Annotated in this window: 51 protein-coding genes and 2 tRNA genes; 29 read left to right on the top strand and 24 right to left on the bottom strand. The window is 60.4% G+C overall.

Annotation, left to right across the window (positions count from 1 at the left end; genetic code table 11):
• The first annotated feature begins 143 nt into the window (after positions 1 to 143).
• Positions 144 to 755, top strand: a complete 612-nt coding sequence (locus K3178_RS13605) for a superoxide dismutase (protein WP_221571959.1) — start codon at positions 144 to 146, stop codon at positions 753 to 755.
• A 54-nt stretch (positions 756 to 809) separates the two neighbouring features.
• Here the strand turns inward: K3178_RS13605 and K3178_RS13600 are convergent, their stop codons facing one another.
• The 3 genes from K3178_RS13600 to K3178_RS14335 are packed head-to-tail and all read right to left on the bottom strand — an operon-like array spanning position 810 to position 2,986.
• The gene (locus tag K3178_RS13600) at positions 810 to 1,988 is read right to left on the bottom strand and encodes an AI-2E family transporter (RefSeq protein WP_221571958.1); all 1,179 of its coding nucleotides are present in this window, start codon (positions 1,986 to 1,988) and stop codon (positions 810 to 812) included.
• 54 nt (positions 1,989 to 2,042) lie between these two features.
• The gene (locus tag K3178_RS13595; RefSeq protein ID WP_221571957.1) at positions 2,043 to 2,651 is read right to left on the bottom strand and encodes a sigma-70 family RNA polymerase sigma factor; all 609 of its coding nucleotides are present in this window, start codon (positions 2,649 to 2,651) and stop codon (positions 2,043 to 2,045) included.
• Positions 2,651 to 2,986 carry a NepR family anti-sigma factor gene (locus tag K3178_RS14335; protein ID WP_282098877.1) on the bottom strand — a complete coding sequence of 112 codons (336 nt, stop codon included), beginning with the start codon at positions 2,984 to 2,986 and terminating at the stop codon, positions 2,651 to 2,653. Before K3178_RS14335 ends, K3178_RS13595 begins: the two co-directional genes overlap by 1 nt.
• A gap of 86 nt (positions 2,987 to 3,072) precedes the next feature.
• On the opposite strand from K3178_RS14335, the gene K3178_RS13585 reads away from it, so the two are divergent.
• Complete coding sequence (locus K3178_RS13585; RefSeq protein WP_221571956.1) at positions 3,073 to 4,734, top strand: CHASE domain-containing protein; 1,662 nt, start codon at positions 3,073 to 3,075, stop codon at positions 4,732 to 4,734.
• Between the two features lie 71 nt (positions 4,735 to 4,805).
• Here K3178_RS13585 and K3178_RS13580 read toward each other — a convergent pair whose 3' ends face one another.
• The gene (locus K3178_RS13580) at positions 4,806 to 5,597 is read right to left on the bottom strand and encodes a response regulator (RefSeq protein ID WP_221571955.1); all 792 of its coding nucleotides are present in this window, start codon (positions 5,595 to 5,597) and stop codon (positions 4,806 to 4,808) included.
• 152 nt (positions 5,598 to 5,749) lie between these two features.
• Here K3178_RS13580 and K3178_RS13575 point away from each other — a divergent pair, with 152 nt between their 5' ends.
• Positions 5,750 to 6,496 carry a Crp/Fnr family transcriptional regulator gene (locus K3178_RS13575; RefSeq protein ID WP_221571954.1) on the top strand — a complete coding sequence of 249 codons (747 nt, stop codon included), beginning with the start codon at positions 5,750 to 5,752 and terminating at the stop codon, positions 6,494 to 6,496.
• Between the two features lie 261 nt (positions 6,497 to 6,757).
• Here K3178_RS13575 and K3178_RS13570 read toward each other — a convergent pair whose 3' ends face one another.
• On the bottom strand, positions 6,758 to 7,186 hold the full coding sequence (locus K3178_RS13570; RefSeq protein WP_221571953.1) for a response regulator: 429 nt from the start codon (positions 7,184 to 7,186) through the stop codon (positions 6,758 to 6,760).
• A 135-nt stretch (positions 7,187 to 7,321) separates the two neighbouring features.
• Positions 7,322 to 8,479 carry a GNAT family protein gene (locus tag K3178_RS13565; protein WP_221571952.1) on the bottom strand — a complete coding sequence of 386 codons (1,158 nt, stop codon included), beginning with the start codon at positions 8,477 to 8,479 and terminating at the stop codon, positions 7,322 to 7,324.
• A gap of 160 nt (positions 8,480 to 8,639) precedes the next feature.
• On the opposite strand from K3178_RS13565, the gene K3178_RS13560 reads away from it, so the two are divergent.
• Positions 8,640 to 9,731: a fatty acid desaturase family protein gene (locus tag K3178_RS13560; RefSeq protein ID WP_221571951.1), complete on the top strand. Its 1,092-nt coding sequence runs from the start codon at positions 8,640 to 8,642 to the stop codon at positions 9,729 to 9,731.
• 96 nt (positions 9,732 to 9,827) lie between these two features.
• On the opposite strand, the gene K3178_RS13555 is transcribed toward K3178_RS13560, so the two are convergent.
• From K3178_RS13555 to K3178_RS13520, 8 genes are all read right to left on the bottom strand, one after another.
• Positions 9,828 to 10,079: a hypothetical protein gene (locus K3178_RS13555; protein WP_221571950.1), complete on the bottom strand. Its 252-nt coding sequence runs from the start codon at positions 10,077 to 10,079 to the stop codon at positions 9,828 to 9,830.
• Positions 10,080 to 10,146: 67 nt separating this feature from the next.
• Positions 10,147 to 10,665: a GNAT family N-acetyltransferase gene (locus K3178_RS13550; RefSeq protein ID WP_221571949.1), complete on the bottom strand. Its 519-nt coding sequence runs from the start codon at positions 10,663 to 10,665 to the stop codon at positions 10,147 to 10,149.
• On the bottom strand, positions 10,662 to 11,759 hold the full coding sequence (gene lptG / locus K3178_RS13545; RefSeq protein WP_221571948.1) for an LPS export ABC transporter permease LptG: 1,098 nt from the start codon (positions 11,757 to 11,759) through the stop codon (positions 10,662 to 10,664). The genes K3178_RS13550 and lptG overlap by 4 nt, the downstream gene beginning before the upstream one ends.
• The gene (locus K3178_RS13540; protein WP_221571947.1) at positions 11,759 to 12,991 is read right to left on the bottom strand and encodes an LptF/LptG family permease; all 1,233 of its coding nucleotides are present in this window, start codon (positions 12,989 to 12,991) and stop codon (positions 11,759 to 11,761) included. The genes lptG and K3178_RS13540 overlap by 1 nt, the downstream gene beginning before the upstream one ends.
• A gap of 74 nt (positions 12,992 to 13,065) precedes the next feature.
• The gene (clpS, locus tag K3178_RS13535) at positions 13,066 to 13,431 is read right to left on the bottom strand and encodes an ATP-dependent Clp protease adapter ClpS (RefSeq protein ID WP_247713812.1); all 366 of its coding nucleotides are present in this window, start codon (positions 13,429 to 13,431) and stop codon (positions 13,066 to 13,068) included.
• A 192-nt stretch (positions 13,432 to 13,623) separates the two neighbouring features.
• Positions 13,624 to 14,466: a phasin family protein gene (locus tag K3178_RS14435; protein WP_221571946.1), complete on the bottom strand. Its 843-nt coding sequence runs from the start codon at positions 14,464 to 14,466 to the stop codon at positions 13,624 to 13,626.
• Between the two features lie 121 nt (positions 14,467 to 14,587).
• On the bottom strand, positions 14,588 to 15,694 hold the full coding sequence (locus tag K3178_RS13525; RefSeq protein ID WP_221571945.1) for an FG-GAP repeat domain-containing protein: 1,107 nt from the start codon (positions 15,692 to 15,694) through the stop codon (positions 14,588 to 14,590).
• Between the two features lie 23 nt (positions 15,695 to 15,717).
• A complete protein-coding gene (locus K3178_RS13520) occupies positions 15,718 to 17,598 on the bottom strand; it encodes a PHA/PHB synthase family protein (RefSeq protein ID WP_221571944.1) in 1,881 nt (626 codons plus the stop codon).
• A 134-nt stretch (positions 17,599 to 17,732) separates the two neighbouring features.
• On the opposite strand from K3178_RS13520, the gene K3178_RS13515 reads away from it, so the two are divergent.
• The 3 genes from K3178_RS13515 (at position 17,733) to K3178_RS13505 (ending at position 20,556) form a co-directional block, all read left to right on the top strand.
• Positions 17,733 to 18,941, top strand: a complete 1,209-nt coding sequence (locus K3178_RS13515; protein WP_221571943.1) for an LL-diaminopimelate aminotransferase — start codon at positions 17,733 to 17,735, stop codon at positions 18,939 to 18,941.
• Between the two features lie 96 nt (positions 18,942 to 19,037).
• Positions 19,038 to 19,784: a winged helix-turn-helix domain-containing protein gene (locus tag K3178_RS13510; RefSeq protein ID WP_221571942.1), complete on the top strand. Its 747-nt coding sequence runs from the start codon at positions 19,038 to 19,040 to the stop codon at positions 19,782 to 19,784.
• A complete protein-coding gene (locus K3178_RS13505; RefSeq protein ID WP_221571941.1) occupies positions 19,756 to 20,556 on the top strand; it encodes a crotonase/enoyl-CoA hydratase family protein in 801 nt (266 codons plus the stop codon). Before K3178_RS13510 ends, K3178_RS13505 begins: the two co-directional genes overlap by 29 nt.
• Positions 20,557 to 20,562: 6 nt before the next feature.
• On the opposite strand, the gene K3178_RS13500 is transcribed toward K3178_RS13505, so the two are convergent.
• Positions 20,563 to 21,357, bottom strand: a complete 795-nt coding sequence (locus K3178_RS13500) for a transglutaminase-like cysteine peptidase (protein ID WP_221571940.1) — start codon at positions 21,355 to 21,357, stop codon at positions 20,563 to 20,565.
• A gap of 207 nt (positions 21,358 to 21,564) precedes the next feature.
• Between K3178_RS13500 and K3178_RS13495 the strand changes: the two genes are divergently transcribed.
• On the top strand, positions 21,565 to 22,644 hold the full coding sequence (locus tag K3178_RS13495; protein ID WP_221571939.1) for a PAS domain-containing protein: 1,080 nt from the start codon (positions 21,565 to 21,567) through the stop codon (positions 22,642 to 22,644).
• Positions 22,645 to 22,653: 9 nt separating this feature from the next.
• A complete protein-coding gene (locus tag K3178_RS13490; RefSeq protein ID WP_221571938.1) occupies positions 22,654 to 23,010 on the top strand; it encodes a response regulator in 357 nt (118 codons plus the stop codon).
• A 6-nt stretch (positions 23,011 to 23,016) separates the two neighbouring features.
• Here the strand turns inward: K3178_RS13490 and K3178_RS13485 are convergent, their stop codons facing one another.
• Positions 23,017 to 23,796, bottom strand: coding sequence for an acyl-CoA thioesterase (locus K3178_RS13485; protein ID WP_221571937.1), 780 nt, complete (start codon positions 23,794 to 23,796; stop codon positions 23,017 to 23,019).
• Positions 23,797 to 23,910: 114 nt separating this feature from the next.
• Between K3178_RS13485 and K3178_RS13480 the strand changes: the two genes are divergently transcribed.
• The 9 genes from K3178_RS13480 to K3178_RS13440 all read left to right on the top strand — a co-directional run bounded on the left by K3178_RS13480 (position 23,911) and on the right by K3178_RS13440 (position 32,682).
• Positions 23,911 to 23,984 (top strand) — tRNA-Cys (locus K3178_RS13480).
• A gap of 20 nt (positions 23,985 to 24,004) precedes the next feature.
• Positions 24,005 to 24,080, top strand: a tRNA-Thr gene (locus K3178_RS13475).
• A 165-nt stretch (positions 24,081 to 24,245) separates the two neighbouring features.
• Positions 24,246 to 25,481, top strand: coding sequence for a tyrosine-type recombinase/integrase (locus K3178_RS13470; RefSeq protein WP_221571936.1), 1,236 nt, complete (start codon positions 24,246 to 24,248; stop codon positions 25,479 to 25,481).
• A gap of 188 nt (positions 25,482 to 25,669) precedes the next feature.
• Positions 25,670 to 25,852 (top strand): helix-turn-helix domain-containing protein, encoded by a 183-nt coding sequence (locus tag K3178_RS13465; RefSeq protein WP_221571935.1) that lies wholly within the window; start codon positions 25,670 to 25,672, stop codon positions 25,850 to 25,852.
• Between the two features lie 332 nt (positions 25,853 to 26,184).
• Positions 26,185 to 26,805, top strand: a complete 621-nt coding sequence (locus K3178_RS13460; RefSeq protein ID WP_221571934.1) for a hypothetical protein — start codon at positions 26,185 to 26,187, stop codon at positions 26,803 to 26,805.
• Positions 26,806 to 27,024: 219 nt separating this feature from the next.
• Positions 27,025 to 28,476 (top strand): class I SAM-dependent DNA methyltransferase, encoded by a 1,452-nt coding sequence (locus K3178_RS13455; RefSeq protein WP_221571933.1) that lies wholly within the window; start codon positions 27,025 to 27,027, stop codon positions 28,474 to 28,476.
• On the top strand, positions 28,473 to 29,672 hold the full coding sequence (locus K3178_RS14410; protein WP_221571932.1) for a restriction endonuclease subunit S: 1,200 nt from the start codon (positions 28,473 to 28,475) through the stop codon (positions 29,670 to 29,672). The genes K3178_RS13455 and K3178_RS14410 overlap by 4 nt, the downstream gene beginning before the upstream one ends.
• Positions 29,673 to 29,676: 4 nt before the next feature.
• Positions 29,677 to 32,007 (top strand): EcoAI/FtnUII family type I restriction enzme subunit R, encoded by a 2,331-nt coding sequence (gene hsdR, locus K3178_RS13445; RefSeq protein ID WP_425594621.1) that lies wholly within the window; start codon positions 29,677 to 29,679, stop codon positions 32,005 to 32,007.
• 267 nt (positions 32,008 to 32,274) lie between these two features.
• Entirely contained in the window at positions 32,275 to 32,682 is a 408-nt protein-coding gene (locus K3178_RS13440; RefSeq protein ID WP_221571930.1) for a hypothetical protein, read from the top strand.
• Between the two features lie 107 nt (positions 32,683 to 32,789).
• Here the strand turns inward: K3178_RS13440 and K3178_RS13435 are convergent, their stop codons facing one another.
• Positions 32,790 to 34,751 (bottom strand): winged helix-turn-helix domain-containing protein, encoded by a 1,962-nt coding sequence (locus K3178_RS13435; RefSeq protein ID WP_282098876.1) that lies wholly within the window; start codon positions 34,749 to 34,751, stop codon positions 32,790 to 32,792.
• Positions 34,752 to 35,256: 505 nt separating this feature from the next.
• Between K3178_RS13435 and K3178_RS13430 the strand changes: the two genes are divergently transcribed.
• The 9 genes from K3178_RS13430 to K3178_RS13390 all read left to right on the top strand — a co-directional run bounded on the left by K3178_RS13430 (position 35,257) and on the right by K3178_RS13390 (position 43,126).
• Positions 35,257 to 35,976: a sterol desaturase family protein gene (locus K3178_RS13430; RefSeq protein WP_221571928.1), complete on the top strand. Its 720-nt coding sequence runs from the start codon at positions 35,257 to 35,259 to the stop codon at positions 35,974 to 35,976.
• 133 nt (positions 35,977 to 36,109) lie between these two features.
• On the top strand, positions 36,110 to 37,054 hold the full coding sequence (locus K3178_RS13425; protein WP_221571927.1) for a homocysteine S-methyltransferase family protein: 945 nt from the start codon (positions 36,110 to 36,112) through the stop codon (positions 37,052 to 37,054).
• 114 nt (positions 37,055 to 37,168) lie between these two features.
• Complete coding sequence (locus K3178_RS13420) at positions 37,169 to 39,058, top strand: hypothetical protein (RefSeq protein ID WP_221571926.1); 1,890 nt, start codon at positions 37,169 to 37,171, stop codon at positions 39,056 to 39,058.
• 83 nt (positions 39,059 to 39,141) lie between these two features.
• Positions 39,142 to 39,897, top strand: coding sequence for an alpha/beta fold hydrolase (locus K3178_RS13415; RefSeq protein WP_221571925.1), 756 nt, complete (start codon positions 39,142 to 39,144; stop codon positions 39,895 to 39,897).
• Positions 39,894 to 40,385 carry a GNAT family N-acetyltransferase gene (locus K3178_RS13410; protein WP_221571924.1) on the top strand — a complete coding sequence of 164 codons (492 nt, stop codon included), beginning with the start codon at positions 39,894 to 39,896 and terminating at the stop codon, positions 40,383 to 40,385. The genes K3178_RS13415 and K3178_RS13410 overlap by 4 nt, the downstream gene beginning before the upstream one ends.
• Before the next feature lie 35 nt (positions 40,386 to 40,420).
• Positions 40,421 to 40,765: a hypothetical protein gene (locus K3178_RS13405; RefSeq protein ID WP_221571923.1), complete on the top strand. Its 345-nt coding sequence runs from the start codon at positions 40,421 to 40,423 to the stop codon at positions 40,763 to 40,765.
• A gap of 111 nt (positions 40,766 to 40,876) precedes the next feature.
• Positions 40,877 to 41,746 (top strand): DUF5694 domain-containing protein, encoded by an 870-nt coding sequence (locus K3178_RS13400; protein ID WP_221571922.1) that lies wholly within the window; start codon positions 40,877 to 40,879, stop codon positions 41,744 to 41,746.
• The gene (locus K3178_RS13395; RefSeq protein ID WP_221571921.1) at positions 41,730 to 42,557 is read left to right on the top strand and encodes a VOC family protein; all 828 of its coding nucleotides are present in this window, start codon (positions 41,730 to 41,732) and stop codon (positions 42,555 to 42,557) included. Before K3178_RS13400 ends, K3178_RS13395 begins: the two co-directional genes overlap by 17 nt.
• On the top strand, positions 42,557 to 43,126 hold the full coding sequence (locus tag K3178_RS13390; protein WP_221571920.1) for a GNAT family N-acetyltransferase: 570 nt from the start codon (positions 42,557 to 42,559) through the stop codon (positions 43,124 to 43,126). Before K3178_RS13395 ends, K3178_RS13390 begins: the two co-directional genes overlap by 1 nt.
• A gap of 790 nt (positions 43,127 to 43,916) precedes the next feature.
• Here the strand turns inward: K3178_RS13390 and K3178_RS13385 are convergent.
• Entirely contained in the window at positions 43,917 to 45,305 is a 1,389-nt protein-coding gene (locus K3178_RS13385; protein WP_247713809.1) for a DcaP family trimeric outer membrane transporter, read from the bottom strand.
• A gap of 146 nt (positions 45,306 to 45,451) precedes the next feature.
• Here K3178_RS13385 and acs point away from each other — a divergent pair, with 146 nt between their 5' ends.
• Together acs and K3178_RS13375 are read left to right on the top strand one after the other, a co-directional pair.
• Entirely contained in the window at positions 45,452 to 47,383 is a 1,932-nt protein-coding gene (acs, locus tag K3178_RS13380; RefSeq protein WP_221571919.1) for an acetate--CoA ligase, read from the top strand.
• 5 nt (positions 47,384 to 47,388) lie between these two features.
• Positions 47,389 to 48,024: a response regulator transcription factor gene (locus K3178_RS13375; protein ID WP_221571918.1), complete on the top strand. Its 636-nt coding sequence runs from the start codon at positions 47,389 to 47,391 to the stop codon at positions 48,022 to 48,024.
• Here the strand turns inward: K3178_RS13375 and K3178_RS13370 are convergent.
• The 6 genes from K3178_RS13370 to K3178_RS13345 all read right to left on the bottom strand — a co-directional run.
• Positions 47,994 to 51,356, bottom strand: coding sequence for a PAS-domain containing protein (locus K3178_RS13370; RefSeq protein WP_221571917.1), 3,363 nt, complete (start codon positions 51,354 to 51,356; stop codon positions 47,994 to 47,996). The genes K3178_RS13375 and K3178_RS13370 overlap by 31 nt on opposite strands.
• 105 nt (positions 51,357 to 51,461) lie before the next feature.
• Complete coding sequence (locus K3178_RS13365) at positions 51,462 to 53,237, bottom strand: sodium:solute symporter family protein (RefSeq protein ID WP_221571916.1); 1,776 nt, start codon at positions 53,235 to 53,237, stop codon at positions 51,462 to 51,464.
• A gap of 10 nt (positions 53,238 to 53,247) precedes the next feature.
• Positions 53,248 to 53,526: a DUF4212 domain-containing protein gene (locus K3178_RS13360; protein ID WP_221571915.1), complete on the bottom strand. Its 279-nt coding sequence runs from the start codon at positions 53,524 to 53,526 to the stop codon at positions 53,248 to 53,250.
• Between the two features lie 98 nt (positions 53,527 to 53,624).
• Positions 53,625 to 54,164, bottom strand: a complete 540-nt coding sequence (locus K3178_RS13355; protein WP_221571914.1) for a 3'-5' exonuclease — start codon at positions 54,162 to 54,164, stop codon at positions 53,625 to 53,627.
• A gap of 127 nt (positions 54,165 to 54,291) precedes the next feature.
• Complete coding sequence (locus tag K3178_RS13350) at positions 54,292 to 56,154, bottom strand: putative nucleotidyltransferase substrate binding domain-containing protein (protein WP_221571913.1); 1,863 nt, start codon at positions 56,152 to 56,154, stop codon at positions 54,292 to 54,294.
• 255 nt (positions 56,155 to 56,409) lie between these two features.
• Positions 56,410 to 57,671: hypothetical protein (locus K3178_RS13345; protein ID WP_221571912.1), on the bottom strand; the 1,262-nt coding region annotated here is incomplete at its 5' end.

Here is a 57,671-nt window from a genome sequence, read left to right as displayed (position 1 = left end):
CTTTGGCGCGTTCGGGCCGAGAAGAAAAGACCACTCACCCCCCTTTCCGTTCCGTTCGTCCGGGCCTAGTGCAACCTCGAACGCATCCGTGCGTTAGGGTCGCAGAAGAGTTTTACACACGTACCAAAAAGGGGAACCACTCCATGGCCTTCGAGCTGATCGACCTTCCTTACGACGACACTGCGCTGGAACCTGCCGTTTCGGCAAAGACGCTGAGCTATCACCACGGCAAGCACCATAAGGCCTATATCGACAAGACCAACGCAGCGATCGAAGGCGGCGACCTTGCGGGCAAAACGCTGGAAGAAGTCATCGCTGCGGCGCGCGGCAGCGATCAGGGCCTGTTCAACAATTCGGCCCAGAGCTGGAACCACGGCTTTTACTGGCATTCAATGGCCGCCGAGGAAACCAACGCTTCGGACGAGCTCAAGAGCATGATCGAGACGACCTTCGGTTCGGTCGATGCGCTCAAGGACAAGCTGAAGGAAAAGGGCGCAGGTCACTTTGCCAGCGGCTGGGTCTGGCTTGCGGTGAAGAACGGAGGGCTGACCATCGAGGAAACCCACGATGGCGACACGCTGGCCGATCAGGACGGCGTAAACCCCCTGATGGTGATCGACCTCTGGGAGCACGCCTATTACCTCGACCACCAGAACGCGCGTCCCGAATACCTCAACGCGGTGAGCGGCAAGCTCAACTGGAAGTTCGCGAGCGAAAACCTCGCACGCGGTACGACCTGGCAGTATCCCTGCTGATCCCAAGCCGGGTAGACGAATTGACCCGCTGCGCCCCACGGCGCGGCGGGTTTCTTATTGCGTCCCGCCGGTTTCGGTATCGCTTTGGAGGAAATCGGTGGCGAAGAGCGGTTCGCCGAAGATGAAGCCTATGACATTGGGCCTGCCGACATGGTCGAACAGAGCCGTCAGCATTAGCAGGATCGGCACCGAGAGCAGCGCGCCAAACACGCCCCAGATCCAGGTGAAATAGGACAGGGCGATCAGGATCATCACCGGGTTCATGGTGAAGCGCGCGCCGAGGATCGAAGGCGTTATGACATTGGCCTCGATCGTGTGGAGCACGAGATAGGCTGCCGCGGGCACCAGGCCGAGCAGGACGGTATCGGTGGTCCCGATGCCGAACAGGGCCAGAAGGCCGATCATGATTGTCGGCCCGATATAAGGCAGGAAATTGAGGATCGCGGCCAGCCCACCCCACATGATGGGCGCATCGACGCCAAGAGCCCAGGCGCCGAGCGCGACGACCACGCCGACGCAGGCGTTGATCCAGCCGACCGTCAATATGTATGCCGCGACACGGTCCTGCACCTCGCGCAACACGCGCGCCGCCTTGATGCTGGTGCCGAAGCTGGTGCGGCCGAACAGCAGCCGCTGGCGCAGGCGCACGCGCGCCTCGATCATGAAATAGGCCATCAGCAGGGTGAGGATCGTCTCGATCACCACGCTCGGCGTGGCGATGGCGATTTCCTCGAGCCAGCTGGGTGTTGCAACGACGACTTCGCGTTCCTCCTCTCGCTGCACCAGGTCGGCCAGCTGCTGGTTGATCTGCGCCACCCAGTCGAACTGGTTGCGCAGTTCGGTGAAGCGGTCGCCGACCTGTTTCAGCAATGCCGGGAACTGGTCGAACAGCGCGACCGCCGGCTGCAGGATAAGCGCCAGCGCCAGCAGCAGGATGGCGAAAAACACGATCAGTGAAATCAACGCCGAGAGGCTGTTCGGAAGGCCGATCCCATGCAGCTTGTCTGCCAGCGGCGAGAGGATGACGGTCAGGATGATCGCCGTCACCAGCGGCAGGAACACCACCGAACCGATCGACAGAACGAAGGGAATGGCGAAGAAGACCCCGAGCCCGATGAGCACGACGAGAGCCGAGATCAGGCGCAATTCCTGTTCGGCAAAGGAGAACCGCCGCCCGTGCTGTGCAGGGGCGGGGGTGCTCTTGTCGTCGTTACTGAGTTCGCCCTCGCTCATCGATCACCTATCTGCCGCGAGGCCCGATTGTCGGCAAGAGGCGCGTCGCCGAATTCAGCTGCGCGCCGCCACACCCTGGCCCGCCGCGACATCGTCCAATTCTTCGAGGATAGCGCGGTGCGCCGTATCGTCGTCGATCGAACGCTTGGGGATCGAACCTTCGGCGAGCATGGTGTTGAGCGCGCTGCGGGCGCGGCCCACGCGGCTCTTGATCGTGCCGACTGCGCAGCCGCAGATATTGGCCGCTTCCTCGTAGGAGAAGCCGCCAGCACCCACCAGCAGCAGCGCCTCGCGCCGTTCGGGCGGGAGCGTGAGCAATGCGCGGTGCATGTCGGACAGGTGGATCGGCTCTTCCTGCCCCGCAGGCGCGGTCAGCACGCGCTCGGCCACGGTCTCGTCATACTCGCCGCGGAAGCGGTTGCGCCGCATGTCGGTGAGATAGGCATTGCGCAGGATCACGAAGGTCCAGGCGCGCATGCTGGTGCCGGGCTGGAAGCGCTCCTGCGCCGCCCATGCCTTGAGCAAGGTCTCCTGCACCAGGTCGTCCGCCATGTCGGCGCGGCCGCACAGCCCGCGTGCAAACGCGCGCAGGTGCGGCACCACCTCGGTGAGCTCTCGCTTGAAGTCGGCCTTCTCGGAGGCCGTGCGTTTTTCGGCCCCCATCAGTCCTTCGTGTCCAGTTGCGAGAGTAAATCCTTGAAGCTGTCGGGGAGGTCTTCCTCGACGACGGAATCATACAGGCGTTTCAGGCCGTTAGCCCAGTCGGGCCGGTCCCTTGCACCGCCTTTTGCTTCCTTGCTTACGGCCGGTTGAGGCCTTTTTTCGGAAGGTTGTTCGGATGTCATCGCTTGCAGAATACGTCCTTGCCTTCGCAAATGGCAGATGGCCGCAGCGCGACCATGCCCCCATTGCTTTTCGATCCCATTGGTCCGTGCATAACGCCGATTTCCGGCAACGGTTCCGGACAAATCTCGAAAACGGGGGGAATTCTGCGCCAAGGCGTGGAACCTTAGGCCTCTCGGCGGATAGTAGGCAAGACCGGGGCAGGAAGCACAAGAGGGTAACGCTGGTACAGGACGATCTCATGCGCAGGGGGAAGCGGCGGCGTTGGCTCGTCGATTACCCGCGTGCCGTCCCGCTGGCGATCTTCCTGCTGGTCGCTGCCGTCACGGTTGTCAGCGTCTTTTCGATCGAGCGCGGCGAACAGGTCCGCGAGTCGGCGGAACTGAACCGCCAGGCGCAATCCATGGTCTCCGCGATCGAACGGCGTGCCTATTCCAATTCGTCCTTCCTGCGGGCCGGCGCAGCGCTGTTCGGATCGCAGGATGTCATTACAGCCGATCTTTTTCGCCAGTTCGTATCCGAACTCCGGCTCGATGCCGATTACCGGGGCGCAGAGGGCATCGGCTGGGCGCCGGCCATTACGGACCGCCAGGTCCGCCAGTTCGAGGACGAGCTGAGCGCGGGCAAGGTCGACCCGACATTCGTGACACCATCGCTGGAAGAGCAGCCGCGCAGCCAGCTCGTCCCGATCCTGTTCCTGCAGCCAGACACCCTGCGCAATCGACGGGCGCTGGGCTTCGACATGTATTCCGAGCCCGTCCGCCGCGAAGCGATGGACCAGTCGACGCGCACCGTCAGGCCCACGGCAAGCGGACGCATCACGCTCGTCCAGGAAGGCGGCGGCGAGGATGCAGGCTTCCTCATCTATATGCCGGTTTTCGACGGTTCGGGCCCGAATCGGAGCCTCAGGGGCTTCGTCTACAGCCCTTTCAACGCGTCGCAATTTCTCGAATCGGCTTCGGAACTGGTCAGCGCAGACCGCGCCGCGGTGCGTTTTTACGACCTGCACGGGGGCGAGCGCTTGCTCATGGCCGAAACGCCGGGCTGGCGTGACGAAGGCGAAACGATCGAGCGCGAGATCGACCTCGCCAACCGCTCCATGTTGCTGGTCGTGCAATCGACCCGCGATGCCGCGCTCTCGCCGCTCTCCATGATCACGCTGCTGTTCGGCCTTGCCGTGGCGAGCCTGCTGCTGGTGGTTGCGCGGCTGCTCTCGCAACAGGCGCAGGAGGACAGCCGATCGCTGGAATGGTTCGCGCAGCAGAACTCGATCCGCAATTCGCTCACGCGCGAGCTCAACCACCGCGTGAAGAACACGCTGGCGAACGTGCTTTCCATCGTCTCGCTCACGCGCCGCCGGGCGGATTCGCTCGACGAATTCGCCGAAGGTATCGACAGCCGGATCCGCGCGCTTTCAGCAACGCATGACTTGCTCACCCAGTCGGAATGGGGGACCACCCCGATCGCCTCGGTCGTGGCAGTCGAACTGGCGCCCTATACCAACGATGCCGACCACGAGGTCGTCAGCAAGGGTCCCGACGTCGAGCTCGCGCCAAACGACGCGCTCTCGCTCGGCCTTGCTATCCATGAACTCGCCACCAATGCCGCAAAGTTCGGCGCGCTTTCAGTGAGCGGGGGCAGGGTCTCGATCATCTGGGAACTCATCAACGAAAACCTCGCCAAGGTGCAATGGTCGGAAAGCAGCGGGCCGAAGGTCACCCTGCCAAAGAAGCGCGGTTTCGGGACCGACCTGATCGAGAAGATCGTGGCGCACGAACTGCGTCACCCGGTCGAGCTCGAATTCCATCCCGACGGGGTGCGGTGCACGCTGCTCGTCGCGGTGCGCGAACCGGGCGAATTCGAACTGCGCAGCAACCGCCCCACCGCTCCGCGCGCTCACTGACCTGGTCCAGGCAAAGAAAAGGCCGCCCCGGATCGCTCCGGGGCGGCCTATTCTTATTTCGCAATGGCGACTTAGCCGAGCGGGCGGCTCGAACCGAAGAACAGCGCCTGGCTGATCGCGGCGCGGACGGTCTGTTCCTGGAACGGCTTGGTCACGAGATAGGTCGGCTCGGGACGGTCGCCGGTCAGCAGGCGCTCAGGGTACGCGGTGATGAAGATCACCGGCACACTGTCGATGGCGAGGATATCGTCCACCGCATCGAGGCCCGAGGAACCGTCTGCCAGCTGGATATCGGCGAGCACGAGGCCCGGCGTCTTGTTGGCGACCACTTCCTGCGCCTGCGTGCGCGTGGCGGCGGTGCCGCAGACTTCGTGGCCGAGCGAGGTCACGAGGTCTTCGAGCTGCATCGAGATCAGCGGCTCGTCTTCGATGATGAGGACGCTCGTCGCGCTCTCGCGGTCGATCTCGCCGACCGCTTCCTGGACGAGGTTTTCGATCTCGTCGGCCGACAGGTCCATGATCTCGCCGGCCTGTTCGACCGAGAAATCCTCGAGCGTGGTCAGCAGGAGCGCCTGGCGGTTCAATGGCGTAATCGATTTGAGGCGATCCTGCGCCGCACCTTCATGGCCCGTGTCGCCTTCGGCGTCGGGCACATCCATGTAGGCGCTCGACCATACCTTGTTGAAGGCGCGGTAAAGCGGCACGCGGCCGCCTTCGAGCGAGGATTTGAGCTGAGCGTCCGCCAGCGCCGCTTCGAGCGTGGCGCGGACAAAAGCATCTCCGGTAGCCTGCGAGCCGGTTAGCGCGCGGGCATAGCGGCGGAGATAAGGCAGGTTTTTAGCAATCTGGTCACCAAGCGACATATAACCCCTTCCGTGGTTTGCGCGTGGAGAACGTCCCTGTCCGACTTCGGTTCCGCCTGCAAGCAAAGCTTCGATCCGATTTGACAAATGATGGAATTGCGCCAATCGAGTGTGCGGGTTGCAAATCGCCGATGAGGCTAAGGGGAGCTGCCTTGCTCGACGTCGCCGAACCATATGACTGCATGAACTGCCCGCTGCTCGATTGCCGGGGCTTGCGCCCGCTCGACGAAACGCAGCGCGCCTACATGAATACGATCAAGCAGGGCGAGAAACTGTTCGAGCGCGGCGATACGATCCTGCGCGAGGATGACGAGGTGCAGCACCTCAATACGGTGCTCGAAGGCGTCCTGATCAGATACCGCTCGCTCGAGGACGGACGGCGGCAGATCGTCAACTTCATGTTCCCCGGCGACCTTGTCGGCCTGCAGGGCGCGTTCGACGAACCATCCAGCCATTCGGTCGAGGCGCTGATCTCGTCGCGCCTCTGCGTCTTCAGGCGCGACGAATTCGTCAACCTGATAAAGCAGAACCCACGGCTGGGTTTCGATGTTACTTGGCTTGCCGCCAAGGAAGAGACAGCGCTGGAAAGCCACATCGTCTCGCTCGGCCAGCGCAGTGCGAAAGAACGCGTGGTGTTCCTCGCCGTGTGGCTGCTCGACCGCGCGATCGCCACCGGTCTTGCGCATGACAACAACGTGCTCGACATCCCGGTCACCCAGTCGCAGATCGCCGACATGCTGGGCCTGTCGCTGGTCCATACCAACCGCACGATCCGTGCGCTCGACCGCGAAGGCCTGGTGCAATGGGGCACGCGCGAAATCTGCGTCCCCGACATGGAGAAAGCTGCCGATTTCGCCGATTTCGAGCGCAGCGACCGGGGAACACGGCCCTATATCTGAGGGCGATTTCGGCCCGTCCAAAATGCCGGCGAAAAAAATTTCACGCCGTGGGAACCCGTTTCTCGCTCGTCCATTTACCTTATGTCACCGCCGAGACCCCCCCTCCCGTCCAAGCGGCTGGTGATACGATCCCGAAAGGCCTTCGCTCCAAGAGAGCGGAGGCCTTTTTTTCATGGTCGCGAATTTCGGTTTGGAAACCGCTCAAGCCTGGTGGAGCGACCGGAACAATTTCCGACCAGCCAGCTTCAGCAAGACTTTCGATTATTCGGGTCGCAGCGCACCGCGGAGCCGCGAGATGATACCCTTGCGCGCCGGCTCGGTCAGCAGGGCCACCAGCACTTCAGGTTCGTAGGGCTTTTCGAGCACGCAGCCCAGTTCGGCGATTTCTTCGGGAATATCGCGCGGCATGCCGGTCGAGAAGATGATGCGCGGACTGTCGGGGCCGAGCGTGCGGACGAGCTCGGCGATCGCCCAGCCATCGTCGCGATCGGCAAGATGCACGTCGAGCACGATCGCATCGGGTTGCTTGCGACGCAGGGCAGCCAGCGCTTCCTCGGTCGTCGGGCAGATCTCGACCTTGCTTACGCCGCCGTCGAGCAGCGCCTGTTCCAGGGTCAGGCCGATAATCGCATCATCCTCCACCACCAGCACATGGCGTGGGAGTTTCGAGGATGATCTGCTCTTTTTCACGCTGCCCCTGTCAATCGGATCGAGAATGCAGTCCGGCTTGGGCTGCGCAATCCGAACGGCAGCGGGGCCACGCTAGTTCCCGTGCGTGCAGAAAGTCCTCGCAGCTGTGGCCATGCTGCAACTAGGCAGCGGACGCTAAAGCGATTTTTCGTAGATCACATATTCGCGGTTGATCGTACTCTCGATCGTATCGGCGATGGCAACCATCCCCTTGTTGTCGTCGAGGATCCAGCCGATCTCGCCGCGCTTGCTGCCGAAATCGGCGACGGCATTGCGGCGGATGAATTCGATCATCATGAAAGCCAGCTGGCTGGCGAGGCGCGAGCTCTGGAATTCCTTGAGCACGCCCATCAGCGGCACCCGCATGCCTGCGCCCTTGGGCTTGCGCAGCCAGCGCAGCAGGTGGAACCAGCCGAAGGGGAACAGCTTGCCGCCGGTCTTTTTCAGCGCCTCGTTGATATCCGGCAGCACCATCATGAAGGCGACTGGCCGGCCGTCCAATTCGGCGATCATGTTGAGCTGCGGCTTGATGATCGGCTTCATCTTTTTCGACGCATGGCTGATCTCTTCCTCGGTGAAGGGGACGAAGCCCCAGTTCTGCGACCATGCGTCGTTGAGGATGTGGAGGACCGTGCGTATTTCCTCGTCCCAGCGCTTCATGTCGATCGGGCGAATGGTGATGCGCTCGTTGCGCTCGCCCGACTGGACGATCCGCTGGACCAGCTTGGGGAAGCCCTTCTGGATATCGAGATCGTAGGTCAACAGGCGCTTGGTCTCGCTATAGCCTTGGCCTTCGATCCAGCCCGCATAATGTGCCGGATGGTGGCCCATCATGATCATGGGCGAATGGTCCTGTCCCTTCATTAGGAGCCCCGGCTCCTCCCAGATCGAGAGCGAGATCGGTCCAATGACGCGGGTCATGCCTTTTTCGCGCAGCCATTCCTCGGCGCGTGCGAGCAGGGCCCTGGCCACCTCTTCGTCCTCGGCATCGAAATAGCCGAACATGCCGGTGCCCGGACCCATGCCCTGGTCGGTCGGTAGTTCAAGCGCGAGATGATCGATATGCGCGGAGACGCGTCCCACCGGTTTGCCATCGCGGCTGGCGATGAACAATTGCACGGTGGCATGGCCGAAGAAGGGGTTCTTCGCCGGATCGACCAGTTCGAGCTGTTCGGAACGCAGCTGGGGAACGTAATGTGGCTCACGCGCCGCAAATGCGCGGCCGAGATCGACGAACCTTGCGCGTCCCTTCTTGCCTTCGACACCTTCGATCACGATATTCTGTTCGGCCACGCGGGAATTCCTATTCAGGCGCTTCGTTCAGGCGCGGTTAGACCGCTCCAAGTTAATTGACCAGTGTCAAGGAATTGCGTGCGCACGATCACTATGATCGATAGCGAAGACTGTCATTTCGCGCCGCTTTCGCCTACAGGCACCCCGCAGGAAACGAGATATGAACGCCGAACAGACCATCGCTGTCGCCAATGACGCGTCCGCCGCCCGGACGCGCGGCTGGCATTCGCAGATCGCCGACGACAAGGCGATGCTTCGCGCTGCCCGCGACCTGACCAAGGATATCGCCGATCATCGCGCCGCGATCTACTGGACCGACATGGTCGGCTCCGCACTGGTCGGATACGGCACGCTGGCGGCTGCGATCCTGATCGAGAACACGGCGCTTGCCGTCGTGCTGGCGGTCGTATCGGTGCTGACGCTCTACCGCGCGCTGCTGTTCATCCACGAGATTTCGCATTTCCGGAACGGCGCGCTGCCAGGCTTCCGCACGGCATGGAATGCGCTGGTCGGCGTGCCCATGCTGACGCCCTCCTTTATGTATGAACAGGTCCACACGCTGCACCACAAGCGTACGCAATATGGCACGGTGGAAGATCCCGAATACCTGCCGCTCGCGCTGATGAAGCCGTGGAGCCTGCCGCTCTTCGTGATCATCGCCATCCTTGCGCCCGTGGCGCTGCTGTTCCGCTTTGCGGTGCTGGTGCCGCTCGGCGCGATAATCCCGCCTGTCCGCCGCCTCGTGTGGCAGCGTGCCAGTGCGCTCGCGATCAATCCCGAATTCCGCCGCCGCAATCCCGAGGGCGATTTGAGCAAGCGTGTCATCCTGCAGGAGGCCGCCGGCTTCCTGTGGTCATGGGTGCTGATCGGCAGTGTCTTCCTTTTCGGCTGGAAGCCGTTGCTGGTGGCGCTAGCCGTCGCTTCGGTCGTCGCGCTGCTCAACCAACTGCGCACGCTCGTTGCCCATCTGTGGGAGAACGAGGGAGAGGCGATGACCGTGACCGCGCAGTTCCTCGACAGCGTCAACGTGCCGCCGCCGGGCCGCATTGCGGAAATCTGGGCGCCGGTGGGCCTGCGCTACCACGCACTGCATCACCTGATGCCCTCGATGCCCTATCACTCGCTTCCCGAAGCGCATCGCCGCCTTGTCAAGGAACTGGGCGATGGCTCGACCTATCACGGTGCGAACCATGCCGGGATGGGCGTGCTGGTGGCGCGGATCGCGCGCAGCACCATGGGCGGCCGCGCCTAGCAAAAATTCGAACAAGCACGAAAAAGGGCCGCTCCCCTCGGTGATTGGGAGCGGCCCTTCGTGTTCACGGGCCAAGCGACCCGGTGAGATAAAGGCTTAGTTGGCGTCGATATCCGCCTGGACGCCATCTTCGCTGATGGTGGCGTCGACGTCGGCACCATCGATGGTGACGCTCGAGCCGGTGTCGCCTTCGGCGGGCTCGGTCACGACGGTGGTTTCGGTTGCTACGGGCTCTTCGACTACGACGGTATCGGTGCCGTCGGTGCCTTCATCGGCCGGTGCATTGGCTTCGGCGCAGGCGCCAAGGGCGATCGCAGCGGCGAGGGCGGGAATTGCAAACTTCTTCATGCCGAAACTCCTTTGTGGCAGCATTGTGGCTCCAATGCGCCGGAATTGAGGCGGTTCCTGAAAATCGTCAATCGAGAAACAGGATCATCGCGATACGCCGTTCGCGCGGCAGGCCGTGCTGCGCCTCTTCCTCGAGGTCCCGCTTGAGCCGCGGATGGGCATCGAGATCCTGCACGGTTTGGAACCCGTGCCGCGCATAGAAGGGGCCGTTCCAGGGGACGTCGGAAAAGGTCGTCAGTGTGATCGCGGCGAAACCGCTGTTCTGCGCGTCGATACCGAGCGCGCGCAGCAATACCGCCCCTATTCCGCGGCCCTGAAGGTCGGGGTGGACGGAAATCTCGCGAATGTGGAGCTCGCGCCGAAAGGGTTCGGTGGAGGTGAAGCCGACGATCCTGCCATCGCTTTCGGCTACGAGCGAATGACCCTTGCGGATCAGCCGGCGCTGTTCGTCCGCGGGTATGGGGTCCATCCCGGCAATCGCGTCGAGACCCTCGACCTGTTCGAACAGGCGACCGGCAGCAGATTCGATAGCAGGCAGGTGATCGGCGTCCGCCTCGCGCGCAAGCCTGATCGAGAACTCGCTCATTCTTCGGTGCGGATCAGGACCGTCTCGCCGATCAGGGCGAACAGGAAGAACGGCGCCCACGCGGCAAGCAGAGGCGGGTAGCCCCCGAAATTACCCATCGCGAGCGCGGCATTGTCGACCACGAAATAGGCAAAGCCCAGCGCCATGCCGATCAGCGCGCGCACGAACAGCGCGCCCGACCGCGCAAGGCCGAAAGCTGCCACCGCGCCCAGCAGCGGCATCAGGAAGGACGACAAGGGGCCGGACAACTTGTGCCACCATTTGGCGCGCATTTCACCGGTTCGCCGTCCTGCCTCTTCGAAGGCATCGATCTGCTCGCCCAACTCCCAGAAGGGCACGGCGTCGGGATCGATCTTGGCAAGGTCGATCTGGTCTGGTGTCAGCTCCTCGCCAACCAGCAGCCGGTCGGCCTCGCGGCTGGAGGCGCTGGCGACATCGAACCGCTTTATGCCCTCCAGCTGCCACCCCGGTCCGGCATAACGTGCGCTGTCGGCATCGACCTGCTCGACGATCGCACCCTCGGGGCTGCGGCGATACCAGGTGACATCGCGCATGCGGATACTGTCTCCGCTGCCGGTCAGTTGCGCAGCGGTCAGCACATTGTCGCCATCGGCGAGATAGACATTGGCTCGCACCGAGGATTCTTCAGGAACCGGCCCCCAGTCTGCCGCATCCCATGCCTTCAGGGTCGCCGTCGCCCGCGTCACCACCCGTTCGTTGAACAGGAAGCTCGCGCCGCCTACTACCAGCGCGGTCAGCAATAGCGGGGCCAGCACCTGGTGCGCCGACAAGCCCGCCGCTTTCATCGCGATGACTTCCGAATTCTGGTTCAGCGTCACCAGTGTGATCAGCGTTGCCAGCAGGACCGAGTAGGGCAGGAAGCGTTGAATCAATTGTGGGATGCGCAAGGACGCGTAAGTCAGCAATTCGCCCTGTCCATTGCCCTCCACCGCGAGGATCTTGCCGCTGTTCGACAGCAGGTCGAGCATCATCAGCACCAGCACCAGCATCACCAGCACCGCAAGGATGCGGACGACGAACATCTTGGCGAGGTATTTGGTCAGCGTCGCCGAGGGGAAGAAATCGAGCTGCATCAGGCGAGCGCCTCTTCCTCGTCATCGTCGAGCACAACCCGGCGGTTGCGGCGGAACAGCTTGGCGAAGCGCTTTCCGACCTTGGAGAACCAGTTTTCCAAGGCGCCGATCGCCTGCCCGCCCGGTACGAAAGCCACGCGGTAATACATCCACAATATCAGCGCCGCGAAGACGAAGAATGGCACCCATAAGGCGAGAATCGGGTCGAACATGCCGATGGCGGCGAGGTCCTCTCCGTACTGGTTCACCTTGTGATAGGCGACCACCATGATGATCGAGAGAAATACGCCCAAGGCGCTGGTACTTCGCTTGGGCGGTATGCCCAGCGCCACCGCCAGCAAGGGCATGAGTGCCATCATCACCACCTCCACCAGCCGGAAATTGAAGCTCGCCTGAGAGGCGTCGCGCTTGCTCTCGGTCTGGTTGTCCGCCCAGCCGATCCGCAGGAGTTCGGGTAAAATATACTCGCGCTCTTCCTCGCCGCGTGCGCGGAATTCCTCGATGGCGGGAAGGTCGATCGGCAAATCGTGGCGGGTGAAAGTCAGCACGCGCGGCGTCCGGCTGCCGGTGTCCTGCACGATCGTGCCATCAGTCAGGCGCAGGATGATCGTGTCGGGATCGTCGGTCGTGGCGAGGAACGCCCCTTCCCGTGCGCTGATCGAGAGGACCTGCCCCTTATCGTTCGCCACACGGGCGAAAATGCCCTTCAGATCGCGACCGTCGTTCTCACTTTCCTCGATGCGGAGCGCCATGCGGTCGGCGATGGTGTTGAACTCGCCTACCTTGATCGATGCGCCCAGCGCTCCGGAGCGCAGCTCATATTCGAGCCTCTCGTAAGTGAAGCGACTCACGGGCTGGATGAAAAAGACCAGCGCCACGTTAAGCGCCATCAGGATGCCGGTAATGGCGAAAGGAACGCGCAGAAGACGTCCGTAACTCATCCCGACCGCGCGAAAGACATCGAGCTCGCTGGTTGTCGCGAGCTTGCGGAAGGCGAGGAGGATGCCGAGGAGCAATCCCAGCGGGATCGCGAGACTGGCATATTCGGGCAGCAGCGTCGCCAGCATCTGGAAAACCACGCCGATCGGCCCGCCTTCAACCGCAACGAAATCGAGCAGTCGCAGCATCTTGTCCAGCACCAGCAACGAGGCTGCCAGCACGAACACGCCGATCATCGGCACGATCACCAGCCGGAAAATGTAGCGGTCGATTGCGGGGAGGAAATTGAGCACTCGGGTTCCGGCAGTTGGGTCGCGTGTAAGCGGCCCTAGCGGTAAAATTTCACCGCGTCATGCCCCGGAGTGAATTACGCCTTTTCGAGCGTGCACTGTAGCGGGTGCTGGTTCTGGCGCGCGAAGTCCATCACCTGGTTCACCTTGGTTTCGGCGACTTCGTAGGGAAAGATGCCGCACACTCCCACGCCCTTTTGGTGGACGTGGAGCATCACGCGCGTCGCTTCTTCCATATCCATGCGGAAGAAACGCTTCAACACGATCACCACGAATTCCATCGGGGTGTAATCGTCGTTCAGCAGCAGCACCTTGTACTGGCTTGGCTTCTTGGGCTTGGCGCGCGTCTTGGTGGCGATGGCAACTTGGCCGTCGCCTTCGCGCGTATCGTCATCGCCGTCGTCAGCGGCGCGGATAGTGTGGAGTTGGCGAAAATCGACCATTCGGGGCGCCAATATCGTATCGCTTGGGCAAATCGCAAGCGCGGAAACCATGATGTCTCTGATCGGACACCTGCAAAAGCAAACGGGCCGGACGACACCTGGTGCCATCCGACCCGCCGTTTTCAACCACCGGGCAAGGGAGAGAGGAGAGAGATGCCCGGCGGGTTGAAGCTCGTAATGTGTTTCGCCTGATTAGGCGGCCTTGCGGACCTTCTCGGCAGCGAGGCTCATGCGGCTCGAAAGCGGAGCGAAGGCTTCGTTGGCGAGCTTGAGCATGGCTTCGGTGTTCTTCGAGGTGGTCGAGACCATGGCGTCGAAGTTGCGACGGGCGATTTCGCCCTGCAGCTGGAAGAGCTCGGTCGGCGACTTGATCGCAGCAACCTTCTTCACGTCGGCCTGGACGGTTTCGGCAGCCGACTTGGCTTCTTCGACATAGGTACGGCCCATGTCCTGCATGCCCGAAGCAAGGATCTTGCCGCTTTCGACGAGGGCTTCGAAGTTGCCCTTCTGGAATTCGACGGCGTCCTTGGTCAGTTCGGTGCCCTTGTCGTAGGCAGCCTTGGCGCGGGTCTGCATTTCGGCAGCCATTTCCTTCGCCTTGGCGGTGTAGTCGGTGGTCTTAGCGTTCTTGGCAGTGGCCATGATGGTTTCCTTCAACTTGGTAATCGGGGTGGTCGAGGTTTCGACGGTCTTTTTCGCTACCGGCTTCTTCGCGGGGGCTGCCTTCTTGGCAGCGACCTTCTTCGGCGCGGCTTTCTTGGCTGCAGCCTTCTTGGCGACCGGCTTCTTCTTGGCCGGAGCAGCCTTCTTGGCGGCAACCTTCTTCGCCTTCGCAGGGGCGGCCTTCTTGGCAGGCGCAGCCTTCTTGGGCGCAGCAACGGCTTCGGCGACCTTGTCGGTCTTCACCGGCGCGGCGGCATCAGCTTCGACAGCCTTGGCAACGGCCTTGGTGCTCACCTCGGCAGTTTTCTTTTCGGCAGCCTCGGCATAAGCCTTCTCAGCGGCAGCATCGATTTTGGTCTGGCTTTCGGCCATGGGATTAACCTCGCTTTATGTTGCACTGCACAAAATAGGCATTGCAGCTGCGAAGTCAAGGAATTTTTGTGCACTGCACAATAATCCGCGACGAGCCGTGTTTTCAGCGGGTTGGTTGCAATTATCGGGTGCGGTTAAGCACTATTTTGTTAGCGCTTTGCGAATTTGCAACCGCAATATCGGACTTTCCGTCACCATTCAGATCGCCGATCGCGATGCCATAGGTGTCAGCTTCGCCCTCATCGAGTCCGGTGCGGACAAATCTGCCAGCATAATTGCGCAACAGGCTGTTCGCGCCCTCGACACCTGCCACGAGATCGAAATCCCCGTCACCATCGGCATCGAATGCAGCAAGGGCCTGAATGGCCTCTTCTCCCGACCACACCAATCGGGGGTCGGCGAAATTGCCAGACCCATCGTTGGCGAGGAGCGTGATGGCCCCGTCTCCCTGTCCCAGCACGATGTCGGTATCGCCATCGCCATCCATGTCGGCGGCCAGAAGCTTGCGATTGTCGCCCGCGGTCTGCGGTAGCTCGCTCGGCGAGAATTTGCCGGTGCCATCGCCAAGCAATATTAGGCTGGCAGCTTCATCTCTCCGGGCGATTGCAAGGTCGGCAAGCCCGTCGCCGTTGAAATCCGCCGTTGCCAGACCGGTGGAGGGGCCATCGGTGCCGGAGATCGGGTTGGCGGGCGCGAAACGCATGTTGCCTAGACCGAGGAACAGCAAGTCTTCGCCGCGCCTGCGGGCCACCACGATGTCGGCCCTGCCGTCACTATTGGCATCGAGCACGATCGAGCTGCGCGCGGCGCCCCCGCTTCCCTCAAGCGGGGCCGCTTCCGTGAAGTTGCCCTTGCCGTCATTGGCGAAGGCGAGGGAAGGGAGGGTGTCGCGCACCATGACCACGTCGATATCGCCGTCGCCATCGAAGTCGCCGGGCTCGAGCCGGTAGCTGGCCGAAGGGCCGCGCCCGATGGGGAGTGCCTCAAGAAGGCGACCGTCGCCATTGTTGAGATAGACAAAGTCGGGCTGAGCCCAGTGCCGACCGTTGGCGGCAAGCACGTCAAGGTCGCCATCGCCATCGACATCGGCGAGGGCGATATCGGCGGTCATCCGCGCCTCGAACTCGAACTCGAGGAAGACGATGTCGAGCAATTCGATCTGTGCCGCCGCCGGAGCGGCCATCAGCATTGCGGCGCTGCCAAGCAGCGCCCGTCTACGCAGTATCACGCGAATTCCCTCCCGCACGCGAATCAACGCGTGGCGACGTAGCGTCCCGGAGCGTCTTCGACCACCTTGTCACCTTTCCCGCCGGGCTTGCGTTTGCCCGTTGCGGCGACGGTTTCGCTGTCCTGTTCGCGGAGCCAGTCGATCCAGTCGGGCCACCAGCTACCAGGGTGTTCGACTGCGCCCTCGCGAAATTCGGCGAGGTTGCGCGGGTTACCGTCGTTCAGCCAGTACTGGTACTTGCCCGAGGAGGGCGGGTTCACCACACCGGCGATATGACCCGACCCGGCGAGCACGAACTTGAGCGGGCCGGTGAAGTGTTCCTTCATCCGCCACACGCTTTCGGCAGGGGCAATATGGTCTTCCTTGCCCGCCTGGACATAGGTCGGCGTCTTGATGAGGCCAAGATCGATGGGCGTGTCGTCGACGCTCAGCGCATCACGCTCGACCAGCCGATTATCGCGGTAGAGGTCGCGCAGATACTGCTGGTGCCACTTGGCGGGCAGATTGGTAACGTCGCCGTTCCAGTGCAGCAGGTCGAAGGCCGGATAGTCCTCGCCCAGCAGGTAGTTGTTGACGACATAGTTCCAGATCAGGTCGGTGCCGCGCAGCAGGTTGAAGGTCGCCGCCATATAACGCCCGTCGAGATAGCCGTCGGGCGAGAGCGCCTTGATCGTGCCGAGCTGGTTGTCATCGACGAAGTTGAGCAGTTCGCCCGCTTTCTCGAAATCCACCTGCGCGGTGAAGAAGGTGGCCGATTTGACCTTGTCCTCCTCGCCCCGGCGATGGAGCAAGGCGAGTGTAGCGGCGAGCGTGGTCCCGGCGACGCAATAGCCGATCGCATGCACGCTCGGCACGTCCAGCCGTTCGCGGATATGGTCGATGGCGTCGATCTGTGCGCGGACGTAATCGTCCCAGATGACGTCCTTCATGCTGGCATCGGCCGATTTCCAGCTGACCATGAAGACGGTCACGCCCTGCTCGACTGCCCATTTCACGAAGCTCTTCTTTTCGTTGAGGTCGAGAATGTAGAAGCGGTTGATCCACGGCGGGAAGATCACCAGCGGCGTCGACATAACCTTCTCGGTCGTGGGGCTGTACTGGATGAGCTGGTAGATCGGCGTTTCGTGCACGACCTTGCCCGGTGTGGTTGCGATATTCTCGCCCAGCGTGAAGGCGCTCGCGTCGGTGTGCGAAAGCTGGCCGCGCTTCATGTCGGCGAGCAGGTGCTCCATCCCCTTGACCAGGTTCTGCCCCTTGGTCTCGAGCGTGCGCTCCATCACCACCGGGTTCAGCAGCGGGAAGTTTGCCGGGCTCGCCGCCTCGGTAATGGCCTTGGTGGTGAAGCGCAGCTGCTCGCGCTGCTGCGGGTTCAGCCCTTCGATATTGTCGGCCATTTCCTCGACCCGCTCGGCAAGGAAGAGGTAAGTCTGGTGGATCAGCGCAAAGGCCGGGTGTGCACGCCATTTTGCGTCGGCGAAGCGGCGGTCCTTGCGCGGCAGTTCAACCTCCCCGCCTGCCTTCTCACCGGCCTTGGGGCCGAGGCCGTACTGGCCGAGGACGGAGTTCCACATCTCCATGCCTTCATCCCACAGCGCCTTTTGCTGTTCGGCGTGCGCGATGGGCATCTGTTTGTACCAGTCGGTCGCCAGCGCCATCCAGCGTGCGGGATCGAAATAGGGGACCAGTGCCTGCGGATTGCTCATCTGCTCGGCCTGGTATTGCGCCCAGAGCGTCTGCAGTTTCGTGCCCGTTTCGGCCCAGGCCTGCGCGTCTTCGGGCTTCATGGCCGCATCGCCCATCATCATCGCCGGGTCGACAGCGCCAGCCATCGGCGCGAACATGGCGCGCATCAGCTTGGCCGGATGCTCGTAGAGATTGGTGAAGGGATCGGGCGTTTCGGTCATTATCGCTCCTTAGCGCGGCCAAGCGGCGTTTGTCGCCAGCCTAGAATATTCCGCGCGTCCATGCATCTATGCCGTTTGCGCGTGGCCGATGAATAGGTAATCAGTATGACATCACTACGCGCCACGGAGCTTAAATGTCCGACGAATTCTACCGCATCAAACGCATGCCGCCCTATGTCATCGCTGAGGTCAACGCGATGCGACACGCGGCACGGCAGGCGGGGCGCGACATTATCGACCTCGGCATGGGCAATCCCGACCAGCCGCCGCCGCAGCATGTGATCGACAAGCTGTGCGAGGTGGCGGCGAAGCCCGATGCGCATGGCTATTCGCAGTCCAAGGGCATCCCCGGCCTGCGCCGCGCGCAGGCGAATTACTACCAGCGCCGCTTCGGGGTCGAACTCGATCCCGAGAGCGAGGTGGTGGTGACCATGGGCTCGAAGGAGGGGCTGTCCTCGATGGCCACCGCGATCAGCGCACCGGGCGACGTGATCCTCGCGCCAAGCCCGGCCTATCCCATCCACACCTATGGCTTCATCATTGCCGGCGCGACGATCCGCAGTGTGCCGACCACGCCCGACGAGCGTTACTGGCGCGCACTCGACAATGCGATGGCCTATACCGTGCCGCGCCCGACGGTGCTGGTGGTCAATTACCCGAGCAACCCGACTGCCGAGACCGTGGATCTGGAGTTTTACGAGCGCCTGGTCGCATGGGCCAAGGCCAACGAGGTCTGGGTGCTATCAGACCTTGCCTATTCCGAGCTCTATTATGACGGGAAGCCGACCCGCTCGATCCTCGAGGTGCCGGGCGCAAAGGATGTGGCGGTCGAATTCACGTCGATGTCCAAGACCTTCTCCATGGCCGGGTGGCGAATTGGGTTTTGCGTCGGCAACAAGAAGCTGATCGCCGCACTGACGCGGGTGAAGAGCTATCTCGATTATGGGGCATTCACACCGATCCAGGCCGCCGCCTGCGCCGCGCTCAACGGGCCGCAGGACGTGGTCGAGCAGAACCGCTTGCGCTACCAGCACCGCCGCGACGTGATGGTGGAAAGCTTCACCCGCGCCGGCTGGGAAATTCCCTCGCCGCCCGCCAGCATGTTCACCTGGGCCAAACTGCCACCGGGGTTCGAACACATGGGCAGTCTGGAATTCTCGAAACAGCTGCTCCAGCATGCAGAGGTTGCGGTGGCAGCAGGCGTCGGCTTCGGCGAGGAGGGCGAAGGCTATGTCCGCATCGCCATGGTCGAAAACGAGCAGCGCATCCGCCAGGCTGCGCGCAACATCAAGAAGTTCCTCTCCGACCACGGATCCGCACCGAAGATCGACCACGCGAGGTAGCCCCGGTAAAGTTACTTATAGGTAGTTCACCGGATTTTATCCCTGAGCTCTTTCTGCTTGTGCACCGCACTGGCGGGAGGGCTAAGGAGAGCCCCCGTGGAACTTGCTGAATATACATGGTTGTCGGTCGCTCCTTCCCCGCCAGGCCGGTGGGATTTGCGGCTACTGGGCTGGACCTTACGGTCCGAATTTCGGTCGCGCTCAATCACGCAGGGATTGCCAACGCTGCTCGATTGGCGGATCGGCTTTCGCTGCTCGGACTGGAGCGATGTAGGCTGCAAGCAGTCGGTGATTGTCGTCGGTGTCGAAGAACCCGAAGTGCGCGCGCAGCTGATCGGCGAGGGCTTCGGAGATGCCCTGTCCTCCCAGGTGGCGCTGGTCGAACTGGCGGCGCGGCTGCTGAAACTCGAGGGCCTGCAGCGCCAGATACCGCGCCAGCAGCACATCGGCCCGGTCACGCTCGACCTGTTTCACCGCGATGCTCAGGTGGATGACAAATGGGTCGGCCTGCACCCGCGCGAGTTTGCTCTTCTCTGGCGGCTTGCCGAAACGCCAAATCGCCCGGTGGGCAGGCAGGAATTGCTCCGCGACGTCTGGCGCCTCAATCACGAACCGGAGACCAATTCGCTCGAAGTCCATGTCTCGCGGCTTCGTGCCAAGCTGGCGATCAGCAATGTCGGGTGGATCGTGCACACCCATGAAAGCGGCGGCTATTGTATCGGTCACCTGCCCCGACAGGAATACCTGCGGGTGGACACGGCGAAGCGGATACCGCAGGAAACGCGGGCACAGCAGCCGAGGATTCCCCAGACCCATGAGTACCGAGAACCGCGTTACGATTGACCTTGCCGACAATGGCGTTGCGCAGGTCCGCTTCAACCGGCCCGACAAGATGAACGCGCTGGACCCCGCGCAGTTCGAAGCGATCATAGAGGCGGGCGAAAAGCTTCGCGAGATGAGAGGCCTTCGGGTGGTCGTCCTGGCGGGCGAGGGCAGGGCGTTTTGCGCCGGGCTCGACATTTCCAGCTTCACTGCCGCCCCCGATGGCGAGCGCAAGCCTCTGACCGAGCGCACGCATGGCAATGCCAACACCTTCCAGGAAGTTGCCATGACCTGGCGCAAATGCCCGGTACCGGTCATCGCGGCAGTCCACGGCGTCTGCTTTGGCGGCGGCCTCCAGATTGCCAGCGGTGCCGACATTCGCGTGGTCCACCCGGCGACGCGCATGGCGATCATGGAAATGAAGTGGGGCCTCGTGCCCGACATGGGCGGGTATCACCTCTGGCGCGGCAATGTCCGCGACGATGTGCTTCGCGAGCTGGTCTATACCAACCGTGAATTCTCGGGTGAGGAGGCGAAGGAATATGGCCTTGCTACCCATGTCACCGAGAACCCGCTCGGCAAGGCAAACGACATTGCGAATGAAATAGCCAACCGAAATCCCGAAGCAATCCGCGGCGCGAAGCGGCTGTCCGACGCGATGCTGGAAAAGTCCGGCGACGAAATCCTGATGGAAGAAAGCGTCGAGCAGGCCGGAGTGATGCGCAGGCCCAACCAGATCGAGGCTGTGATGGCGGGCATGCAGAAACGCGCGCCCAAATTCACCGATGCCTGACGCGCTTCAGCTTGCGGGCTTGCCGTAGGTCCAGGCAAACGGGCCCGAAAACCCGAAGGTCGGCGTATAGTCGAACACCATGGTTGCCGGCAGCACCTTGTCGGTGCGGTTGTCCAGGATCATGAAGTGCGAACCTTGCTTGACCGCAAGCACCGCGTGGTCGGTCTTCTGGCGATCACGCAGCAGCACGAGGTACATATCGTCGGCCGGTATGCCCAGCTCGCGCAGGAGCGCCATCTTGGCGAGCGCAAAATCCTCGCAATCGCCAAACCCGCGCGTAAGTGTCGTCGGGGCGCTCGACCAGACATCGCCGGCGCGGTCGTCCTCGTAGCGAACCCGCCAATTCACCCAGGTATTGATCATTGCAACGGGATTGCCGCCAGTCACGCGATTGGCCTGCGACAGTACCTCGTCCCAAGGGCCCGACATCCCGCCAAGCTCGTAAGAGCGCGCTTCTTCCCACTTCTGCATCGAAGTCGCACCCTTGCCGATGGGCAAGGCAACCATGCGGAACAGGCTTGGCGCCGGCGGACGGACCGGGGGCGGCGGCCCCGGGTCGACGCAGGGCTCCGAAGCGGTGTCGTCTTCTACGGGAGGCAGGGTAAAGACGGCGCCCGTCGTCGGCATCCGGAAGCCCTCAGGTTCTTCCGCTTCGCCAGCAGGCTCTACGCATCCCGATGGAGGCTCCGGGATATCGAGGATGATGGCCTGCCGTGCTTCGGGCAAGATATCCTGTGCCCGCAGCGCAGGTATCGCGACAATCGCCGAACCCGCACAAAGCAAGGCCAGCAGTCGTCCCATTTGTCCTTGTGTCTTGCGCATGGAGGTCCCGTCCAGGTGGAGGATGAGGATCATTTCGGTCCGGGGCAAGGCATCCCCAACTCGATCCGACTCTGTGCTTGCACGGCGTATCGCAATTGCGAATATTCGCCTGTGCGGACCCAAATGCGGTCCGGCGAGTTGAAGCCGTTACGGGCGTGAAGTTTTTGCGAGAGCATTCGGGCGGACATGGCTGAAGGCGACAATGAACGCGGACGGTTGAGATCGTCTCACCAGGCTCATAATGCGGTTCACCCGGACCGCGCGAGAGGCATGGGGTTCGAAGGGGCCAGCGGTCTCCTGTTCGAGCAGGCCATGGCGCAGACCCGCATGGCCGTATGCCTCACCGATCCCAATTTGAAAGACGACCCGATCGTTTTCTGCAATGAGGCGTTCCAGCGGCTCACGGGTTATCAAAGCGAGGAGATCCTCGGTCGCAATTGCCGTTTTCTCCAAGGGCCCGACACGGACCAGGCGCAGGTGTCGAAAATTCGCGACGCCATCCGTGCCGAAGAGGTCGTGGTCGTCGAACTTCTGAACTACCGCAAGGACGGGTCGACCTTCTGGAACACCCTCCACCTCGGCCCGATTTACGACGCCAACGGCAAGCTCACCTATTTCTTCGGCAGCCAGTGGGACGTCACCGACATCCACCAGTCGCGATCCGAGGAACGCCATGCGAAGGCGCTGGCGCGCGAGATTTCGCACCGCATGAAGAACGTCTTCGCCGTCATCGGCGGCATCGTTAACATCACTGGCCGCGCAATGGACGCGCGCGAAGTTTCGCGCAGGATCAACGAGCGGATCCAGGCGCTTGGCCGATCCTACGAACCCACGCTCGACGAAGCGGTGCTCGGTACGATCCACGTCGGCCAGGCGATCCGCTCTGTGCTGCAGCCCTACGATCCCGAAGGTGACCGTATCCGCTTCACCGGGAATGGTGTCCGCACCGAGCCCAATGCCATCTCCGCAATCGGCCTCACGCTCCATGAACTGGCTACGAATGCCAGCAAATACGGGGCGCTTTCCAACGAGAATGGAACGGTCGACATCGCGTGGAAGCATGTGAAGGACAAGCTTGGCCGCAATTCGCTTGAAATCGAATGGAAGGAGCGGGGCGGCCCAGTGCTGAGCGGCGGGCCCGATGAAACGGGCACCGGCTTCGATATCGCCGATACGCTGCTTTCGCATTCGCGCGGGATGCTCGAAAGATCCTGGGAGAGCGATGGGCTGCGGGCCACGATCATCGTTCCCGTATCGAACTCATAAGGGCTGCGGATGAAGACGTTCCTGGTACTCGAAGACGAACCCCTCATCGCGATGGATCTCAAATTCGCGTTCGAAGACGCGGGGCACGAAGCCGTTACCGCGGTCGATAATGAAGAAGCGCTCGCCTGCATCGAGAAGGGCAATATTGCGGGCGCAATCCTCGATGTCAGTCTCGGGCGCGGGGTCACTTGCAAGCCGACTGCGAACCGCCTGCTGCGGGACGGCATTCCTTTCGTGCTCCACACCGGCGATCTCAACCGCGTCGGCGAACACCTGCGCGAGATCGATGCGCCGGTAATCGCCAAGCCGCGCCCTGCCGACGATGTGGTGGCCTCCTTGCTCAATCTGCTGAAAGAAGCAGCCTAGGCGCGTTCAGCCGAAGATCGCCACGCTCTGCATTCCGTCCAGGACCTGACGGCCATCGGCATTCCACAATCTGAGCCGCTCGGACGAATAGCCTCCATCGGCGTGCTGGCTCGCGTTCTCGGACAGCCACCATCCATCGCGCGTGGTTGGGCTGGTGTCGAGCAGGTTGAAGGACCAGTTGATCGAGCTGATCGGCCCCTGCCTTTTCATGGCCCGCATGGCGCCGGGCGGCAGTACGTCGCCGAGCAGGATCAGTTCGCTGACGGGATCGAGCCCTTCGCGATCTGCCAGCCGTGCCCAGCGCCGTACCACGGGCGCTCCGGGCCCGCGGGCTTCCTGCGCGCGGCGGATCTCGAAATTGTTCTGGATGAAGGCCGGCCCCTTGCCTTTCATGGCGACTTCCGCCTCTTCAGGCGGGCCGGGCCAGTCACCGACCTCGGCTGCCGCGTGCAGTGCATTGGGCTCGCGCTCGGTCCCGAACAGCCAGAAGGCTGACAGCGTACATTTACCTTCGCACCACAACTCGCTGCGCACCTGCGCTACATTGCGACCCTGCCGCACGATTTCCCGCTTCAATTCGACTTCCGGTCCGGTGGGCGCGACGAAGGCGACCTGGCCGGCCCGCAGGGGCGGAAGGTTGGGAAATGCGCGGGTCGCTGCAGTATACGCGATCAGCGCCGAAGCCCCGCCGTAAAGAGTGCGCCCCTGCATCCAGTGGTCGAGGTTTTCGAAGCGAGTTTTCCCGCCTTCAGGCGTGATCGGATCGGTGAGGCTGGCAATGCTCATACGCCCTCATTGCCCGCCATTTCGTTTGCGTCCAGACTGACGTAACGTAAGGCGATTGCATTGGCGGACGAGAATCGCTAGTGCGCCGCTTCCCATGCCGAGAGGCGCGGGCGAGGCCCGATGGCGGAGTGGTTACGCAGAGGACTGCAAATCCTTGCACGCCGGTTCGATTCCGGCTCGGGCCTCCACTTCTCTTGTATGAGAATGTGCCGCTTTAGCTCAGTTGGTAGAGCACATCATTCGTAATGATGGGGTCACGTGTTCGAGTCACGTAAGCGGCACCACTAACCCATTTCTCAGTTTCTCTGGATACCTTGAATTTCCGACGCTTTTCGGGAATGGTTCAATCCTTGGCGACGCTAGTTGTTTCTGCGAGTGCCCCCAAAATTCAGTGGTCGTGGGGGCACTGCTGGGGGCACTGATCGCATTTTGGATTGAGGTGCCCCCAAATGGCTTTAAAGGCTATCGAGTTAAAAGCGTTCTCACCGCGCGATAAGGTTTATCGCAAGAGTGATGAAAAGGGTCTCTACGTCGAAATTCGACCGAATGGGTCAAAGCTCTGGTTTCTCAAGTACCGTATTGACGGCAAGGAGAAGCGGCTGGGGCTAGGCAGCTATCCGGAAGTCAGTCTTGCGGCTGCACGCGAAGCGAGAGACGCGGTGCGGGTCGACATTCGGGCGGGACGAGACCCGCTTCTCGACCGCAAGCTGGCGAAGATCGAAAGGCGTATCGGGGCGGGCAACACGTTCCAAGCGGTTGCAGAGGATTTTATCGCGACCAAATTGGAGGCGAATAACAAGGCGGACTCCACAATCGCCAAGGCTCGGTGGTTCCTATCCCACCTAAGTCCCGCAATCGGGAAAAGGCCCATTGCCGAGATCGAGCCCGCAGAATTGTTGGCGGCGTTAAAGAAGATCGAGAAACGCGGGCATCGAGAGACGGCAGTACGGACAAGAAATTTCGCAAGTCGGGTTTTTCGGCACGGCGTGGCCACAGCACGATGTAAAACAGACCCTGCCCACCTGTTGACCGGCGCTTTGGCGACGCCAATCGTCAAGCATCATGCTGCGATCCTAGAACCCAAGCCGCTAGGCGAGTTTCTGCGCGCCATCGATGAGTTCAGCGGCGGGCCGATAGTTAAGCTGGCGATGCAGATCAGCCCCCATGTCTTTCTCCGTCCAGGTGAGTTACGCCAAGGAGGCTGGGACGAAGTCAATTGGGAGGATGCTCGCTGGACAATACCGGGGAGCCGCACCAAACTTCGAAGGCCGCACTCTGTACCACTCTCGACCCAGTCGTTGGCGTTGCTCCGAGAACTGCAGCAACATTCCGGCGGCTACGAGTTGATGTTCATTGGCCAGCGCTCACATCTTCGACCGATGAGCGAGAATGCCCTTAACGCTGCATTTCGCCGGATGGGTTTCGGTAGCGATGTCGTGACAGCGCACGGTTTGCGATCGACTGCATCCACCCTGCTGAACGAGAGCGGGAAATGGCATCCTGACGCAATCGAGCGTGCGTTGGCTCACGGCCATAGCGACCAGACGCGGGGCACGTATGCGAGAGGCCAGCACTGGGAAGAGCGCGTCATGATGGCGCAATGGTGGAGCGACTATCTGGACCGACTCAAGGCAGGAGGGGAAGTCGTGGATCTGCGAGCCGATAATCGCGCAAACGCTGTTTGAAAGGCCCGCGCACGAAACGATCCACGATATCCACAAGGGTTATACCCGAATCAAGACGCTGAATGCTTGCCGCAACGCCTGCTGGAGCGCAAGGGTAAATCAGCACACATCGAGAACGGGAGGGGAACTTTCCGCTTCGCCGGTGGTGCATCCCTGGCCGGTCTCGGTCGCTACAAATGGTGAATTTAATGGCAGCATTGATGACGATCAAAAACTTCTGCGATGAATACAACGTCAGTCGTTCAACCGCATATCGCCTGCGCGACAGCGGAGATGTGCCTCATGTCCATATCGGACGGGCGGCACGTATCCGTCGTGTGGATGCCGAGCGCTGGTACGACTCCCTCATTAGCGAGGCGGCGAATGACTAATTCGATGGCAGAAAAGCAAGAGCGCCAATAAGGCTTCCGACCTTATCAGCGCTCGTATCCATTGGTAGCTCCCAGTTGGATACAGCTTCAATGCCAAAGGAAACCCGGACCGTCCACACAAAATGTGTATTGGTCTACGCGATTGGGGCGGCTGGCTTCGCGGCTGGCCGCCCCGTCCAGCCGCTCACGCTTCATACCTCGGCGTTTCTAGTCGTATCTTTGAAACTTGCAGCGGATTGTGCCTGATTGTCACAAGCCGGATAACGATTTCAGTTAGAAATCAAAAGCTTGGTCGGCTGACTTGTATCCCGCCCTTTATAGGAGGGTTTTTCTTGCCTGCAGTGAACTTGAAGCGTGGCGGCGCGCGCAATCGAGCGGACCGCACAAGCTGGCAGTTAAGTGAACGCCAGTGCCGGTTGCTGCTGAAGCGTAGCGAAGATGCATGGCTGTCCGGATTGCCCCTGAACCGCTTCATTACCCTCGCCTGGGGCAAGGCGGCACTCGAAGGCTTGGACGCAACGAAAGCCACCGGAGGATTTATCCGCATAGCGCGCGAATGGATGCGCTGGCACGGATACCCGATGCCTTGGGTCTGGGTGCAGGAAACTGGCGACACCTTCGGCCAGCATGCTCACATTTTGCTCCACGTCCCGCCGGAACTCGACCTGTTATTTCGCCCGATGCCGCTGCGATGGGGTAAGTCTTTGCTGAAGGGAGCTTACGTCGCGGGCACCGTGCAATCTCAGCGATTGGGTTCCGCATATACTAGCAACGCTAATCCGGCGCTCTATAGGGCTGTCTTGCTCGGCAAGCTCACCTACATGATGAAATGCGCACCCGAGGCACTCGAAGCGAAGCTTGGTCTTGCCGGTTGGGGGCATAAACCTTGGGGGCAATCGTCCAAGGTGGTTGGAAAGCGTGCGGGCGCGTGGCAGCGCAGCCGGGGGGGTTAGGTCAAACTCGACTGCCTTGAAGGGCCATGGCGGCCGATGTCTGCAACGCGATCGCTAATACAGTTTCTCGCCCGCGCGCGCGAGGACGGCTAAATTAGCCTAGAATAGCCGTCACGATATATTGTGTTTCGATGTGCCAGCATGTCGCATAAATGCTGATTTCACAGATGATTTCGGAAAATAATTGGCGGCTGGGCGGGCTCGCGCTAGCAAACTGCGATGTTTGAAAACGCTTTAAACACTATCGACCGTGCCCTTCGCAATGACGAGGGGCTTGCTTCCGAACTGGACTATGCCGAGCAGACCAGCTGGTTGCTGTTCCTCAAATACCTCGCCGACCTGGAGCAGGAGCGCGCCGACGAAGCAGAGCTGGAGGGGCGTGACTATCATCCGATCCTTGCCGACGAGTATCGCTGGGGCACCTGGGCCGCGCCCAAGGACGACGATGGCGAGATCGACCGCAACGCGGCAAAGACTGGGCAAGACCTGATCGACTTCGTGAACGGCGAACTGTTTCCCTACCTGAAGACTTTCCAGGGTGAAGGCACCGATGCCGATACGCTCGAATATAAAATAGGGCAGATATTCGCCGAGATCACCAACCGCTTTCGTTCGGGCTATTCGCTGCGCGAGGTAATCGAGATTGTCGATACGCTCGATTTCGGGAGCACCACGGCCAAGCACGAGCTTTCCGATCTGTATGAAGTCCGTATCAAGCGCATGGGCAATGCGGGGCGCAATGGCGGGGAATACTACACGCCGCGTGCGCTGATCCGGGCGATGATCAAGGTGGTCGATCCGCAGATCGGCGAGAGCATCTATGACGGCGCTTGCGGGTCGGCTGGCTTCCTGTGCGAGGCGTTCGACTACCTGAAGAAACCCGATCTTTCATCGGGCGAATGGGACACCCTCCAGCGCAAGACTTTTTACGGACAGGAGAAGAAGTCGCTCGCCTATGTGCTAGGCGTGATGAACATGATCCTGCATGGGATCGAAACGCCAGCCGTGCGGCACACCAACACGCTGGCCGAAAACGTGATGGATATCCAGCAGGCCGACCGGCACGATATTGTCCTCGCCAATCCGCCTTTTGGCGGAGGCGAGCGCAAAGAAGTGCAGCAAAACTTCCCGATCAAATCGGGCGAGACCGCCTATCTGTTTATGCAGCATTTCATCCGCAAGCTTAAGGCAGGCGGACGCGGGGCGGTTGTTATCAAGAACACCTTCCTGAGCAATACCGACAATGCCAGTGTGGAGCTGCGCAAGGAATTGCTGGCGAGCTGCAATCTGCACACCGTGCTCGATTGCCCAGGCGGTACGTTTCAGGGCGCGGGTGTGAAGACGGTGGTGCTGTTTTTCGAGAAAGGCGCATCGACGCGCAAGGTTTGGTATTACCAGCTCGATCCGGGGCGTTCGCTGGGCAAGACCAATCCACTCAATGATAACGATCTGGCCGAGTTTGTCGCGCTCCAGCCGGACAAGGCAGATAGCGAAAAGAGCTGGAGCGTTGGGGTCGAGGCGCTGGATCAGGACACCGTCGATCTGTCGGTCCGCAATCCGAATGCCCCGGAGGAAGAGCCCTTGCGCGAACCGGCGGACATCATTGAGGCGATTCTGGCGCGCGATGCCGAGACTGCGCAGTTACTCGAAGATATTCGGGGGATACTGTGAGTTGGCCCGCCGCTCCGCTTTCCAGCGCTTGCAAGACGTTCGCAGATGGCGATTGGATCGAAAGTAAGGACCAATCCTCTGGCGGTATCCGTCTTGTCCAGACTGGCAATGTCGGAGAGGGCCGGTTTAAAGACCGGCGCGACAAGGCGAGATTTATATCGCCGGAAACATTCGACCGCCTAAATTGCACGGAAGTTCTACCCGGTGATGTGCTGATTTCGCGCTTGCCCGATCCAGTTGGTCGATCTTGCCAAATTCCCGAAACGGGCGACAAGATGATCACTGCCGTGGACTGCACAATTGTGCGGCCAGAAGCGGATAAACTGGATCAGGATTTTCTAGTTTATTACACGCAGTCCAAGGCATACCAGCGCGATATTGAGGAGCGCTGCACTGGCACAACTCGGAAGAGAATTAGCCGAAAGAACCTAGGACTCATTCCGATCCCACTCCCCCCACTGGAGGAGCAGAAGCGGATTGTTGCGGTGCTGGATCAGGCCTTCGCCGCCCTCGACCGCGCCCGCGCCAACGCCGAGGCCAATCTGGCGGATGCGGAGGAGCTGTTTGATATAGCATTACAAAATGTGTTCGCCACAACAGCCAAGGGCAGCGACCGGGCGCTTCGTGATGTGTGCTCAGTCATTACAGATGGCACGCACAATGCGCCGCCATATGTGAACGACGGTATCCCGATGCTCGATACCAAGAACATCGGTGATGGCTTTGTGATTGAGGAGGCCTCGGCCAGCAAATTCATTTCGAGAGAGACGGATGCCCAACTAGCTGGGCGCTGCAAGCCTAGGCCTGGCGATGTTTTAATTAGTAGCAGGGGGACAATCGGGAAACTCGCAATTGTGGAGGATGGCCAAGACTTCAACATCATGGGCAACATCATTCTGTTGCGACCAAGGCCTGAACTACGGCCCCTATATTTAGCCTACCGCCTGATGGCTGAGGTAGTGAAGATACAGAACATTTCGAGAGGGGCTGCGCAAAAGGGTCTCTACCTGAAGCCTATGCGCGAATATCCAATTCGCCTGCCAGACTTGAAAACTCAAGATGGCATAATCGCTAAGCTAGAAGGAATCAGCAATGCTCGGGGTAGTCTCCAAGGTAACTATCTGAATAAACTAGCTGACCTCGATGGCCTTCGCCAATCCATCCTGCAAAAGGCCTTTGCCGGGGAGCTGACCTGAAAAGATGCCCATAGACCCGACCGAGACTGAGGACGAAACACGGGCAGATCGTATCGATCCCGTCTTGCTGGCTGCGGGATGGGGGCAAGTTGAAGGATCGGTTGTCAGGCGAAGCTACCCGATAGCTCCGGGGCGCATTATCGGCGGAGGGCAGCGCGCAAATCCCCTGAGGGCGGACTATTTGCTGATCTATCGAGGCCATCAGCTTGCGGTGGTTGAGGCAAAAAAGGCAAGTCTTGGCTACACCGACGGTGTTGGACAGGCAAAAGATTATGCGCGGCGGCTGGAAGCGCGCTTTGCATACTCCACCAACGGAGTGGGCTGGTATGGCATAGACATGAATACGGGGAAGGAAGGCGATCTCGACCTGCCCTTTCCCGGTCCCCAAGAGCTTTGGGATCGATGCTTCCCCCAAGGCAATGACTGGCGCGAACGCTTTGGCGCGGTTCCGTTTGAAACCGGCGGGGGCAAGTGGCAGCCGCGATATTACCAGCACAACGCGATTACAGCCGTTCTGGAGGCCATAGCGCAGGAAAAGCAGCGCATCTTGCTTACACTCGCCACAGGCACGGGAAAGACCTCTATCGCCTTCCAGATCGCCTGGAAGCTTTTCCAGGCGAAGTGGAACCTCTCAGGCGAGCCGACACGCCGGCCGCGCATCCTGTTCCTTGCCGATCGAAACATCCTCGCCGACCAGGCCTATAACAGCTTCAACGCCTTTCCAGCCGATGCGCTGTGCCGGATCGATCCCGATGAAGTGCGCAAGCGCGGCGGGGTGCCGACCAACGCCAACATCTTCTTCACGATCTTCCAGACCTTCATGACGAGCGGCAAGGACGGGGAGGCCGAGTTCACCTTCGAAGGCTACGCGCGCGATTTCTTCGACTTCATCGTGATCGACGAATGCCACCGGGGCGGGGCGCGGGACGAGAGCACCTGGCGCGCAATTCTCGAGTATTTCGAGCCAGCCGTGCAGCTAGGTTTGACCGCCACACCCAAGCGCGACGTGAACGCAGATACCTACGCCTATTTCGGCGAGCCGGTTTACACTTATGCGCTGAAGGAGGGGATCGGCGATGGCTTCCTGACCCCGTTCAAGGTTCGCCAGATGGCGAGCACCCTAGATAGCTACACCTTCAGCGACGATGACGAAGTGGTGAGCGGGGAAATCGATCCGGACAAAGAATACAAGGAAGCAGATTTCAACACGCGGCTGGTCATCGAGGCACGCGAGAAAAGCCGTGTGCAGGAATGGATGGACCAGATCGACCAGCGCCAGAAGACGTTGGTCTTCTGTGCAACGCAGGAACACGCGGCGCGGGTGCGCGATTACATCAACCAGATCAAGGACAATGAGGACCCGCATTACTGCGAACGGGTAACGGCGGATGATGGCAAGCTGGGCGAGCAGCACCTTCGCGAGTTCCAGGACAACGAGAAGATGCTTCCGACCATCCTGACGACGTCGCAGAAGCTTTCCACCGGAGTGGACGCACGCAACATCCGCAATATCATCCTGATGCGTCCGGTTAAGTCGATGATCGAGTTCAAGCAGATCATCGGGCGGGGCACTCGGACTTTCGACGGGAAGGACTTCTTTACCGTCTATGATTTCGTGAAGGCGTACGAGCACTTCAACGATCCCGAGTGGGATGGCGAGCCATTGCCGCCGGACGGACCAACCAACCCAGGGCCGCCGAAACCGCCCAAGCCTGAGCCACCTGACGGCCCGGACGATCCAACCGATCCGAAGGAGCCAGCCGAGAAGGTTGTCGTCAAACTGGGCAACGGTAAAGAGCGGCGGATCACCTACATCGGCAACACGCTTTACATGCTCAACGGCAGGCCGATCAGCGGCGCGGAGTTCATGGCGCACCTATTCGGGGATCTTGGCGCGCTGGTGGCTGGCGAGGACGAACTGAGGGAAATCTGGAGCAACCCCGAAAGCCGGAAGGGCTTTCTCCAGCGGCTGGAAGAGCGGGGTTATGACCGTCAGCGTCTGGACGATATGCGTCGCCTTATCGATGCACCCAACTCCGACATCTTCGATGTGCTGGCATACGTACGCTTTGAGCTTGCCCCGAAGGCACGTTCAGAACGTGTGGCAGAGGCAAAAACGGCCGGGCTGGGCGGGTACGAGGAAGAGATGCGCGAGTTCCTTTCCTACGTGCTGCAATCGTACGAGGTGCAGGGCATTCGTGAGCTGGAGCTATCCAAGATAAGCGACTTCCTTCGCATCAAATACGGCGGCACGAATGATGCCAAGCGCAAGCTTGGGGCTGTGGCGGACATCCGGGGTGCGTTCATCGATATCCAGCGTCACCTGTTCAAGTAGATGCTGGTGGATTGAAGCGCGCCATCTGTTCCATTTTTGTTCCAAATGCGCTATGGCGATGGTATGGGCGGATTTGGTTCGGGAAGGTACGGTGGCAGGCCAACAGCGGACGCATCTCGCAAGGTAGACCTCGCATGGATGATGCGCAGCGGACTAGCCGTCATCGGTAGGGAGACGACCGGCACTCTACGATGGCATTGTGGCGGAGATCCGGCTGGCAGCATTAGCTACCGTGCCCTGCTGAGCGAAGCTGGAAACGAGCGGTTGGTGCTCGACTATACTCGGGAGACCAATGGGGAGCGGGAGCACGTGCTGCAAACGGTGCATCTTACCGCGACCGAACAGAACTTCGGAGGCAAGCGATGGTGGATGATCTGCCCATACCTCGGGCACCGCGTCGCCAAATTATACATGCCGCCGGGGGGTGACCGTTTCGCCTCGCGAAAGGCATGGCGACTGGGTTATCAATCGCAACGGATCTCGGAGCGAGATCGTCCATTCGAAGCGTTGTTTCGCCTACAAAAACGTCTCGGGTGTGAGCAGGGATGGGAGATGCCTATTCGTCGTCCAAAAGGCATGCATCGCAACACATTTTCTGCTTTGGAGGAGGAATACTGGCGTCTGGACGAACTCTGCGCGGTTGAAATGATGAGGGTGATTGGACTGCTGCGCTAGCGGCAGCTTTTGCTTGCCTCCTGCCAAAAACGGTCATTCCGCTAATGACCCCAATATAGACGTCGGACAAAAACCCATTCACAGCCTGACGTCCGCTCCGCTGCTTATCATAAACCAGGGCATGCATACGCCGGCTTTTGAGGCAGCGGGCGCTTGATCCCCCCTCTTGCTAGTGCCGCAGCAAGCTCGGGGAACTGACGGGCGTCGAATTCCCGATAAATTAGGAACTGGCTTAGAGTGAATAGAGCATCCCTGCCCTTTAGCGGTGCTAGCACTTCGTTGGCCTCCTTATCCAGTCCAGCAGTCAAGGCTGATGACCACTTTACCACGATCGGCAGGCTCGTCGTTTCGAGCATCTCTCTCGCCAACTTCCTCGCCTCGCCGACTTTCCCATCAGCGCATAGCTGTCGTATCTGCGCACCGTCGCGAACCGCTGCGGGCAATTGGCCATCCAGCATGCGGTTGAGCAGCTTACGTGCTTGGTCGTTCTCCCCTGCAATGAGTAGCGCTCTATGGGCCTGGAATTGCAACGCCGTATAATCGGGAGCTTCTCGCATACCCTCTCTAGCGTAGCGCAATGCAAGTTGTGGATCATGATCCATATAGTTCGTGCCGATGACAGGATAGGCTCCACCACGGCGCGTATCTGCGATGATCCGATCTATGGATTTTTCAACGAGATCGTACCGTTCGGCAATTCGCGCCTGTTCTAGGAGTGAATACCATATGTCCTCATCGCCTGGCCTTTCTTCCAGATATTTTTCCAGCAAGCGAACCGACTGGCGATAATTCAGATCTGCCATTTCTCTGGCGGCCCGATACAGCAAGCGGTCAGTCTCGCTCGGCGCAGCAGCGATGGCAGCCTCGATATGCTCAATGTAGCGTTGGCGTCTTTGCGTATCTGACCCAATGTCCGATGTATCGGAATATATGGTATTTGCAGTTACCATCTCCATATATGCCGCCTCCCAATGGGCGCGCGCAAACTGTGGGTCGAGCTTTAGCGCCTGAGCATAGTATGCTCGCGCTTCTTCCATCATCGCAGGATTGCTATTGAGGACGGCCCGCTCGACAAGTTCGCGGCCCTGCCTCCAAGCGCGATATGCCGGCACAGATCGCGTACCAATACGGGTCATGTCGCGTAGGCGCTGAGGGTCCATTACGCTACCGATCGCACTTGCTATCGCGAATGCCACATTTTCTTGTAATTCGAGAATATTGCCGGACGGCGCATCGAACCGCTCGGACCATTTTTCCCGGCCTGTGGCCGTATCGGTCAATCGGGCGATGACCCGAACGGTATCATCCTCAGTTGTCACACTCCCACTCAAGATATGCCCGAACCCGGCCTCCCGACCCACGGCGTTCGCGCCTGTTCCAGCTTCCTGAACCTGTGCTACTATCGCGCCACCAGCGAGCTCGATGTCGGGAGTACGGGCGAGCGTGCTAGAAATTTCTTCGTCCAACCCTGAAGCAAGGTCGGTGGCATCGGGGCCGATAGCGCGGAATGGCATGGCGACGACCGACTTGGAGGCTATCGATCTGGTTTCCGCCGGACCCGGATCGCGTTGAACCCACCATATTCCTGCGATCGCTATGAGCAGCGAGCAAATTCCAACGACTAACACGATGCGGGGCGATGACGACGAACTCTTTTCTTCCTGAGCACTTTTCCCGGACTCACGGCCCGAATCCGCTGCACGCAAGCCCGGATGGACAGGGCGAGGATCGACATTTCGTAGGAAACGATAACCCTTGCCGTGATGCGTCTCAATCCATTGCGGATCTCGCGCACGATCATCGAGGGCGCGCCGCAGGTCGCGAATGGTGGTGGTAAGTACTGCGTCCGAAACAGCTTGATCCGGCCAACCGACATCAAACAATCGGTCCTTTGTTACTAGGAGGCCCGCCTGCTGCATTAGCTCCTGTAGCAAAGCGAAGGATTTGGCCCCCAAGTCGAGCTTGCGAGACGCGAGCCATGCCCGTTGGTCCGCGCGGTCCAGAACCAAATCGCCTGATACCAAGAACCGCGATTCCGCCTCGGTTCGTAGGGTGTCCTCCAGCCGCATAACACCAAGCACGATAGGCTAAGCCGCTATCTTGTCGAGACATTTTCGATGCTCACCCGCCGTCGATTTCAGAAATTCCTCATAAGTCCTGCGGGTCACTTCATGAATTCCAGTATGGAACAAGTCTATGATTTATATACGATACTTATCGACGATCGAAAGCCGGGGCGGGCATAAGGCCGGTCACAAACTTTTCATCGCTTTCTCAAGCATCGTCGCAATTATCACACCAGAAGACCGGCATTAAATCGCTTGAGGTAAGTTCTTATGCTCATCAACCCGTTTGCATGTCGTCTTGTTGCATTCTTCTGCGCGATAGCATCGACCGCCGCAATCCTGCTGATCACACACCTGCCGGTCTCGCACGCGGGATCGTCCGGGACGATGATTGCCGAAGCTCCGCGGCTAGCTTTGACGGTCAAGGCTGAAGCCGACCGTTCCTCCAGAGCGATCGGCGCAAATTACTTGCGTCACCGACTTTGAAAATCGCCGAAAGGAGGTCATCATGAACGAATTTCATTACATCTCGCTCAGCCTGTTTGCCGCGTTCGCTATTCTCGAACTGGTTTCGAAGGGGCGGTCGTTCCCAGCCGTGAAGCGGTGGCGGACCAAAGGTATCGGCTTTGCTCTCCTCTACTTCGCCGTCGCCACCTTCGCACCGCTGGTGTGGGACGAGGCACTGGGCGCCCACCAATTAATAAATGCCTCGGCATTGCCGTTCTGGGCACAGGTCGCACTGGGTTTCCTGGTGCTGCAATTCGGCGTCTACTGGTGGCATCGCACCATGCACCGATCCGACACGCTCTGGCGGATGTTCCACCAGATGCATCATAGCGCGGAACGGGTGGACATCTGGGGAGCGTTCTATTTTCACCCCCTGGACATGCTCGGCTGGGCGTTCCTTGGGAGCCTCGTGCTCGTCCTCGGCGTGGGGCTGACCGGTGAAGCGGCTTTCATTGTCGCGGTAATGGCGACTTTCTGTTCGATGTTTCAGCATTCGAACCTCAAGACCCCGCACTGGCTGGGCTATCTGGTGACCAGGCCGGAAAGCCATTCGGTCCATCACGAGCGCGGCATTCACGGCTTCAACTACGGCGATATCCCGCTGTTCGACATTCTCTTCGGGACCTTCCGCAACCCGCCCGTCTGGAATGGCAAGGCCGGTTTCTACGATGGCTCGTCCGAGGAAACCGTCAAGTTGCTGACGTTCAGAAAGATCGCCTGAATCCAACCCAATCCGCTGTTGGCTGAACGACCCTTGCAGCCAACGGCAGGGCCTGCGTGGCGGCGCTCCTCCCTGCGTCCCCCGCAAGCCGCCGCGCAGGCCCCACAACCTTGATCGAAAGAGAGAAAAAACGATGGCAAAATATCGCAACAACCTGCCGCAACTCGGTGGGGACATCTACCTCACCGATGCTGGGATCGAGACCGATCTCATCTTCAACCGCGGCATCGAGATTCGAGAGTTTGCGGCGCATACGCTGCTCCCCAATCCGAAGGGCCGCAGGGCGCTGCAAGACTATTTCGGCGGATTCATCGATTTGGCCAACCGCTTCGGGACAGGCCTCATTCTCGACACGGTCACCTGGAAGGCACATCGCCACTGGGCCGACGATCTCGGCGAAAGTCCGTCCGAACTGCACGAGGCCAATCGCATCGCCGTTGCGCTGATCGCCAATCTCCGCGCTACCGCAAACAATGTGAAACCCATAGTACTCAATGCGCCGATCGGTCCTCGCGGTGACGCCTATGCGCCCGAAGAACTCATCGATGCCGATAGCGCGGAAGCCTACTATGCCGAGCAGCTCGGCTGGCTGACGAACACCGAGATCGACATGGTCACCGGCCTTACCTTCACCCAGGCGAGCGAAGCTGTCGGCCTTGTTCGGGCAGCCCGCTTCGCCGAGCTACCCTGCGTCATCTCTTTTACCGTGGAGACCGATGGGCGCCTGCCCACCGGCCAGCCACTGCGCGAAGCCATCGAGCACGTCGATAGCGAGACAGAGGGATCGCCCGCCTATTACATGATCAATTGCGCGCATCCCGATCACTTCGCAGATGTCCTTCGCGATGGCGACTGGCGCAAGCGTATCCGCGGCATTCGCGCCAATGCTTCGCGCTGCAGCCACGCCGAACTGGACGAGGCGGAAGTTCTCGACCCCGGTAATCCGGTGGAACTCGGTGAACAATATTCGGACCTGCGCGCGGCCATGCCCTGGCTCAACGTCTTCGGAGGTTGTTGCGGCTGCGACGTGCGTCATGTCGCGGCGATAGCGACCAGCTTGGCTGCCATGGCCGCCTAACCAAGGGCGGGTCACCTTCCCGCCTATCAAAACGCAAATTCAAACCAGCGCCCCTTCGCAACATATGTCGCGAAGCGAGGGAAGGCGTGCCAAATCCACACAGGAGCAAATCCCATGAAATCCATTACCAAACCACTCGTTTTTCTCGGCCTTACAACCATGCTGACCCCGGCAGCCATTGCCCAGCTTGCCAATCCAGATCCGCAATGCCGCGAAGACAGCTCGAGCACGGACAGTCTCAGGTGCGGGCGAGGATCGGTCGTTGACGGCGAAGGTGCCACCGCCGTTGGAGACACCTCGATTGCCGGTGAAGCGTCGGTTTCAGTAGGCCGCCGTGCCAATTCGCACGCAGGTCGTGCTGTCGCGGTTGGCGATAACAGCTTCGCTGCTGTTAATAGCACGGCAGTCGGTCGATTGGCACGCGCCGACGGCGTAAACTCCTTGGCGCTTGGAGGCGGCGTTGGCACCGATACGATCGGCGCCTGGGCATCGGGCGTGGGTTCTATAGCAATGGGAACCCGATCCGAAAGTACACATCTGCAGGCCATCGCGATCGGGTTCGCATCGAATGCGGAAGACGAGTTCGCCATCGCGTTGGGGGCCTCCAGCTTGGCCTCCGGTGCCGAATCAATGGCAATGGGCCGAATGTCGGAGGCTTCGGGTGATTTCTCAACAGCACTGGGACCGTTAGCGCGAGGCGTTGGAATTTCCTCCACCGCAGTTGGAGATGGCAGTGAGGCTCTGGGAGACTCAACTGTTGCTGTCGGCGTAGCTAGCAAAGCGGATGGCGAGGCCAGTATAGCCATCGGGCGAAAGGCTCAGGCAGATGGTGTGGGCTCAGTTGCTATGGGACGCGACTCGAAAGCTCGGGGTGCGGGTGCATTGGCGTTCGGAGCATTAGCCTCGGCCAATGCGGAGGATACCTCAGCGTTTGGAGGTACGAGTGTCGCCCAGGCAGCAGGGGCTTCCGCATTTGGCAGTCTCTCTGCGGCCCTTGGCGTAAACTCTACGGCATTGGGTAGAGGGGCTGCAGCGCATAGCGAGAAAAGTGTGGCCTTGGGAAGTTTTGCAGGAGCGAGGGGAGTAGGCGCGATGGCGCTGGGGTCCGAATCGAACGCAAATGGTCAACAGGCCGTTGCTATCGGAAATGCGGATGCGATTGGTGACTTTGCCATGGCGCTGGGCGACGGCGCGGTTTCGTCCGGTAAAAGCGCTTCGGCTATTGGTCGCCTGGCAATCGCCAGCAACGACCGGGCGACCGCTGTTGGTTCAGGTGCAACGGCAGAACATCTCGATGCGACTGCGGTAGGAAATCGCGCGCACGCACTTTTTGCTCGCAGTACAGCTGTCGGCCAGGGAGCAATCGCTCGCAGCGACAATGCGACGGCGATCGGCTACCAGGCGAACGCCGGCCATCATTCATCTACCGCAGTAGGAGCTAATGCCACCACCACGGCCCGCGATCAGGTGATGCTTGGTGCTGCGGGAAGCCACGTCGTTATCGCCGACATCGACAGCTCGACTGCTGCGCAGCAGGGTCCTGTGGATGTCGTCACCATCGACCGGAACGGCGTTCTCGGACGCCAGTCGGTTGCCAGCCAGGCCTCTGTCAACAAGGGCTTCGATGCCCTGCGTAGCCAGATGGACGTCATTGCAGCCGTCACTGATGCCCAATTCAGCGCACTGTCGGCCGATGTCGCTGCGCTGACCGGTCGGGTCGATACGCTCGAGCAGGGTTTGATTGACACCAACTTCCGCCTCGAATCGCTGGATGACAGCGCGATGGGCGGAATCGCGGCTGCGATGGCTTTGGGACAAGGCAAGATTGTGCCCGGTGCTGGCGTCTCGATGACCGTTGCCGCGGCAACCTATGGCGGCCAGCAAGCCTTTGCTGGATCGCTGACGGGGCAGGTTGCTGAGAAGGTGTACGTCTCGGCCGGTGTGACCGGCAATACCGGCGACGACAAGATCGGCGGCACCGTATCGGCCACTTTTGGCTTCTGACCCACCAGCGGGAGCGGGTGTCCTATCCGCTCCCGCATCGTAAGTTTCCATATGATGCACGCGCTTTACCAGGAGATCGGATTATGACCGCTATCATGTTGCTCCATGGCCTGCCCGGAAGGGGAGAGCAGTGGCGCGGGGTGGCAGATGCGCTTGCCCCGCACCGCGTGCTCGCGCCGACTTTCGATGGCTTTGGTGATGATTGGGCCGACCGTAATTTCCCTTCGAGCGCGCACCACGCTCGCCAGATCATCGAAATCGCAGCGCTTGAAGATCCCGAAGGGCTGGTGTGTGTAGCCTGGTCCTTCAGCTGTCACCCGCTTTTGCTTGCGCTCAGCGAAGGCCTAAAATGTCGGCAAGCCATCCTCTTCGATCCCAGCAGCGATACCTACCTCCAGCCTCCAGACAGAGAGCTTTTCCAGCAAGACGCGATTGCCGCATTCGGACCTCTTTTCGCCGAGATGGGCGAAGCGGATGACCGCCGCCTCGCGCAACTCTCGTTTGCCGCGACCGGCTCCCGACGAACATGGGATGACCTTGAGGAAATACAGCGCGAGCCCTTTATCGGCAGCGCCGCAGCTTTGCGACGCGCATTCGCGGGCGATGCTTCGCCTGAAACACTAACGGAAGAAATGCTCGCCCGAGTGACAGCACCAGTAGTTGTCGCTTCGGGCAACAAGAGTCGCCAGATGTTTAGACTGGCAGCCTCACGTCTAAGCTCTTTAATTCCCGGCACTCGGTTTATTTCGGTCAAGGATGCAGACCATCTTTGGCCCGTTTCCAGCCCGGAATCCTTTGCCTCTTTTATTAAAAGAGAAATTGGGGGCGCACGCATATGATAGGCCTGTCACCGCTCGAGGCGCAAAGTATCGCTCACCTTCGCTCTATTGCGCTTGCAGCGATATCTGACCCGCGATCCGATTATGACGCACACCAAACCTCTGCCTGGCTGCTAAATTTCCCTGGGCCAGACGACTTTCACGAGCGGATTTTTTCACAAAAGATCGTCGTAGCGCTCGACGGAGCGAGCGCAGAGGCCGTTGGATTCATGGCTCTCCGACCGGACGGCTTGATCGATTTTGCTTTCATCCATCCAGACCATCAGGGGGCCGGCCATTTCCGGGACATGGTGGAGGAGGTCGAAATCCAAGGCCGAAATCTGGAACTGGCCACACTGGAAGCTCGAGCCAGCCGAAACGCTCTAGGCCCCTTTCTCGCTTGTGGGTTCGAACTGATCTCACGCGAATTAGTCGAGCTCGAAGCAGCAGAGCTGGAACGCTTTCATGTACGCAAGTCATTGAACACAAGATCGAAGGAACAACCGTGAAGGAAACTTTTGTAACCCAGACCCCTCGGAAGATAATGGGTACTGCCTATTTGACTCTTGGACTGGCCACCATGGCGTTGCCGGATTTGATGATTGACATCTCGGTGCAGGACCCGTCGCAGAGCAACGGCCTGACACGCCTGATCTTCCAATGCTTCGGACTTCAGGCAAGCCTGTTCGGTCTCCTCGCATTGGTCAGCCGCTTCACGAGATCGACGTATCTCGCTATTGGCGCTGCCATCCTGCCCGTTTTCGTATTCGATTACTGGTTCTACGCCGTCGACCCAGTCCTCACTTTGGCAGGATCCCTGATCGACGCCATCTTCAACGTCGTTTTCATTGCGATGTGCTGGCTTGGATGGAGAGGGCTGGAGAAATGACATCTCGTAAATCCTGACGGGTCTGGTCAGGATCCTGCAATGCGCAAGCGAACCTAGCTGCAACTTACGGGATGTCTAACCATGCAGCCCGCGACTCATTTGGGAAATGTTATGAGAAATCTTGCTTTGCTGGCAGCGGCATTTGTTGCCTTTGCCTCACCGATCTCAGCAGGCCCCGCTGAAGAGCGAGCCAGCGATGTCGAGGTCATGATCCTTGGCGTATATCATTTTTCGTCACCCGGGGGCGATGTGGTCAATGTCGAGGTTGACGACTTTCTCGACCCGAAGCGACAGCGCGAACTTGCCCATCTGGCGCAGACGCTGGCGCAGTGGAGACCGACGCGGATTGTGGTAGAACAAGAAGCCCACGGGCCGAACTTCTCGCTGGAAAGTTACGCGCGCACCGAACAGCTTCTTCAGACAGAAAGAAACGAGACCGTTCAACTCGGATATCGCCTCGCTCGCCTTCTCGGTCATGAGGCTGTTTACGGCTTCGATGAAAGGTCTCGCGATGGTGAGCCTGATTATTTCCCGTTTGAAGCAGTCCAATCTTTTGCACAACGATCAGGACATGGAGAACTGCTGGAAACGCTAGTCGGGCAGGTCGAAGCGGCGTCGGAGGTTGAAAATGCAGCTATACAGAAACGCAGCGTTGCGGAGACCCTGTTCCACCACAACGATCCCATGTTGATGACGCGCATGCATCACAATTTCTACTATTCGATGCTGACAATCGGTGACGGAGAGAATCAGCCCGGCGCCGAACTCAACGCATATTGGTACATGCGCAACGCCAAAATGTTCGCGAAGCTCGATCTTATCGCTGAGCCTGGAGATCGGGTGCTCGTCATCGTTGGAAGCGGCCACACGACCTGGTTGCGGCACTTTATAGAGCATAAACCCGATTTTCAATTGGTGGAGAGTATGCCTTATCTGATCGCCGCTGCGACGCTGGACGATGCACTTGGAAGTAAGCGATGAGCAAAGCCCTAATCCAATCAATCAGAAAGAAACGTCGGGAGTGATGGAGATCGATCATATCTTCGCGATGATACACCCATCGGACAGGGTTCTGCAGACTTTGATGGATTTGGGTCTGGTTGTGTCATATAGGCGAAAGCACGAGGGGCAGGGCACGGCAAATGCCTGTTTCTGTTTTGAAAACCTCTACCTCGAACTGTTGTGGATCGAGGATCCTGTCCAAACTTCATCTGGCTCATCGCGCGGCCTCGGATTGCTAGACCGAGAAAAAGGAAGTCACTCAAGTTTGAGCCCCTTCGGCATAGCTTGGAGGCAGGGATCACGCACTTCGCCTGACGAATTTCCCGCATGGGTCTATCGTCCCAGTTTTCTTCCCGAGAATGGCATCGCCGTCGCAAGCGAAAGTTCGCTGCCGGGACAGCCCTTGATGTTTGAGTCGCCTAGCTCATTCTCGCCAATTGATCGATGTGAGAGCGAGCGTGGCGCAATCCAAAGCAAGCAGGGAATGCGCGCGGTGTCTAGTATTACGATTTCTTTGCCAGAAACCGCTCAGCCTAGTGACACGTTAAGACATATTGCGATGCAAAGCACGCCTTCGATCTCTATCGTATCCGGACAATTTCACGCGATTCAGTTATCGTTTTCGAAGGACCAAGGTGTCGAGCAACGGTCGCTGACTATTGCTTACCGTTCGAACCAACCAAAAGTTTTGGTGCATGCCAAAAACCAGGTTTTTGGGCGAAAGACCGAACATACCGACGTTGGCATCGGCACAGTTGGCACGTCGCCGATTGGTTTGGATAGAGGCTGATGAAAATTTCAAAGGATTTTCGCACCCTTCGGGCAACGATCGAAACAAATCGCCTCATATTACGTCCTCCACAAAGAAACGATCTCGCGTGGATTTTGCAATCTCTCAATACCGGGAGGGTAACCGCTCACATTGGAGGTATTCAGGCCGACGCTAAAATCGTCGAGGAAAAATTGGAAAGAGACATCAAGCAATTCTCGATTGGACGGAGGCTGAGCTGGACGATTTGGACACGCGCGGAACAGCTCCGCGTTGGAAGGTGCTCATTATATCGGGTCAATAATAATCTGGCCCCTAAAGAGCTGCTCGGCTGCCCTGAAATTGGTTGGGTATTGGACGAACGCGCTTGGGGACACGGATATGCACTCGAAGCCGCTTCCGCTGTTCTGAAGCACTTCTGGATGTGTGGCCAAGACGGTCGCGTCTATGCGCAAACGTCTGACTCAAACACGCGGTCGACGAAGTTGCTGATGCGACTGAATTTCAATCGTCATCCCGAGCACAGTTACGATGACCCGAATTATCCGGCCGCTGACAACCCCACGAGCGTATGGTCGGTTTCCGAATAAGGTTTAAGAAAGCGGAGCCCCGCTCCAATGATTGTTTAGAGCTCGAATTATCGAGCAACATTGCCTTTTAAAACGGACCCAAGCTTCCAGTTCTCCTCGACAGACGCGCTCGCTCGTGACAGTCGTAACCTAGCGATAATCGCCGACACTATAGCAACCCCTGCAGTTTTCTGAATTCCATGTTTTTCCCTCAGAAAATTCACGGTCGTTGGCTTACCACCCATCTGACAAACTACTCTCCAAGCTGACGACGTGCCAGTAGCAGCAGCGGGGCTAACGACCCGATAGCGTAACTTACAGAGTGTCGACTAATCTGCTCGAAGACGATTTTCCGTTGTTCGGGAATGGCGTCGTACTATTTGCCAGTCGTCGGATTAATAAATCCATGTGTCCGTCAGCATAAAGCTGTCATCTCGGATAAGTTTTCCATCGACGACAACACGCTCACTACCCTCAACAGTTGCGACCGCAGTGTTACCTTTGACGAGGTGACATTACCCTACGTAAGCCTGCCTATTCGCTGTCAACGAAAGGGATTCGGGGGCACTTATGGGGGCACCCGCGACAATTCCTGAAAAGAAATCAAGATATATCAAGCCGGTACATGTCAAGCATGGGTCACGTAAGCGCACCATTTCCGTATTGGCGGAACCTTGTCATTGAGATGTCCCCCAACCGTTCAGGCAGAGCGCCTGCGGCCAAGCTCTCCATTCGGTTCACAGGGCATTTTATTGGCCCATCCAGAACAAGAGGTATCTGCAGCCTTGTCTTGCTTCTACCAGTTCCGGTTCTAGAAAGAATACTTGGTCGAAACCTGGATCTTTTGCAGATTGCCTGCCTCGCCATTCTCCAGCGTACGTTCGGCATACATGTACTCGAGGCCGATATCGATCGGGCGTGACGGCGAGTAGATGATATTGGCCAGCACGTTCCAGCTCTCGTCGGTCACCGAGCCGCTGGTCAGCAGGACCGGATTGTCCGCCTTGAAATAGGACCCTGCCACACTCGACCGCAGCTTGTCGGACCAGAGGTGGCGATAGGCGGCGAAACCCGAATAGGTGAAGATCGGATCCAGATCGCCATCCCCATCGAGTGCTGCATCATTGACAATGTTGAGACCGATATAGCGGCCTAGGCCGTCGCCGACCGTCCCCATGAAGCGGAAATCGTCCTTGTCTCCGAGCGCGATCTTGCCCGACAGGCTCAAACCGTAGCCCAAGGCGCTATCGTCGCCCGTTCCGAAATCGTCATCGCTGATGCGCAGATTGCGCAGAATGCCGGCAGCCGTGAGCGAGCCCCATGTACCACCGAAATTGTATCGCGCCACGAAATCGGGGAGCGTGTCGTCGCCCGCAAGCACACGGCTGCCGGTCGGCGATGTCACCGTGGTTTCGGGCTGCTCGACCGCCAGCATCAGGCCGCCATTGGTGTACCGGATCATCGGCTGCCGGTCGAAGACGGTGCCCGGCGTCGTCCCGATGAAGTCGAGGCTGTCGGGAAGCGCGCCGACATTCTGGAATGTCGACCAGGTCTGGCCAAACAGCCAGTTGTCATAGGTGATGAACGCCTGCCGCAAGCGTGGCTGGTAGCTGTTCGAAATCCGCTCGTCCCCGCCGGGCGTGACCATGAAGTCAAGCTCGATCTGGGAGTTTAACGCGTGTTCGGCCCCCACATCGGTAGAGGTCTTGAAGATGATGCGCGACTGGCGAGCACTGAAATCCGTGTCCCAGCCCGATGCCTCGCCACCAACCGGTATGGCGCCGGGGATCAGGAAATCACGCACAATGCTGCCCGTTTCTACCTGACCGCCGCTGGTGCGCTGAGAGATGGCGTCAAGCTTGACATAGCCTGCATATGACACGGTGGTATTCCCTACGCGGAAGCCCTTGTCTTCCTGCTTTTTGGGATCGTCGATCTGTGCGGCAAGTTCCTCTTGGCGCGCCTGCATCGCGCGGGTTTCGGCGAGGGCTGCCTGCGCCGCCGCCGCATTCTCTGCCTGCTGGCTTTCCATCTCTCCCTGCTGGGCGTCGAGTCGTTCGATCAATCCCATCACCAGCGCTTCGAGCCGGTCGAGCCGGGCATCGACATCTTCGTCCTGCGCGGCGGCAGGCGTCGCTGCCAGGCATGTGCCGGCGAGAAGCGCCATGCGGAATGCGGTGTTCATGCGGCCGATAGCCATGTCCTCGTCTCCCTCACTCGTTATGGGGTCGGACAATGCGCCTTCTCGGGCGCCGCGATAAATCGGCAGTTAGTCGTACGACCTTGGTCTGACAGCGCGGATAGCCTCGTGAGTGCTATTCCGATTCGGGCAAAGGGAGACCGACAATGCTCGACGCAGTTCACCGCTTGGGCAGTGCCACCGAAACGCACTGCACCTCCGAACAATACGATGCGCTCTACCGGCAATCGGTCGAGGACGGCGACGGTTTCTGGCTGGAACAGGCGAAGAGACTGGACTGGATGACCGCACCTTCGAAGGCGGGCGAGTGGTCCTACGACCCGGTCGACATCAAGTGGTTCCAGGACGGCAAGCTCAACCTGTGCCACAATGCCATCGATCGCCATCTTGCGACGCGCGGTAACGACACCGCGCTGATTTTCGAGCCAGACGACCCGGCGACGCCGGGGCGTAGCCTGACTTACCGCCAGCTCCATGCCGAAGTCGTGGCGATGGCGAACGCGCTGAAAAAACTGGGCGTCACCAAGGGCGAACGCGTCACCATCTATATGCCAATGGTGGTCGAAGGCGTCACAGCGATGCTCGCTTGCGCCCGCATTGGCGCGATCCACTCCGTGGTTTTCGGCGGATTCTCGCCAGAGGCACTGGCCGGCCGCATCGAAGGGTGCGGAAGCCGTTTCGTTGTAACCGCAGACGAAGGATTGCGGGGCAGCAAGCGTGTCCCGCTCAAGGCCAATGTCGATGCCGCTCTTACCCAGTTGGGCGAAGATGCCGGGGTGAAGGGAGTGCTCGTCGTTCGCCACACCGGTGGCGATATCGCGATGTCTCCGGGGCGGGATCAGTGGTTCCACCAACTGGCGAGCGATGCCGATTGCCCGTGCGAGGAAATGGCTGCGGAAGACGCACTCTTCATCCTCTACACATCAGGATCGACCGGAAAGCCGAAGGGCGTGGTTCATACGACCGGCGGCTATGGTGTCTGGACAGCGACGACGTTCAATTACGTTTTCGATTACCAGCCGGGCGAGGTCTTCTGGTGCACTGCCGATATCGGCTGGATCACCGGCCACAGTTACATTGCCTACGGCCCGCTACTGAACGGTGCCACGCAGGTGATTTTCGAAGGCGTGCCGAGTTATCCTGACCACAGCCGCTTTTGGGAAGTGGTCGAGAAGCATAAGGTGAACATCCTCTACACCGCGCCAACCGCGATCCGCGCCTTGATGCGCGAGGGTGACGCTTCCGTCACCAGGCATGACCGCTCCTCGTTGCGGCTGCTTGGCACGGTGGGCGAGCCCATCAATCCGGAAGCCTGGAGGTGGTATTTCGAGACGATTGGCGAAGGCCGCTGTCCGATCGTCGATACCTGGTGGCAAACGGAAACCGGTGGTGTGATGATCACGACCCTGCCTTCCGCGCACGACATGAAGCCGGGAAGCGCTGGCAAGCCCTTCTTCGGCATCCAGCCACAACTGGTCGACAATGAAGGCGCTGTGCTGGAGGGCGCGACCGAAGGAAACCTGTGCATCACGCACAGCTGGCCCGGCCAGGCACGCACGGTTTACGGCGATCACGATCGCTTCGAGCAGACCTATTTCAGCACCTACAAGGGCAAATATTTCACCGGCGACGGCTGCCGCCGCGACGAGGACGGCTTTTACTGGATCACCGGCCGCGTCGACGATGTCATTAATGTCTCCGGGCACCGGATGGGTACGGCAGAAGTCGAAAGCGCTCTCGTCAGCCATGCCAAGGTCGCCGAGGCGGCGGTGGTCGGCTACCCCCACGACATCAAGGGGCAGGGCATCTATTGCTACGTCACCCTGAACGCAGGCGAGGAAGGGTCGGACGAGCTTTATGCCGAGCTGCGTGGTCACGTGCGCAAGGAGATCGGCCCGATCGCCTCGCCGGACCATCTGCAGTTTACCGATGGCCTGCCGAAAACCCGCAGCGGTAAGATCATGCGCCGTATCCTGCGCAAGATCGCCGAGAACGATTATGGTTCGCTCGGGGACACATCTACGCTGGCAGACCCGAGCCTGGTTGATCGTTTGATCGAAGGACGGCAGAACCGCTGAGCATCATGGCCCAGCGCATCATCATCGCCGACGATCACCCGCTCTTCCGCACGGCGCTTAGCCATGCGGTGGCCAAGGTGTGGCCGGAAGCGGAAATTGTCGAGGCGTCGAGCGCCGGCGAGGCTCGGCGCGAGGTCGAGCAGGGGGCCGAAGCGCTTCTGCTCGACCTGCATATGGAGGATTCCAACGGGCTTTCCGCGCTGATGGACTTTCGCCAGGATTTCCCTGCGCTGCCGGTCACCATCGTCTCGGCCAGCGAGGAACCGCGCGTCTATGCGGCGGCGAGCCAGCTGGGCGCGGCTGCGTTCATACCGAAGTCGGCGAGCCTCGAAGAAATGCGCGAGGCGCTCGCCTGCGTGCGCGAAGGCGACAACTGGTTCCCCGAGAACGAGGGTGAAAGTGACGACGATCTGTCGCGCATTGCCTCGCTCACCCCGGCGCAGCGGCGTATCCTCGGCCAGCTAAACGAAGGGCTGCTGAACAAGCAGATCGCCTACGAACTCGATATCAGCGAAGCGACGGTCAAGGCGCACATAACCGCAATCTTCCGCAAGCTTGGTGTCGTGAACCGTACGCAGGCAGTGTTGCTGGCAGGCAAACTGGCCGTCGATCAGGAAACGGCGGACCCCGCGGCCGGCTGATCGTCGGCCCTTCCGCGCGCGATACAATCCGAAATGAGCGCCCGCAGCGCGGCGGGAGAGGATGGCTTGAGCAGGCGATTGGCTCCCATGCGGGACGCTGCGGCCTCCGTTTCCGCGCCCGCTTCGGCCGTGAGGAGGATAGCGGGGGGCTTGGACTGCCAATGCTTGGACAGGGCGCAATAGACTGCATCGCCGCGCTCCTCTCCATCGAGGCGATAATCCATGATCAAGACATCGGGCGGCTCGGATGACACTTCGAGGGCCTGCAGCAGGTTGCTCGCGCAGCTGACTTCAAGGCCCCACTTGCCGAGCAGGGCGGATGTGGCAGTCAACGCTGCGGGATCGTTGTCGACGATGAGGACGCTCGAACCAACAAGGCTGGACGGACGCCGGGCGCGCTCGGGACGTGGCCGCGCACCCCAGCGCAGCACCGGCAGGCTGACCGCAAAACGGCTGCCCCTGCCTTCAACCGAGGTGGTAACGACCTCGACGCCGAGAAGCGCGGAAATTCGGCGCACGATGGCAAGGCCAAGACCGAGGCCTTCGCGATCGCTGGTCTTGCCGCGCTGAAATTCGCCGAACAGCCGCTCGATATCCTCTTCGGCGATCCCCGGCCCGGTGTCGTAGACGCAAAGCGCAATTCCTGTGCTTTTGCGGCGCACGCCCAGCAGCACACCACCGTCATCGGCGTAACGCACCGCATTGCTCACGAGATTGCGGACTATGCTTGCAAGTAGCGCGCGATCGGTTTGCAGCCAGGCGCTCGTTTGCACTGTCTTGAAGGTCAGACCCTTGCGCTGCGCCTGAACCGCAAATTCGCGCTCGATCTCGTCAAAAACGTCGTTGAGCGCGACCGGTTCGAGCCTGGGCTCGATCCCGCCACCGTCGAGCTTCGAGATATCGAGCAGCGTGCGAATGAGCCGGTCGGCCGAGGTGATCGAACCGTCGAGACCGGTCACCAACTGCTCGAGACGGTCGCGCCCCCGCACTTCCTCGCCAAGCGCAGAGGCAAACAGGCGCGCTGCATTAAGCGGTTGGATGAGATCGTGGCTTGCCGCAGCGAGAAACCGCGTTTTCGAGCGGGTGGCAGCTTCCAGTTTGGCGTTGGCTTCGCTCAGCTGTTGCGTACGCTCGGCTACTTTTTGTTCAAGCGCCTGTTCAGCCCGCCTTTCGGCAGTGACATCGCTGTAGCTGGTCACATAGCCGCCGCCGGGTGCGGGATTGCCGACGATGAGCATGATCCGACCGTCGTGCTGCTCGCGCTCCATACGGTGCGTACGGCCGGCGCGCATATGCTCCAGTCGGCGAGCTATCTGGGCTTCGATATCCTGCTCGCCCGTGCCGCCTTGCCGCAGGTTGAAGCGGATGAGATCGGCGATCGGTGTACCGACGCTTGCCAGCTCGTCGGGCAAAGCGAACATTTCCTGGTAACGGCTGTTCCATGCGACCAGCTTCATCTCCGCATCCACCAGCGCCACGCCCTGGTCGATGTTCTCGATGGCCAGCTGTAGCAGGTCGCCGCTGAAGGAGAGGCGCCGGTTGGTCTCGTCGAACATGGCGACGACCTTTTCGAGCGGCACGGGGTCGCCTTCCGACCAGCTTGCAACCAGCATGCGCGCGGACGATGTGCCGACCACTCCGGCGATCGTCCGCTCTGCCAGCGCAATTATCTCTGAATTGGCCGGATCGCCGTCCCGGTATTGAGGCCCGAGCGTCTCTTGCGCGCGCTTGGTGCCGACAAATTGCGCCAGCAGCAGTCGGATGTCCGCCACGCGCTTGGAGGTGGAGAAAGCCGGACGCGTGCCGGGCGGATTGACGCCGACGAAGGCTGCGGCCTGCGCCGCGTCGACCAGCGTCTCCCGCCCGAATACCGATCCCGCCCAATAGGCAGCCACATTGGCTCCGAGGCTGAGCAGGACCCCCGAGACGAGATTGTCGGGGTTGATCGCGAAAAGTGGCGGCTGGCCGGTCGCTGCGGGGACGATCAGGAGCACCAGCCAGCACATAAACCCTGCCACCAACCCGCAGACCATCCCGACCTTATTGCCGTGGCGGCTGAGCATCCCCAGCACCAGTCCGGGCGCAAACTGCGCCATCGCGGCAAAGGCGAGGGTGCCAAGCCCAGCCAGATTGGCTGCCGCGCCGAAGCCGAGATAGAAGAGGTATGCCAAGAATAGCAGCGCCGCGATGACCAGGCGGCGCACCATCAGCAGCCTCGACGCGAGGCGGGTCCGGTCGCCGGTGCCCAGCAGCTCGCGCCGGAATACCAGCGGCGAGACGAGATCGTTGGTGATCATCGTCGAGAGCGCCACGCTGGCGACCACGATCATGCCGGTCGAGGCGGCAAAGCCGCCCATGAAAACAAGGAGGGCAAGCGCCTCGTTACCGCTGGCAAGTGGCAGGGCCATAACGATCATGTCGGACGCCGTATCGGCGGGCAGAAAGGCAGTTCCTGCCATGACGATCGGCACGATAACGAGCGATGTCAGAAGGAGATAGGCGGGAAACAGCCACTGCATTGTCGCACTCGCCCGGTCGGTCCGGGCTTCGACGAAGGTCATGTGGAACTGGCGCGGCAGGCAGAGCGCTGCACAGCCTGAGATAAGCGTGAGGATGGCAAAACGAGCATCGATCTGCGCAGCCGAGAAAGGCGATGCCTCGAGCATGGCGGGAGCGCTTGAGGAGAGTAGCAGGACCAGTGCGAAGGCAGCGACGGCAAGCAGGGCGAGCAATTTGACCACGGATTCAACCGCGATGGTCAGCACGAGTCCGGCATTGTCGCCCGCCCTGTCTCCCCGGCGCGAACCGAACAGGATGGCGAACAGCGCCATGCTCCCCGCGACCAGCAGCACCAGTTCGTCGGCGGTGACGCTCGCCTGCAATTCCGGATCGAGTGCGAGCAGCGAGGCACCGACCGATTGCAGTTGCAGCGCCATATAGGGGAGCGAGCCGATGGTCGCGATGATGGTGACCAGCGAAGCAACAGCTGCGCTCTTGCCGTAGCGCGCAGAAAGGAAGTCGGCGATTGAGGTCGAATGCTGCGCTTTTGCCTGAGCGAGGATGCGTCTGACCATGCCGAAGCCGAAGGCGAAGACGAGGATGGGTCCGAGATAAATCGGCAGGTAATGCCAGCCTGCAGAGGCTGCCGAGCCGACCCCGCCGAAAAAGGTCCAGCTGGTGCAGTAGACCGCAAGGCTCAGTCCGTAGATCCAGTCCCTGCGCAACCGAAATGGCGCGATGCCACTTTCGGAAAGCCGGTCCTGCCGCGCGGCCAACCAGAACAGCAGCGCCAGATACAGCGTGGCAGCCAGGATTGCTGCGCCAAACAGCATGTGGTCTCTCCCTCCGATTGCCAACCTAGCCAAGCCATCGGCGCTTGCAAGGAGAAGGGCGGCAACCTCGCGGCGCCGCCCCATCCGTGCGATTGCCCGAAGGCATCAGTGGGCGTGGGCTTCCCCTGCTCCTCGCGGAACGCGGATCGAATCCACCAGCTTCTTGATTTCGACCGGCGGGCTGGCGGTCACCTTCGACACCGCGACGGCGACGATGAAGTTCAGCACCATGCCGACCACGCCGATCCCTTCGGGCGAGATGCCGAAGAGCCAGTTTTCGGCTACATTTGCTTCCGGGCTCATCAGCTTGAAGTAGAAGATGTAGCCGAAAGTGAAGGCGAGACCCGTAACCATGCCGGCAATCGCGCCTTCCTTGTTCATGGACTTGGAGAATATGCCCATGAAGATGGCCGGGAACAGGCTGGCTGCGGCAAGGCCGAAGGCGAAAGCGACCACCTGTGCCACCCATCCAGGCGGATAGATGCCGAGATAGCCTGCCACCACGATCGCCGCAGTCGCAGCGATGCGTGCCGCCAACAATTCGCCCTTCTCCGATATGTTCGGCTTGAAGGTTGATTTGAGCAGATCGTGGCTAACCGAGCTCGAGATCACCAGGAGCAGGCCCGCCGCTGTCGACAGGGCTGCGGCAAGGCCGCCTGCCGCCACCAGTGCGATCACCCATCCCGGAAGATTGCCGATTTCCGGATTGGCGAGCACCATGATGTCGCGGTCGACATAGACCTCGTTCTCGCTGTCGGCGACCGGCGTGTTGGTCACTACACGTTCGCCCGAGGGGCCGGTTTCCGCCGCGAATTCCGGCGATCCTTCGAACGCCTCTCCGCTGCGGACCTGCATGACACCGTCGCCATTCTTGTCCTGAAAGGCGATCAGGTCGTTGCGCTCCCAGTTCTTGAACCAGCCAGGCGCTTCCGAATAGCTCGTCTCGTTCACCGTATCGATGAAGTTGAGACGGGCGAAAGCGCCGACTGCCGGAGCGGTGGTGTAGAGCAGGGCGATGAACACCAGCGCCCAGCCCGCCGACTTGCGGGCGTCCGAGGCCTTGGGGACGGTGAAAAAGCGCACGATCACATGCGGCAGGCCCGCCGTGCCGACCATCAGCGCCAGCGTGATGCAGAACACGTCGATCATGCTCTTCGACCCGTCGGTATATTGCCCGAATCCCAGATCGGTGAGCACGAGGTTCAGCTTCTGGAGGACGTATAATCCGGAGCCATCGTTCACTTGGCTGCCCAGGCCCAGCTGCGGGATCGGGTTGCCGGTAATCATGAAGCTCAGGAAGAAGGCCGGCACCATATAGGCGAAGATCAGCACGCAATATTGCGCGACCTGCGTATAGGTAATGCCCTTCATCCCGCCGAGCACGGCGTAGATGAAGACGATGCCCATGCCGATGATTACGCCCCAGAAGATCTGCACGTCGAGGAAGCGCGAGAACACGATCCCCACGCCGCGCATCTGGCCCGCGATATAGGTAAAGCTGATGAAGATGAGGCAGATCACCGCCACCACGCGCGCGGTCTTGGAATAGTACCGCGTGCCGATGAAGTCGGGCACGGTAAACTGGCCGAACTTGCGCAGATAGGGGGCAAGCAGCAGCGCCAGCAGCACGTAGCCACCAGTCCAGCCCATCAGGTAGACCGATGCATCGTAGCCGAGGAAGGCGATGAGGCCCGCCATCGAGATGAAGCTTGCCGCGCTCATCCAGTCGGCGGCCGTCGCCATGCCGTTCACGACCGGGTTCACCCCGCCGCCGGCCACGTAGAATTCCTTCGTCGAACCTGCCCGCGACCAGATCGCAATGCCGATATACAGCGCGAAGCTGAGGCCGACGAAAATGTAGATCAGGGTTTGCGTGTCCATGATGGCCTCCTCAGTCGTCGAGATCGTACTTGCGCTCGAGCGTCTTCATACGGATGACGTAGAAGACGATGAGTGCGATGAAGATGTAGATCGAGCCTTGCTGGGCGAACCAGAAGCCGAGCGGGTATCCGCCGAGCATGAACTGGTCGAGGAACTCGCGGAACAGGATCCCGGCCCCGAAGGAGCAGGCGAACCAGATCGCCATGAGCGAAACCAAAAGGCGGATATTGTCGCGCCAGTAGGCGCCCTCCGCTTCGCTGGTGGTGTGGGTATCTGTCTCGTCGGCCATGGCCCTCCCCTTTCCTTTATTCTCTCGCCGCCCGCAGATTCGGGAGCTTCAGAGCAAGGCTAGGCAGGCTGCAGGGCCGCGACGAGCGCGACATTAGTCTAATGGGTTTCGATGGCCCCGAGGTGCGTGCCGGGCGGCATGCGCGACAGCTGGGCGAGCAATAGCTCGGCAGCGGCAATGGCATCGGACAGAGCATCATGTTGTTCGTGTGGGGGCAGGTTGTATCGTTGTCGTGTCGCGGCGAGGCGATAGGCGTCACCGCCCGGTAAATTTGGCTTCAGCCTGCGCTCGAGCGCCAGCGTGCACACGGTCCTGACCGGAATAGCGATGCCGAAAGCGGCCTTGGAAATGCGGGAAATGGCCTCACGCTCGACGCTCGCCCCGTGTGCCACGATTATCTTCCCGGCAAACTCGCGCAGGAAAAGGTCGACGATGTCGCGCACGGCAACGCCCCCGCGTGCACGTTGCTCCCCGATGCCGTGAACGGTCACTGCCTGATCGTCGAGCTGGCGCAGACTGCGAACGTCGGTGCTTCGTGCCGTTGAGAGACCGATCCCTCCGTGGCTCACTTCGACCCATCCGGCTTGCAGCACGTGCGCGCCGCGCCCGAGGCCATCGAGTTCGAAGTCGAGCGCCATGAGAGGTGCATCCGGAACCGGCGTCTCGGATGAAGGCCAGGCGGCGGCCGCGTAGCCTTCTAGAGCTGGAATCCCGCTCTCCCGGCACGTACGCAGCGCTCGTTCGAACCGCCAGCGGTGGACTCGTTCAAACAATGCCGCCGGCCATGTTGCGCTTGACCGATTCCAGCGCGTCGCGAATGACGGAAAAGCTGTCCTTCAGATAATCGCGCTCAAGCGGCGAAAGCTCGCCGGGCGCTATAGCGTTGTCGGGATCCTTGCCGCTGCGCAGCTGCTCGGCATGATGCGCAATCCTGAGCTCGTTCACGAACAACATGGCGTCTCTCAGGCTGTCGGCATCGCTGCGGGCCATGTGGCCGGCTTCGGCCAGCCATTCCAGCCGTTCGATAGTACTCACGGCAGGGCTTCCCTCTGCCAGCGCAAGCGTGCGGGCGATGTCGATGATCGGCAGGATGGCCTGACCCTTGGCATCGAAAACCTTCTGGCCGTCGCTCGATTTTTCGAGCACCAGATTGCGGAAAATACCTAGCGGGATACGGCTGCGCTGGGCATCGCGGGCAAGGTAGCTCAGGAAAAGAGAATTGGTCTTGACCTTTCGCCTGATGTGCTTGTGGAGATGCCGCGCAAGCTCGGCCTCCCCGGATACCGCACGCATGTCGAAGAAAATCGTGGCGCGAAGGATACTGTCTTCGTCAGGGTCGTCGATCCAGTGGTCGAAGCGGTCGCGCCAGCCTGAAAGGGTCAGGCGCTGTGCCGCATTCTTCGCCATGATGCCGCCGTTGCAGTATACGAAGCCGCATTCGTGGAGGAGGTCGGAAAGCCATTCTCCGAGCCCATCGAAATATTTCTCGCCCGCCCCGTCGACATCGTCGGAAAGGATGAGGCCGTTATCCTGGTCCGAACCCACGAGTTGCTCTCCGCGAGCCAGCGATCCGAAAACGACGACGGCATAAGAGCAAGGCGGAGGTCCGAGCTCGATTTCCGCAAGCTGCGCCGCGCGCCGGTGAACCGCTTCGCCAAGCGCTGACGTGAAACGCATCACATGGCTTGCATGAAAGCCGCTTGCTTGCATTCGCGCAAAGCCTTCGGGAATGCGACGGGCAGCGGCGATCAGCGCCTCGCGGCTGCGCGCCTTGGAAATCTTTGTCCCGGTGTCGACCGCGCTGTCGCCAAGGAAGGCAAGGATATCGGTCGCGCTGAGGATAGAGCGCAGATCGCCGTCTGACGAAACGACCGGAACATGGCGGAACCCGCCCGCGGTCATGCGCGTCATTGCTTCCGACAGGGTGGCGGTCTCGGGCAATACAACAGGGTCTCGTGTCATCACTTCGTGCACCGGCGTATCAGGATCGATCCCCGCTGCGAGGACCCGATTACGGAGGTCCTTGTCGGTGAGGATGCCGCAGATCCGATCGTTCTCGCACACCACCAGCGTGCTGACATCGTGCTCGCTCATGGTCATTGCAGCTGCGGCGACCCGATCCTGGGGGTGGCAAGAAACCGGCGGGCGATGCCTCTGAAGCCCGGCAATACTGGTCTCCTCGAGGATGTTTGAACGTTTCTGCGAGAGGTCGCGCACTGCGGAGCGCAGGCGTTCGCTCTCGTTCTCGGCAAAGAACTCGCGCACCTCCTGTGATCCGTCGCGAAGGCTGTGGAATTGTGCCGCGGGCAGCATGTAAACGAGCGTGTCTTCGAGGGCGACCGTCGTATTATTAACTTCGCCGCCCCGCAGGAGCGAGGGGTAGGCAAAGATACCACCCTGCGCCATTCGCGCGGTCAATTCCTCGCCCGCCAGGCGCAATTCCACAGCGCCGGACCTGATGATGAAGAGGTGGTCATTGTGCGAGCCAGCTTCGAGGATGGTCTGCCCCGCACGAAAATATCTTACACTCATCTTGCGGGCGAGGGCGGTAAGCCGCTCAGCCTCCAGCCGATCGAGCGGCGGGACTGTGGCAAGAAAGGTCTCGATCGAGGCCAGTTCGCTGGTCATGGTCCAAGACTACTACCAGTTTGCGGCATGTCTTCAGAGACTTTGGTAGCAAGGGCGCGCGACGCTATGGTGCCACGCAATGGCCGGCTGCTGCGAAGAATGGTCGTCGCACGGAGGGTCTGACTTTTGCAGGGACCGGTCTCGGATTGCGAAGCGGGAAACCCGCCATTTTGCAACGGGGCCGAATTGAAGAGCGGAGAGGGATCCTCAACGAACCCCCCTCCGCAGATTCCGGTACCGGTATCGCGCAGCTAATCAGATCGCGAGATACGGGTCGAGCGGCGGAAGCGGATCGCCGACCTTCGGCATCGAGTCGTAGAGCGGGTCCAGCTTGATCAGCATCTGCTCTTCGTTCTCGCTGTAGTTCTGCACGAAGGCGCTGGAATGGTCGTCGCCGTCCATCACGATCTGCTGAGCTGCTCCTTCGACGATGGCATCGCCATTTTCGTTGTAGGCCGCCAGTTCGGTATGGGCATCCGACCCGCTCAGGCCGTCGACGCCGAAAGTACCATTGTTCCAGTCGCCGCGCTGCCCTTGTTTGCCCACAGTGGAGATACCATCCAGGTCGGAGTCGTACTTCAGGATGAATTCGACCGCGGCCGTGTAGGAGTCGTAAATCTCCCCATCGATGGTGTTCTGGCCGGTCAGCGGGTCCTCGCTGTCACTTTCCGGCGTCGCCAGCGAGTGGTTGTTCAGCGTGTTGAGGAAGGTCGCGCCAAGGTCGCGTTCGAGTGCGGTGGTGTAATCGCGCTCGCCAGCGTCCCCGCCGCCGACCCAGTCACGTAGCTGTTCCGGTGTCAGGAAGATGTCGTCACCGGCATCGTACTCGCCATCGCCATCTTCATCCCACAGAATGAAGGAGTCGTTGGTGCCGTCCAGATCCGTATCGACGCCATACTTCGTGAGCAGGTCAGTCGTGCTCCAGCCTTCCTCGTCGAAGTTCTTCTTGCCGTCGGGCACTCCGTCGCCATTGGCATCGCCATTGTCGTCGTCATCGCCATTGTAGAGCGAGAAGCCGAGTGTCGACTGCCAGAAGCCCGGTGTACGGTTGGCGCCTTCGAGCATGTAGTTGCCGAAGTTGCCTTCCCCTTCGACCCCTTCCTGACCGTGGACATCGAGGCCGCTGGTCATGGTGAAGGAATAGCCACCGTCAGAGGTCTGCGTAAAGCCGTCCTGCTGGATTTCGTAGATGTAATATACGCCATCCGCGTCGTCCGACATCAGGGTCACCCCGTCGTCGCCGAGCGTATCAGGGGCCAGTCCGGTGAAGGAATAATAGCCGTTCTCGTCGGTAGTGGTGGAGAGGAAGTATCCGTTGTCCGGATTGTCGTCGAAATCGATCACGATGGTCCAGCCTTCGAGACCCACTTCGCCTTCGCTCCACTCGGTGTCGTTGTTGAAGTCGCCGAACTTGTAGCCCGACAGGTCCATTCGTTCGAAGTTGGCGAAGTCGACGTCGTCGACATCGAAGCCCGAGGTCTGCGTGCCGACCTCGACCTCGACGGCGGTGACGTTGA

It is taken from the genome of Qipengyuania sphaerica (genome assembly GCF_019711595.1).
Lineage (GTDB): Bacteria > Pseudomonadota > Alphaproteobacteria > Sphingomonadales > Sphingomonadaceae > Qipengyuania > Qipengyuania sphaerica.
Note: the sequence above shows the minus strand (reverse complement) of the source record. Positions and strands in the feature narration are given on the sequence as shown.

Excerpts from the sequence above, each read along its gene's own strand:
- K3178_RS13390 (WP_221571920.1), top strand. The coding sequence starts at position 42,557 with ATGAAAATTTCAAAGGATTTTCGCACCCTTCGGGCAACGATCGAAACA.
- K3178_RS13430 (WP_221571928.1), top strand. The coding sequence starts at position 35,257 with ATGAACGAATTTCATTACATCTCGCTCAGCCTGTTTGCCGCGTTCGCT.
- K3178_RS13425 (WP_221571927.1), top strand. The coding sequence starts at position 36,110 with ATGGCAAAATATCGCAACAACCTGCCGCAACTCGGTGGGGACATCTAC.
- K3178_RS13405 (WP_221571923.1), top strand. The coding sequence starts at position 40,421 with ATGGGTACTGCCTATTTGACTCTTGGACTGGCCACCATGGCGTTGCCG.
- K3178_RS13595 (WP_221571957.1), bottom strand. The coding sequence starts at position 2,651 with ATGGGGGCCGAAAAACGCACGGCCTCCGAGAAGGCCGACTTCAAGCGA.
- K3178_RS13415 (WP_221571925.1), top strand. The coding sequence starts at position 39,142 with ATGACCGCTATCATGTTGCTCCATGGCCTGCCCGGAAGGGGAGAGCAG.
- clpS (WP_247713812.1), bottom strand. The coding sequence starts at position 13,431 with ATGGTCGATTTTCGCCAACTCCACACTATCCGCGCCGCTGACGACGGC.
- K3178_RS13505 (WP_221571941.1), top strand. The coding sequence starts at position 19,756 with ATGAGTACCGAGAACCGCGTTACGATTGACCTTGCCGACAATGGCGTT.
- acs (WP_221571919.1), top strand. The coding sequence starts at position 45,452 with ATGCTCGACGCAGTTCACCGCTTGGGCAGTGCCACCGAAACGCACTGC.
- K3178_RS13400 (WP_221571922.1), top strand. The coding sequence starts at position 40,877 with ATGAGAAATCTTGCTTTGCTGGCAGCGGCATTTGTTGCCTTTGCCTCA.
- K3178_RS13435 (WP_282098876.1), bottom strand. The coding sequence starts at position 34,751 with ATGCGGCTGGAGGACACCCTACGAACCGAGGCGGAATCGCGGTTCTTG.
- K3178_RS13490 (WP_221571938.1), top strand. The coding sequence starts at position 22,654 with ATGAAGACGTTCCTGGTACTCGAAGACGAACCCCTCATCGCGATGGAT.
- K3178_RS13500 (WP_221571940.1), bottom strand. The coding sequence starts at position 21,357 with ATGGGACGACTGCTGGCCTTGCTTTGTGCGGGTTCGGCGATTGTCGCG.
- K3178_RS13360 (WP_221571915.1), bottom strand. The coding sequence starts at position 53,526 with ATGGCCGACGAGACAGATACCCACACCACCAGCGAAGCGGAGGGCGCC.
- lptG (WP_221571948.1), bottom strand. The coding sequence starts at position 11,759 with ATGCAGCTCGATTTCTTCCCCTCGGCGACGCTGACCAAATACCTCGCC.
- K3178_RS13350 (WP_221571913.1), bottom strand. The coding sequence starts at position 56,154 with ATGACCAGCGAACTGGCCTCGATCGAGACCTTTCTTGCCACAGTCCCG.
- K3178_RS13555 (WP_221571950.1), bottom strand. The coding sequence starts at position 10,079 with ATGAAGAAGTTTGCAATTCCCGCCCTCGCCGCTGCGATCGCCCTTGGC.
- K3178_RS13550 (WP_221571949.1), bottom strand. The coding sequence starts at position 10,665 with ATGAGCGAGTTCTCGATCAGGCTTGCGCGCGAGGCGGACGCCGATCAC.
- hsdR (WP_425594621.1), top strand. The coding sequence starts at position 29,677 with ATGCCCATAGACCCGACCGAGACTGAGGACGAAACACGGGCAGATCGT.
- K3178_RS13385 (WP_247713809.1), bottom strand. The coding sequence starts at position 45,305 with ATGGCTATCGGCCGCATGAACACCGCATTCCGCATGGCGCTTCTCGCC.
- K3178_RS13485 (WP_221571937.1), bottom strand. The coding sequence starts at position 23,796 with ATGAGCATTGCCAGCCTCACCGATCCGATCACGCCTGAAGGCGGGAAA.
- K3178_RS13355 (WP_221571914.1), bottom strand. The coding sequence starts at position 54,164 with ATGGCGCTCGACTTCGAACTCGATGGCCTCGGGCGCGGCGCGCACGTG.
- K3178_RS13365 (WP_221571916.1), bottom strand. The coding sequence starts at position 53,237 with ATGGACACGCAAACCCTGATCTACATTTTCGTCGGCCTCAGCTTCGCG.
- K3178_RS14435 (WP_221571946.1), bottom strand. The coding sequence starts at position 14,466 with ATGGCCGAAAGCCAGACCAAAATCGATGCTGCCGCTGAGAAGGCTTAT.
- K3178_RS13580 (WP_221571955.1), bottom strand. The coding sequence starts at position 5,597 with ATGTCGCTTGGTGACCAGATTGCTAAAAACCTGCCTTATCTCCGCCGC.
- K3178_RS13375 (WP_221571918.1), top strand. The coding sequence starts at position 47,389 with ATGGCCCAGCGCATCATCATCGCCGACGATCACCCGCTCTTCCGCACG.
- K3178_RS13370 (WP_221571917.1), bottom strand. The coding sequence starts at position 51,356 with ATGCTGTTTGGCGCAGCAATCCTGGCTGCCACGCTGTATCTGGCGCTG.
- K3178_RS13495 (WP_221571939.1), top strand. The coding sequence starts at position 21,565 with ATGGCTGAAGGCGACAATGAACGCGGACGGTTGAGATCGTCTCACCAG.
- K3178_RS13560 (WP_221571951.1), top strand. The coding sequence starts at position 8,640 with ATGAACGCCGAACAGACCATCGCTGTCGCCAATGACGCGTCCGCCGCC.
- K3178_RS13605 (WP_221571959.1), top strand. The coding sequence starts at position 144 with ATGGCCTTCGAGCTGATCGACCTTCCTTACGACGACACTGCGCTGGAA.
- K3178_RS13465 (WP_221571935.1), top strand. The coding sequence starts at position 25,670 with ATGGCAGCATTGATGACGATCAAAAACTTCTGCGATGAATACAACGTC.
- K3178_RS13470 (WP_221571936.1), top strand. The coding sequence starts at position 24,246 with ATGGCTTTAAAGGCTATCGAGTTAAAAGCGTTCTCACCGCGCGATAAG.
- K3178_RS13420 (WP_221571926.1), top strand. The coding sequence starts at position 37,169 with ATGAAATCCATTACCAAACCACTCGTTTTTCTCGGCCTTACAACCATG.
- K3178_RS13585 (WP_221571956.1), top strand. The coding sequence starts at position 3,073 with ATGCGCAGGGGGAAGCGGCGGCGTTGGCTCGTCGATTACCCGCGTGCC.
- K3178_RS13515 (WP_221571943.1), top strand. The coding sequence starts at position 17,733 with ATGTCCGACGAATTCTACCGCATCAAACGCATGCCGCCCTATGTCATC.
- K3178_RS13520 (WP_221571944.1), bottom strand. The coding sequence starts at position 17,598 with ATGACCGAAACGCCCGATCCCTTCACCAATCTCTACGAGCATCCGGCC.
- K3178_RS13410 (WP_221571924.1), top strand. The coding sequence starts at position 39,894 with ATGATAGGCCTGTCACCGCTCGAGGCGCAAAGTATCGCTCACCTTCGC.
- K3178_RS13455 (WP_221571933.1), top strand. The coding sequence starts at position 27,025 with ATGTTTGAAAACGCTTTAAACACTATCGACCGTGCCCTTCGCAATGAC.
- K3178_RS13600 (WP_221571958.1), bottom strand. The coding sequence starts at position 1,988 with ATGAGCGAGGGCGAACTCAGTAACGACGACAAGAGCACCCCCGCCCCT.